Genomic DNA, 55,253 nt, shown 5'->3' with positions numbered 1-55,253 from the left:
GCGCGGTCCGCTAGGGCCTGTCGTCGGACTGCCGCCTGCCGTGCGACGCCCGGTCCTCGGGCCCGCCTCCTCTCCGCGCTGGTCCGTTGGCACCCTCCCGGCCGACGTGTCAAGGCGGTGAATGGACCATTGGCCCACCCCTTTCGCCCTCGTTTGATCCAAGGGCCCCCAGGATGCTCTGATGATGGTGTCGATGGCGCTGCGGACTTCCGCGGCGCCTTTTTCATGCCGAGCGCGCGGACCACCCGGGGCACCGGCCACCGGGGACGCGGAAGGGGAGCAGAGTGCTGAAGAGGGTCTTCGTCGCGCCGGACCCGGGGCGGGTGCGGCTGCGGTTCGCGAGCCGCGCCGTCGTCGGGGTCGGACTCGCGGTCGCGCTGTGCGGGCTGGTCGGGCACTCGCTCGTCGCGGCCATCACCGGTGGTCTCGCGGCGCTGCTCGCCCTCTTCACGGTCACCGACGCCACCGTGCGGCAGCAGGCCATCACGACCGCGCTGCTCCCGGCCGCCGGGCTCCCCGTCCTCGCCGTGGCCGCCGTGCTGCACGACCAGCCGCTCGCCCGTGACCTGGTCTTCCTCGCGGTCATGGGAGCGGGCGTCTACGCCCGGCGGTGGGGTCCGCGCGGCCACGCGCTGGGCGTCTTCGCGTTCATGACCTTCTTCGCCGCCCAGTTCCTGCACACGGTGCCGGGGCAGCTGCCCGAGCTGTACGCCGCCGTCCTGCTCTCCCTGGCCGCCGCCTCCGCCGTCCGCTTCGGCCTGTGGTGCTACGAGCGGCGGCTGCCCGCCGTGGCCGTCCCCGCGCCCCCGGAGGGCCGGGGGCTGGCCCGGATCACCACCCGGCAGGCGGTGCAGGCCACCCTGGGCGGCGCCTTCGCGCTGGGCCTGGGGCAGGTCCTCTCCGACCAGCGCTGGTACTGGGCCGTCGGCGCCACCTGGTGGGTGTTCGTCAACACCACCTCGCGCGGCGAGACCCTCGTACGCGGCTTCCGCCGGGTACTGGGCACCGTGATCGGCATCGCGGCCGGGTTCCTCGTCGCCATCCCGCTGGAGGGCGCCGGGGCGCCGACCGCCGCCATCGTCGCGGTCTGCGTCTTCGGGATCTTCTACACGGCCGCGGTCTCGTACAGCTGGATGATGTTCTTCGTCACCGTCATGGTCGGCGTGCTCTACGGGGTCCTGGGCGTCCTGGACGCCTCCCTGCTCTGGCTGCGGGTCGCGGAGACCGCCGTCGGCGCGCTCGGGGCCGTCCTCGCCGTGCTGCTGGTCCTGCCCGTCACGACCCACGCCGTCACCGACGCGTGGATCCGCAAGGCCCTGCGGTGCGTCCACGCCTGCACGGCCGAGGCCGCCGAACGCCTCGCCGGGTCCCTGGGCGCCGACCCGGCGCCGCGCGTCGCGGAACTCGACGTGCTCCTCGGCCGGGTCCGGCTCTCCCTCGCCCCGCTGGTGCACCCCCTCAGCCCGCTGAAGGCCCGCAAGGCGCGGGCGCGCCAGGTGCTGGCCCTGCTGGACGACTGCGTACGGGAGGTGCGCGGGCTCGCCTCCATCGCCGCCGACCCGGCCGCCTCGCACGACGCCCGGCTCTCGGCCGCCTGCTCCCGGGTCGAGGATGCGGTGGAGGAACTGCTGCGCCAGGAGAACCGCCAGGCGCGGGAGGCCGAGCGCGCCGCGGTGCAGCCCGCCGCCGCGGACCACCCCGCCCTGGCCCACCTGCACGGCCTGGAGCGCGCCCTGGGCGACCTCGCCGCACCCCTGCACAGCTCGCCCCGGGCCCCGATCGCGGCCTGAGGCCGCACGCTCCGGCTGCCGCCCGGCCATCCCGCGAGATTGGTCCAGACCTGAGAGGGCCGCCTGCTACCGTCGGCCTGGAGATCACGGCGACGGTGAAGTGGGGTAGTGCGATGGGCGGCAGCAGCACCGGGCGGGCATTCATGGGGTCGTTCACCTCGGCGGGCGGCCTCGGCGTCACCGTCGCGGAGGTCGACCGCGACACCGGGGCGCTCACCGTGCTCGGCTCGTCGGACGCCGTCCCCGACCCCTCGTTCCTCGCCCTCGCGCCGGGCGGAGCGGTCCTCTACGCGGTCGGCGAGAGCGCCCCCGGGTCGGCGGCCGCCTTCGACGTCAGCGGCGACGCACCGGCCCTCCTCGGCCCCGTACGCCCGGTCGACGCCGACGGTCCCACCCACCTCGCCCTCGCCGCGGACCACCTGCTCACCGCCAACTACGGCTCCGGCAGCGTCACCGTCCTGCCCGTCCTCCCCGACGGCTCCCTCGGCCCGGTCTCCTCGGTCGTCCGGCACGAGGGCAGCGGACCCGACAGCGAGCGCCAGGAGGGGCCGCACGCGCACCAGGTGCTGGCCGACCCCTCCGGCCGCTGGGTGGTGAGCGTGGACCTCGGCACCGACTCGGTACGGGTCGGCGCCCTGGACCCCGCCACCGGCACCCTGCAGCCGCACGGCGAGACCGCCCTGCGCCCGGGCACCGGCCCCCGCCACCTGGCCTTCCACCCCTCGGGCCGCCACGCCTACGTCCTCAACGAACTGGACCCGACCCTCACCGTGTGCCGCTGGGACGCCGGTGCGGGCCGCCTGGAGCCGCTGGAGGAGGTGCCGGTGCTGCCCGACTCCGACCCCTCCGCCCACTCCGAGGACGGCTCGCCGCTCACCTATCCGTCCGAGGTGGCCGTCGCCCACGACGGGCGCTTCCTGTGGACCGCCAACCGGGGCCACGACAGCATCTCGGTGCTCACCCTCGACGAGAGCGGCGAGAAGGCCGCGCTGGTGGCCACCGTCGGCTGCGGCGGCCACTGGCCCCGCGACCTCACCCTCGACCCGAGCGGCCAGTGGCTGTACGCGGCCAACGAGCGCTCCGGGAACGTCAGCTGGTTCGCCGTGGACGCCGAGACGGGCATCCCGCGTCAGGCGGGCTCCGTGGAGGTCCCGGCGGCCTCCTGCGTCGTCTTCGGCTGACCCGGGGCGCACCCACCGCGCACCGGAGAAGGCCGGCCCGGCCCGGATCCTGGAAGGCCGGTCGGGGCCGGACCGGGGAAGGCCGGTCGGGGTCGGATCTGGGAAGGCCGGTCCGGCGCGTGCCTCGAAAGACGCCGCTCGGCGGGGGTGATGGTGCCGGCCGGGGGCCGCTTCGGGGGCGTGTCTGCGAAGGCCGCTCCGGGGCCCTGTGAACGCACGGAAGGCCGCGGTCCGGAACGGGAGGACCTCCTCCGTTCCGGACCGCGGCCTTCCGTACGTCCCCGTGCCGCCTCCGTGCACCCGGGCCGGTGGACCCGGGTCAGAGCGCCTGGGCGCCCTGCGGCGTCGCGGGCGTGATGCCGAGCGCCGTGGCGTACAGCGAGAGCACGAGCTTGCCGATCGCCGGGTAGGCGCCCAGCGGCTCGGCGGTCGCGCAGCCCGCCTCCTTGGCGGCGGCGTCCAGCAGACCGGGGTCCACCTCCGGGCCCACCAGGTACGGTGCCAGCGCGAGCTGCGCGGAACCGGAGTTCTGGAGCTGCTCCGCGATCGAGGCGACCGAACCCTCCACGTCCAGCGCGGCGGCCATCACGGGCACGGCGAGCCGGGCGGCCAGCAGCATGCCGGTGATCCCGGCGGCCCGCACGGCCTCCTCGCCGCCCACCGTGGCCAGCACGATGCCGTCGGCTGCGGTGGCCACCGTGAACAGCCGCGCCCGGTCGGCGCGGGCGAGACCGGCCTCCGACAGCCGTACGTGGAGGGCCTCGGCGAGCAGCGGGTGCGGACCGAGCACGTCGGTCAGCTCCACCTGCGTACCGCTGTCCATCACGGCCTGCCGTATCCGCCGGATCAGCTCACTGTCCGGACCCGCCAGCAGCGGGACCACGACGGCGGCCGCACCGGTCGGTTCGGCGACCTCGCGGCCTGCGGCGACGGCCTGCTCGTACCGGGCGACGCGTTCGGCGGCGCTGTGGGCGAGAACGGAGGAGAGCGTGGGGTACTCGGCGTCGTCACCGTCGAGGTAGCCGATCCGGGCGTTGAGGCCGGGCAGCTCGGAACGGGCGATGCTGATCACCTCTTCGGCCAGCGTGCGCGTGGCCGAGGAGGGGGTACCGGGAACGGCGAGAACGAGCGCGGCAGCGCCCTCGGGTGCGACCACCGGCTCCGGGCGGCGGTGCCGTCCGGACTGGCGAGGTCGCGGCATTCGTACAGGCAGGCCGGAAGCGGGCCCAGTGGGGGTGCTCATGGCGCCGCATGCTACTGGTTTTGGCTGCCCCTCTGTTCGGGGAGGGTCCGGTCGAGCGTTAACTATCCGCTTATGTCCGATGAGTGGCCTACCGGTGAAGTGTCCGTTTCTGTCGCCCTGTCCGTCCCCGGCGGCCGCCCGCTACGAAGCCCCGTGCGCCGGTACGCCGTCGGGTCCGGGTCCTCCGTTCCGCGCCGTCGTCGCCGCGCACCCGGAAGAGGCGCTTCCGTTCTGTGTGTTCTGTACGGACAGCATCGTGGGATGGTGCGGCAGACGCAGGTCGTCCGTCGCCAGCGCGCGTGCGATCCGGAGTGCGCCGGTCAGCGGATCGCCCGTACCGGTGGTCACCCGGGCCTGCGGAACCAGCCGTGCCAGCTCCTCGCGCACGGGGCCGATCAGGGGCTCGCCCATCCGGAACAGGCCACCGGTCAGGGCCACTTCGCATCCGCCGTCGGCCTCGGCGCCATCCTTCGGGCAGACGGCCGCCGCCGCTTCGGCGATATGGACGCCCGCCCTCCGCAGAATCTCCGCCGCGATCGCGTCCGCTCCGGCGCACGCCGCCACCTCCGGGGCGAACGAGGCGAGCACCGCCGGGCGGTCCGAGCGAGGGTAGAGCAGCCCCGGCAGCTCCTCGGCGGGGCCGAACACCGCCCGCAGCCGGTCCAGCAGGGCGGGGGACCCGCCGCGTCGGCCGTCATGGGCCCGCATCGCCGCTTCGAGCCCCGCGCGACCGATCCACGCACCGCTGCCGTTGTCACCCAGAAGATGACCCCAGCCGTCGGCCCGCCGCCACTCGACGAGGTCCGTACCGAGGGCGATCATGCCCGTGCCGCCCGCCACGACCGCCCCGGGGCGCTGGCCCACCGCCCCCGCGTACGCCGTCACCGCGTCCGCCGCCAGCGCCAGCCGGCGGACGCCCAGCGCTGCCGAGAGCGCCCCGGGCAGCTCCGCCCGCAACCGCCCGCCGAGGGTGGCCATCCCGGCCGCCCCGACCGCCAGCGCGGCGACCCGCACGGAGCCGTCCCGTGTCGGACCGGACGCCGTAGGCCCTTCTCCGGCAGGGCCGTTCGCCGGGCGGCCGCCGCCGGCCGCCGCCCGTTCCAGCAACTCCGCCGCCACCGGAAGCAGTTGCTCCAGCAGATGGGCGGCGTCGATCCCACCGGTCCCCGTCCGCACCGGCTCGGCGCAGACGGCCGTGGACAGCGCCCCGTCCGAACCCGCCCGGCCGAGCGCCACCCGCAGCCCCGACCCACCGGAGTCCACCCCCAGGACATACGCGTCGGGGGTGGTCGCCGGAGGACGGGCGTCGGTCACGGAAGACGCCAGTCGACCGGCTGCGCCCCCTGGCGCTCCAGCAGTTCGTTGACCCGGCTGAACGGCCGCGAGCCGAAGAACCCGCGGTCCGCCGACATGGGCGAGGGGTGCGCCGACTCGATCGCCGGGAAGTCGCCCAGCTGCGGGCGGAGATTGCGGGCGTCGCGTCCCCACAGCACCGAGACCAGCGGGGTGCCCCGGGCCACCAGCGCCTTGATCGCCTGCTCGGTCACCTCTTCCCAGCCCTTGCCCCGATGGGCGGCGGGACGCCTCGGCGCGGTGGTCAGCGCCCTGTTGAGCAGCAGCACCCCCTGCTTGGTCCACGGCGTCAGATCACCGTTGGACGGGCGGGGCAGGCCGAGGTCCGCGTTCAGCTCCCGGAAGATGTTCTCCAGGCTGCCCGGCAGCGGCCGGACATCCGGGGCCACGGCGAAGCTCAGCCCGATCGCGTGCCCGGGAGTGGGGTAGGGGTCCTGCCCGACGACGAGGACCCGCACCTCCTCGAACGGCTGCTGGAACGCCCGCAGTACGTTGGCCCCGGAGGGCAGATACGTACGGCCCGCCGCGATCTCCGCACGGAGGAAGTCGCCCATGGCGGCGATGCGTTCGGCCACGGGCTCGAGGGCATCGGCCCATCCCGGCTCAATGATTTCTTTCAACGGTCGTGCTGCCACGCGCCGCACTCTACTGGTGATACGACCACTCCGATGAACTGCCGCCGGCCGACGTCCCCCGCCCCGCGCCCGGTCTCAGTCCAGGGTCACCGCCCGGACGCAGAGCACGTCCGGCAGATGCGAGGCCAGCTGCTGCCAGCTGTCGCCGTCGTCCGCGCTCGCGTACAGCTCCCCGTTGCGGTTGCCGAAGTAGATCCCCGCCGGGTCCGCGTCGTCCGTGCAGAGCGCGTCCCGCAGCACCGTCCCGTAGTGCGCGCCACCCGGCAGACCCACCGTCAGCGGCTCCCAGGTGCGCCCCGCGTCACGGGTGCGGAAGACCCGGCAGCGGTGCTCCGCCGGGACCCGGTCGGCGTCGGCGTTGATCGGGAAGACGTACGCGGTGTCGCCCCGGTGAGGATGCGCCACGGCGGCGAACCCGAAGTCGGAGGGCAGGCCCGCACCGATGTCGCTCCAGCTGTCGCCCCCGTCGTCGCTGCGGAACACCCCCCAGTGGTTCTGGAGGTAGAGCCGGTCCGGGTCGGCCGCGTCCCGGGTGACCTTGTGGACGCACTGGCCGAACTCCGGGTCCGGATCCGGCAGGAAGACCGCGGAGACGCCCTTGTTCGCCGGCTCCCAGCTCTCCCCGCCGTCCTTTGTCCGGAACACCCCCGCCGTCGAGACCGCGACCGTCACCGCGCGGGGGTCCCGACGGTCGGTGAGGATGGTGTGCAGCCCCTCCCCGCCGCCGCCCGGCACCCACTTCGACCGGGTCGGATGCTCCCAGAGCGGGCGGACCAGCTCGAACGACTCGCCCCGGTCCTCGGAGCGGAACAGCGCGGCGGGCTCAGTGCCCGCGTAGACCACGTCCGGTGCCTCGGGACCGGCCGGCTGCAACTGCCAGACCCGCTCCAGCGAGGCTCCGGTGAACTCGGGGAACTTCACCGCGGGCCGCCGGGGCTCGACCCAGCTCTCGCCCAGATCGTCGGAATGGAAGACGGACGGCCCCCAGTGCGCGCTGTCGCCGCCCGCCAGCAGGCGGGGGGTGTCCCCACGGGTGTCGACGGCGACCGAATACACCGCCTGCGCGTTGAAGTGCGGGCCCTCGATCTTCCAGTTCCCCGCGCGCCTGCGGCCGATGAAGAGACCTTTGCGCGTGCCCACGGTGAGCAGTACGTCGGTCATGGTCGAGACCTCCCGAAACGCCGTTGTGCCGGATGTGAGCCAGTCTGCACCCGACCACTGACAGCGGCTCGCGCACGCGCCCGGCCCGCCCGTCACCGCCCCGGCGGAACGTCCTGCCGCACCCGCCGGAACGTCCTGCCGCACGCGGCACCCTTGACCGCCGTGCGGCGGCGGACCTAGCGTTCAACCGCGTAGAAAGCGCTTGCTGAAGCTAGGGGCTCCGGAGCCTCGCGGCCCTGCGGTGGCCCGGTCGGGCCCCTGGTCGCCCCCGAGACCCTGGAGCATCCGTGGTGACCTTCGAAGGACTGCCCGGCGCCGTCGCCGTCTCGCATCTGACCGTCTACGACTGGCCCGCCGCCGACGGGCTGCGCGGCGGCACCCCGCATCTGCACCTCACCTGCTCCGAGGGATACGTCGTCATCGGCGGCACCGGCTCCGTGCAGACCCTCACCACCACCGGCTTCCGGCAGACGCCCCTGGCGCCCGGGGCGCTCGTCTGGTTCACCCCGGGCACGATCCACCGGCTGGTCAACGACGGCGGGCTCCGCGTCGTCGTGCTCATGCAGAACAGCGGGCTGCCGGAGGCCGGGGACGCCGTCCTCACCCTGCCGCCCGCCCTCCTCACCGGCCCCGAGGTCTACGGCGCGGCCGCCGCCCTGCCCCAGGACGGCGCGGAAGCCGAACGCGAGCGGGCGGCCCGGGCCCGGCGCGACCTCGCCGTGACGGGGTTCCTCGCCCTGCGCGACGCGGCGGAGGCGGGCGATCCGGAGCCCCTCGCCGCGTTCCACCGGGCCGCCGCCGCGCTCGTCCGCCCGCGCACCGAGGAGTGGCGCACCCGCTGGGAGCGGGGGGCCGCCCTGGCCGCCGCCGCGACCGCCCACCAGCTCGACGTGCTGGAGCGCGGCGAGGGGGACCACCTGGCCGGGGCCCGGGTGCACGAGCGGAGGCCGGTGGTCCGGGGACGGTTCGGGATGTGCGGCCGGCTGGACGTCTACCGGGTCTGAGCCCGCCCGCGCCACCGGATTCCCCTGGTCACGGCCGGTTCGGGGATCTCCGGCGCTGCTGCGATGCTGGAGCGGCAGACACCGACAGGGAGCGCACGATGACGGCAGGCAGCGGGTTCACGTTCACGGACGCCGGGAACCACGACGTACCGGTGGCGGTGGGGGTCGCACCGGCCCCGGGGGAGACCGGGGCCGGTGCCCGTGTCTCCGTGACGCTGTCGCAGGCGACCTCGCCGCCGGCACCCTCGTCGCTCCCGTCGCCGTCCCCGGGCGGGCTGCGCTGGTCGTGCACCCCGGCGGCGGCCCGGGAGCTGGCCGCCGCGCTCGTCCGGGCGGCCGAGGAGGCGGAGAACGCGTCCGCCGGGAAACCCGTCACCGTCCGGGCGGACGAACTGCGCCGCGGTGACGTACGCGACGGGGAGCGCCCCATGACCGTGGACGGCGCGAGGACCGACGGCTCCACGGCCCACATCACCTGGAAGTCCGCCGAGGGCCGGACCTGGACCCAGAGTTACGACGTCAACACCGCGATCACGCTCAGGCGCCGGCTTCCCGGCACCCGCTGACCCGCTCGGCCGCAGGTCCGCCCGCCGACGCGCCCCGGGAGGGGGCGGCTCCGGCCTCCGGGGCGCGCACGCCCTCGATAGGCTGGCCGCGATGTTCACCAAACAGGGCCCCACCCTCCGCGAACTGGCCGTCCAGGCGCTCTCGTCGACCGAGCGCGGTTACGACCTCCTCGCCCCCAAGTTCGACCAGACGCCCTACCGGACCCCGGACCGCGTACTCGACAGCGTCACCCGGGCGTTGGAGCCGCTGGGCCCCTTCGGTACAGGCCTCGACGTCTGCTGCGGCACCGGCGCGGGCGTGGGCGTGCTGCGGCAGGTGTGCCGGGAGCGGGTGGTCGGGGTCGACTTCAGCGCGGGCATGCTCGCCGAGGCCCGTGCGGCGCTGCCGCCGGGGGAGGGCGGACCGGCGGTCGACTGGGTACGGGCCGACGCCCTGGCCCTGCCGTTCGCCCCGGGCTTCGATCTCGCCCTGAGCATCGGCGCGTTCGGTCATTTCCTGCCCGCCGACCGCTTCGGGCTCTTCGCGGAGGTGTACGGATCGCTCCGGCCGGGCGGCCGGTTCGTCTTCCCGATCGGGGCCCCGCCCGCCGTGGGGTCACGCGCCTACTGGTCGCTCCTCGGCTTCGACGCGGCGATGCGGGTGCGCAACGCCGTGTGGCGACCGAAGTTCATCATGTACTACCGCACGTTCCGGCTCTCCGACGTGCTCGACGACCTCACCGACGCCGGATTCACCGTGGAGTTGAGGGCCCTGGCCGACCTGGGGCAGCGCCCCGACGGCGCCCCGCGGGCCCGCCTCGTGGTGGCGACCCGCGAGTGAGGCCGGGGTTTTCGTCCTGGCGCCTCAGGGAACCTTCACCGCCCTGAGGCGCCCTCAGGCGGCGGGCCCTCGGCGCTCCTCGCCCCGGGCCGCCGCCAACAGCCCCGACCAGTCGGGGATCTTCACCGGCCCCCGCCCCAGCGAACGCCCCAGGGCCTCCTCCGCCCGCTCGATCGAGAGCCAGCCGTCCCACTCCACCGGCCGCTGCCCCCACGCCCGCAGCACGGCCAGCGGGTCGTCGGCGGCGGGCCGCCGGGCCAGCAGGGGCGCGTCCTCGATCAGCGATTCGACGGTCTCCCTGGCGCAGGACCGGTTCGGCCCGATCACCCCGGTCGGCCCCCGCTTGATCCACCCGGCGACGTACTCCCCGGGGGTGGGCACCCCGTCCCGCAGCACCCGCCCCGCCGCGTGCGGCACCGTCCCGCGCACCGGGTCGAAGGGCAGCCCGGGCAGCTCCACGCCCCGGTAGCCGACCGCCCGCAGCACCAGCTGGGCCTCGACGTCCTCGTACGTTCCCGTGTCCCGTACGCCCCCGGCGCCGTCCGGGACCGTACGGGCGAACCGCACCCCCGCCACCCTGCCCCCGCGTTCCAGCAGCTCGACCGGGCGCAGGAAGAACCGCAACCGGATCCGGCGCACGCCGTCGTACGCGGCACCGCACGCCCCGTACGCGGCTTCGGACGGCCCGTACGCGGCACCGGATGGTCCGCACGCGGCACCGGATGGTCCGCACGCGGCTTCGGACGGCCCGTAGGCCATCTCGGACGGCCCGTACGCCGTCCCGGAGGACGCGGGCTCTCCCCGTACCGCCCAGCCGCGCAGTACCTCCAGGTTCCGCCGGACCACCGCCGGCAGCGGCAGCCCGTCCGGGGCCGCGTACGCCGGGTCGCGCGCCAGCTCCGCCGGGTCGACGACGGTCCGGGCGCCGGGCAGCGCGCCCAGTTCCCGCAACTCCTTGGTGGTGAACCGGGCCTGGGAGGGGCCGCGGCGCCCCACGATGTGCACCTCGCGCACCCGGCTGCCCGCGAGCGCCCCGAGCGCGGCCCGGGGGACGTCGGTGGCGCGCAGCTCGTCGGCACCGCGCGCCAGGATCCGGGCCACGTCGACCGCCACGTTGCCCACCCCGATCACCACGGCCGAGCGGGCCCGCAGGGCGAAGTCGTCGGGGGCGGAGTCCGGATGAGCGCTGTACCAGGAGACGAACCGGGTGGCGGAGCAACTCCCCGGCAGCTCCTCGCCCGGCACCGCCAGCGGCCGGTCGGCGGCGGCCCCGACGCAGTAGACGACCGCGTGGTACAGCTCCGCGAGGCGGGCCGGAGGGACGCCGTCCGCTCCGCCGATCCGCACATGGCCGACGAAGGTGACCCGCTCGTCCTCCAGGACCGCGCGCAGGCTGTTCTGGAGCGACTTGATCTTCTCGTGGTCGGGCGCCACCCCGTACCGCACCAGGCCGTACGGGGTGGGCAGCCGGTCCAGGACATGGACGCGGACCTCGGGCACGAGCGACTGGTTCAGCAGGGCCTGGGCGGTGTAGACCCCGCTGGGACCGGAACCGACGACGGCGACTCGCAGCACGGCGCACCTCTTCCCGGAGGGTGCTTCCAGCATCGCACCGACGGCCGGATCGCGTACTGCGCGCCACCGGCGCACCGCCCGGCACCGGCACCGCCCGGCACCGGCGCCGACGTCCCAGGCCCGCACCGGCGGCCTCCGCTCACGTCATCAGCGCACGCATCCGGTTGATCTCCACCGTCTGCGAGGCGACGACATCGCTCGCCATCTCCTCGACGAACACGTCGTTCCCCTCGGAGAGCGCCTCCGTGGCCATGGTGATCGCCCCCTGGTGGTGGGTGATCATCAGCTCCAGGAAGAGCCGGTCGAAGGCCTTGCCCCGCGCCGCGCCCAACTCCTTGAGCTGCGCCTCGGTCGCCATACCGGGCATTCCGCCGTGGTCGTGGTGCTCCGGCTGTTTCCGGTCCTCGGCACCGTTCCTTTTCAGCCAACCTTCCATCGCGCCGATCTCCGGTTTCTGGCCTGCGGATATGCGCTCGGCGAGGTTCTTCACGGAGGTGGAAGAGGCCCGGTCCGGGACGAGTCCGGTCATCACGAGGGCCTGGGCGTGGTGCTCGATCATCATCTGCGCGTAGCGGAAGTCGGCGGAGTTCGCAGTGTCCCTGCTCGCCTCCTTCGCCGCCTCCTCGGCGGTGAGCGTCCTGGCCGGTTCGCCCGGCCTGCCGGGGGCCACCACCCCCGGACCTGTGTCCTTGCCCGCGGCCGGAGCCGCGGCGTCGCCGTCACCGTCGCAGCCGCCCAGCACGACGACGGCGGCGACGACCGCAGCCGCGAGGGCGGTTGTGCGCGGCCGGGCGGACGGGCGGTGGATCAACACGGCGACCTCCTGTGCCACGTGGATGTGTTGCAGACCGTTCCTAGCACGCTTCCTCGGGGGTGAAGATCGAAAACTTCATTACGTCTCTGTTGCCATCTGTTGATGTGTACATGAGAGGGACGATACTGCCGGGGTCCGAGAACCGTTCGAACCCCGAACGGATACAAGGGAGGACGCAGTGATCTCGTTGCACACCACCCGCGTGCGGCGCAGACGTCTGGGCGTGGCGGCAGCCGCGGCCGGGCTCTTCGCCGCGCTGCTGACGGCCGCCCCCGCGGCGGCGACGCCCGACCCGGGCGACGTCCCGCTCGAACGCGGCTCCGTGACCACCAGTCAGCAGGCCGAGGCCCGCGCCGCGATCCGCGGCGGCGACATACCGGGCGTGGACGAGATCGTCCACAGCTCCAACATCAAGCACCTGACGAACGTCCCGAAGGGCGCCCTGAAGGGCACCAACACGGACCTCGCGTTCCAGGGGAAGTACGCCTACGTCGGCAACTACGACGGCTTCGTCATCTACGACATCAGCAACCCGAAGAAACCGAAGACCGTCTCCGAGGTCCTCTGCCCCGGTTCGCAGAACGACATCTCGGTCTCGGGGAACCTGCTGTTCCTCTCCACCGACTCCTCGCGCAGCGACGACTCCTGCTCCAGCACCACCCAGCCCGCCACGGAGAAGTCCTCCTGGGAGGGCATGAAGATCTTCGACATCAGCAACAAGCGCCACCCCCGGTACATCGCGGCCGTCGAGACCGCCTGCGGCTCGCACACGCACACCCTCGTGCCGGACAAAAAGAAGAAGAACGTCTACATCTACGTCTCCTCCTACGGCCCCAACGAGGCGTTCCCCGACTGCCGGCCGCCGCACGACGGCATCTCCATCATCAAGGTGCCGCTCAAGGCTCCGCAGAAGGCCCGTCTCGTGGACTTCTCGGTCCTCTTCCCGGACGGCGGCAACCCGGGAGCGCCGGAGAACCCGGGCGTCACCAAGACCTCGGGCTGCCACGACATCACCGTCCTGCCGTCCCAGGACCTCGCGGCCGGTGCCTGCATGGGTGACGGCATCCTGTTCTCCATCGAGAACCCGGAGCGCCCGAAGATCATCGACCGGGTCCAGGACAACGTGAACTTCGCGTTCTGGCACTCGGCGACCTTCAACCAGGGCGCCAAGAAGGTCGTCTTCACCGACGAGCTCGGCGGCGGCGGCGCGGCCACCTGCAACGAGGAGATCGGGCCCAAGCGCGGTGCCAACGGCATCTACGACATCGTGGGCAAGGGCGACAACCGCAAGCTGGTCTTCCGCAGCTACTTCAAGATCGACCGCCACCAGGCCGACGTCGAGGTCTGCGTCGCCCACAACGGCTCGATCATCCCGGTGAAGGGCCGCGACATCATGGTCCAGGCCTGGTACCAGGGCGGTATCTCCGTCTGGGACTTCACCGACTCGTCCAAGCCGAAGGAGATCGCCTTCTTCGAGCGCGGCCCGGTCACGCTGAACCAGGTCACCACGGCCGGCCCCTGGTCGACGTACTACTACAACGGCCACATCTACTCCAGCGACATCGCCAAGGGCTTCGACGTGCTGAAGCTGACCGACAAGCGCACCGACCCGGCCGAACGGGTCAGGCTCGACGAGCTGAACGTGCAGACGCAGCCGGACTACTTCGTCCGCTGATCCGACGGCAGGGCACGTACTCCGTCGACCACGCACCACTGATGGGGCCGGTGTGTACCGGCCCCATCAGTGCGTGTGCGCGCCTGCGGCGCAGATTATTCATTGACCGATGAGCCGGGGCCGGGACATGCTGTAGGCCGCGCCTGGATCCGGCGACGCGGGGGATCGCCGGAGTCAGGCGCGCTCCCGGGATACGGCTCGTCAGGGGCTCAGACGCCGGTACGGGCGTTACGGGCGCCGGCGCCGGTCGCGGCGGCCCACTCCACCAGCAGACGCTGGTACTCCGCCTCGTCCTGCGGGGACAGGTAGCCGCCCGAGCGCTGCCACAGCCCGCGGATGTCCGCGTTGACTTCGGTGGCGGAGCGCGTGGAAACGGACGACGACGACATCGGGGACATGGATACAAGGCTACGGCCCCGATCCGATGATCCGACCCCTCGCGGGACGGGATATCCCTCACACAGCGGGGTTTCGGGGCGGGATATCGGTCACACTCCGGGCCCTGGAGGGGCTACGGGCGGCCCTCGGCGCCCCCCGCGCACCGCCGCCCGCCGTCTCACGCTCCACGGGGTACAGGCTCCGCCCCCCTCCGGCTGACGCTCCAAGGGTCGCGTGCTCGGCTTCCCGCCGTCTCGCGTTCCAAGGGTCACGCGGTCCGCTTCCCGCCGACCGACGCTTCAAGGGTCACGGGCTCCGCCGCCCGCCGGCGCACGCTCCACGCGTACCCGGCGATCGCGAACGCCACCACCGCGACGCCCAGCAGCACCCCGCCCACCACGTCGGTCAGCCAGTGCACCCCCAGATACAGCCGCGTCACCGCCACCCCGGCCACCGAGACCGCCGCCACCGCCACCGCACCGGCCCACAGCGCCGGACCGGCCCCGTACAGCCGCAGCAGCCACAGGAGCAGCCCGCAGCTCACCGCGGCCGTCATGGCGTGCCCGGAGGGGAAGGCCGCGAAGTGGGCCGTGTCCACCGGCTCCGGCCAGTGCGGGCGGTCGCGGTCCACGGCCGCCTTCACGCCCTGCTGGAGGAGCGAGCCGAACAGGCTGGCCGCCGCCACCCACAGTGCGAGCGACCGGGCCCCGCGCCACCACAGGGCCACCACGGCCACCGCGACCAGCGCCCGCATCGTCCAGGGGTCCCAGAACCAGTCCGTCAGCACCCGGTTGACGTGGACCAGTCCGGGGTCGGCCAGCGCATGACGGTGCAGGTCGTCGGCGACCGTACGGTCCAGGGTCATCAGCGGGGACCACTGGGCCACCACGAGGGCGAGCAGCGCCACGAACAGGGCCGTGGCCGTGATCCCGGCGGCCAGCGCGGCCGTGGGGCGGGGGGAGGAGGCGGGCCGGGTGATGTGGGGGGAGTCCATGGGCCGATCCTCGCGGACGCCACCGCCGCATGGCCAACCCGGAGCACGAAATTCCGTGCCGGTCCGGCAGGTTCGGCGGGCTCGGCGCCGCGTCGGCCGGTCCGCGTCCCCGGCTCTCAGCCCAGCGCGCGGAGGCCGGGGACGAAGGCCACCACGACCGGGACGACCGGGACCAGCGCGGCCGCCGCCGTCAGCCGCAGTCGGCGGCCCGCCGTCAGCCGGTCGACCGGGGCCAGCAACCGGTTGACCCGCAACGGCACTTGGGCGTGCGGGGTGGGGCAGGGGCCGAAGACCCCGCGGTCCTCGTTGAGCCCGACCAGGGCGAGGGCGGTCGTCAGCCGGCCGAAGCGGCGCGAAGCCACGTCGTCGGCGGCCAGCTCCACCAGCCGGTGCATCTCGTCGCGGAACGCGGCGAAGACCGGGATCTGCGGGAAACCGTTGGCCAGCGCCGACGAGCAGTGCAGCAGCCAGTCGTGGCGGGCCTGCGCGTGGCCCTGCTCATGGGCGAGTACGGCATCGAGCTGACGGCCCTTCAGCCGGCCGAGCGCCGCCGTGGTGATGACCAGCTGGGGCGCGGCGCCGGGCAGCCACCAGGCGTCCGGGCGCGCGCCCTCCAGCACCACCAGACGGTCGGGGCCGGGCTCCTCGCCCGGCAGCAGGGGGGCGCGGACCAGCAGTTCGGCCCGGCGCTGCTTGCGCCGCCGCCGCGCCCGCCGGATCTCGCGCAGGAGCATCGCGCCGCTCCACAGACCGCCCAGCGCCAGCAGCACCGCGATCACCGCCGACCAGGGCCCGTACGCGGCCAGGGCGTACGCCTCGACCACGGCGTGCGGAGCGGGGGCGAAGACGTGGCCGCGCACCGCCTGCCACGCGGCGGCCGCGCTGAAGACCATGGAGAGCGCGAACGAGACGAGCACCCCGGCCACCACGCACTGCCACACCCACAGCGCCACCACCGGTTCCCGCTCCGGCCACCGGGCCCGGGCCATCAGGCGCGGGGTCACCAGAGCGGTCAGTGCACCGAGCAGCAGCAGCGCGAGGGAGACCAGCATGCCGTCAGCCTATGAGGGGCGGGTGATCCACGGGTACGGCTCTGCCCGGCAAGTGACGTAGACCACGGTTTGGAAGGCCTCTGTCCCACGATCTGTCTCACAGAGTGAGAAGCATGGCGAACATGGCGAGGCCCATCGTCAGCCGGCAGGCCGCCGTCAGCTCGCTCCCCCCGCCCGCCGTGCCGCCCGGACCGCCTCCGCCACCGCCCCGTACGACGCCCTCCGCGCTCCCGCCCGCGAAGCCGGCCACGGCCGTCCCCGCCGGTATGAGGTGCCCGGCCGAGCGCAGCACGTACAGCGCGAAGTAGACGAGCAGCGCCCCCGTCAGCAGGGGGAGGCCCCCCGTGCCGCCGCCCCCGGCCGCCCCGTGCCCGGCGTGGCCGCCCGCGCCCGCCACCGCCGGGGCCATCGCCACGGCCATGTAGACCATCGCCAGCGAACCCACCAGGTGGTGCAGATGGTGGCCGCCGTGCCGGGCCCACCGGAGCGCCCGCAGCGCGGCGAAGCCGAACACCACCCCGTACACCGCCCAGGCCCACTCCGGAGGCGTCAGCACCGCCGCGGGCAGCGCCATGGCGGCCATGCCGAAGCCCATCAGCGCCTCGCTGCGCGCGGTCCGGCGCTCCTGCGGGGTGCCGGTGCGGGCGCGCAGCAGACAGGAGGCGCCGCTCACCGCGCACAGCGCCGCCATCAGCCAGCCGGCCAGGACCCCTCCGTGCACGGCGAACCTCCCCCTCGGACGTACCGGCCCTCTGCGGTGGCCGTACGACCACGCGACCGCACGCGGCGGCGTACGGCACCGTTCTGGTCGATGCCCGGGCCCGGACCGCCGAACCCGGCGCGTGGGGGCGTGAAAGGAGTGCGCCGTGGCCCGGGAGGGGCACTCCGGGTCGCGTTACTCTCGACCCGCACGCGTGCACCCCACGCGGCGAGCAGCGGCGAAGCAGCAGAGAACGGAGCGTTTCCCCATGGACACCGCCACGCCCCCCGGCTCGGCCCGTCTGACCTTCCGCGACGCGACCGACGCGGACGCCCCGGCGCTGGTGGCGCTCATCGAGTCCGCCTACCGGGGCGACTCCAGCCGCACCGGCTGGACCACGGAGGCCGACCTCCTGGAGGGGCAGCGGACCGACGAGGAGGGCGTGCGCGCGGTGATCGGCGCTCCCGCGAGCAGGCTGCTGACGGTCGAGCGCGACGGCGAGCTGATCGCCTGCTGCCAGCTGGAGCACCGCGGTGACGCGGCGTACTTCGGGATGTTCGCGGTCCGCCCCGGCGCCCAGGGCGGCGGCCTCGGCAAGGTGATCATCGCGGAGGCGGAGCGCACGGCCCGGGAGAGCTGGGGCGTCCGCGAGATGCACATGACGGTGATCTCGGTGCGCGAGGAGCTGATCGCCTGGTACGAGCGGCGCGGCTACCGGCGTACGGGGCAGCTCACGCCCTTCCCGTACGGCGACGAGCGCTTCGGCATCCCGCAGCGGGACGACCTGGCCTTCGAGCTCTTGGTCAAGAACATCGAAGCCCTCTAGAGACCGGGCCCCTGGGCCTCACCCTCCCGGGCCCGGGCCTCCACGGCCCCCGGCCCCCGGCCCCGGGTCCCGCAGGGCACGGCCCCCGCTTCCTACGCACCACCCTCTGGCCTACGGTCTCAGGCCTCCGGGCCACCGGTCTCAGGTGCCTGCCCTGCCGGGCCCACGGTCTCAGGCCTCCGCCCTCAGGGCCGGCGCTCTCAGGTGCCTGCCCTCCGGGCCGCCGGTCTCAGGCCTCCGGTCCCGCCCCGCCCGCCCCCCGGGGGCCTCCCGCCCCCGGCCTCAGGCCGTGAAGCGGCCCGTGCGGCGGATCTCGGGGAAGTCCGTCGTCACGCCGTCCAGTTCCAGGGCCCGCGCCAGGCGCAGGTGGTCCTGGGTGTTCACCACCCAGCCGATCACCTTGACCCGCTCCGCGTGCGCCAGCTCCACCACCTCCAGCGTCAGCCGGCGGATGTTCAGCGCCAGGCTCTGGGCCCCCGCCGCCTTGGCACGCTCCACGATGTCCCCGCTCCAGTGGCTGGCGACGAGGACCGTCCGTACCCCCGGCACCAGCCGGGCGATCTCCACGACGGCCTCGTCGTGGAACGAGGAGACCTCCACCCGCTCCACCAGGTCCCGGGCGAGAAGCACGTCCGCCAGCGCGCGGGCCGCCGCCACGTCCTTGATCTCGGCCTGGAGCGGGGATCCCACCGCGTCCAGGACCTCCTCGAAGACCGGCACCCGCTCGCCCCGCCCGGCGTCGAGCGCCCGCAGCTCCGCCAGGGTCTTGCCCGCGACGGGTCCGGTGCCGTCGGTCGTACGGTCCACGTCCGCGTCGTGCATCACGGCGAGCGCGCCGTCCTTGCTCAGGTGGAGATCGAGCTCGATGACGTCCATCCCCGCCTCCTGCGCGCGGACGAAGGAGCGCAGGGTGTTCTCGGGCTCGACGCCCATCACGCCGCGATGGCCCAGGGTGAGAAATGACAAGGCGACCTCGTTCCCGTCGGCGGCTGTCCGCCAACTGCTCGTGCCCGCAAGGAGATACGCAAGGAGATACGGCAAGACGGCACCGGTGAGGGTAGCGGCCGGGGCCGGTGATGTCTGCCGCCGTGCGGGACCGATGGGCCGGAGGGAGGGAGGACAGTGGGAACTATCCGCCTACCCGGCATGCGACAGGAAAAACAGCGGTGAACATAGGGGTTCGGCAGGATAATTTTCGGGCCTTCACTTGTGTGAAGTAACCCGGCGCGGCTACGGTGGCTGGACGCGAGGTTCTCCCGTGGAGGAACGGTTATGACGGAAATTCTTGTGCACGATGCCGCCGAAGGCGCGATAGCTGCTGCCCCACGGGTGGTCGAGCACCCGGCGTGGCCCGCGCTCAGGGATGCCGTCGAGGAGCTCCGCCCGTGGCAGTCCAAGGACGGTTCGATCGACTTCGAGGCCGAGGGCGCCCCGTCCCCGGCCGATGCCGAGCGCGTCCTGGAGCGCGTGATCGGCGCGGTGGAGGAGCTCTCCCCGCTGCTGCCGCACGACGCCGCCTACCACCGTGCGCTCGTCACCGACCTGCGCCGCTGGGCCGCCGACGGGTTCCGCGTACCGGACTTCCTGGACTCGCTGCTCGCCTTCCAGCCCGCGCGGAACCGGGTCGACGGCCTCCAGCACCTGGTCGTCTTCCCCATGTACACGCAGAACGGCAACCCGGACCGCAACTTCGAGGCCGTCGTGCTGAAGATGGTCTGGCCCGAGTGGCTCGCCGATCTCGAGGCCACCCGCTACGACAACCCGCTGTTCTGCGGCATCACCTTCGAGGACTTCACCGCCGGTTACGACACCAACTCCGCGGTCCTCTTCCCCGAGACCATCGCCGTGCGCGAGGCCCCCGAGCGCTTCAGCTGGGGCGGCATCTTCTGCGACCGCGAGGCCGCCCGCTTCCGCCGCGTCACCGAGGCCTCCGTCGAGCTGCTCGGCCTGGAGCTGCCCGAGGACATCCGCGAGATGGTCGGCGACCAGCAGCGGTGCGAGCAGGCCTTCGTCCTCTGGGACATGGTCCACGACCGCACCCACAGCCACGGCGACCTGCCGTTCGACCCGTTTATGATCAAGCAGCGCCAGCCGTTCTGGATGTACGGCCTGGAGGAGCTGCGCTGCGACCTCACCGCCTTCAAGGAGGCCGTGAAGCTGGAGGCCGAGGGCAACACCCACGGCCGCGACGTCCAGTACGCCGTCCTCTTCGACCGGATGTTCCGCTTCCCGGTCACCGGCGACCGCGTCCGCAACTACGACGGTCTCGGCGGCCAGCTCCTCTTCGCCTACCTGCACAGGCACGATGTCGTCCGCTGGACCGACAACACCCTGAAGATCGACTGGGAGCGTGCCCCGCAGGTCACCAACCAGCTCTGCGCCGAGATCGAGAAGCTCTACCGCGACGGTATCGACCGCCCCAAGCTGGTCCACTGGTTCGCCGCCTACGACCTGGTCTCCACCTACCTCGCCCCGCACCCCGGATCCACCTGGGCCAAGGGTCCCGACGCCCTCGACCTCACTCAGCCCCCTCGCAAGCTCGTCGACGACGTGCTTCCGGACGAGTTTCCCCTGAGCATGTTCTATGAGGCGCTCGCCAAGAAGCTGAAGCACGTGATTGCCTCCGCCAAGGGAATTACCGCCGCGAGCACCGAGAAGGCAGCCGCGTGAACGCATCTCCTGAGGAGGCGGTGGCCATGAACGGAACAGGCAAGGGTGAGGGGACAGGTGTGCTCGAAGGTGCTGTGATCGCGGTCGCCGGAGCGGCGGGGCCCGCGGGCCGTGCGACGCTGCTGCGGCTCGCGGAGGCCGGTGCGACCGTCGTCGGCTGCGACGCCAACCCCGAGCGGCTGGCGGAAGCGGTGGACGCCGCCCGCTACGCCCACGGCGGTGCGACCGTCACCGGCGAGACCGTCGACCTCCTCGACCTGGACGCGGCCCGGGACTGGGCCAAGCGGACCGAGGCCGAGTTCGGCCGGATCGACGGCCTGGTCCACCTCGTCGGCGGCTGGCGCGGCAGCCCCAGCTTCCAGGAGACCAGCCTCGCGGACTGGGACACCCTGGAGAAGCTGCTGATCCGCACGGTCCAGTCCACCTCGCTCGCCTTCCAGGAGGCGCTCCAGCGCAGCGACAAGGGCCGCTATCTGCTGATCAGCGCCGCAGGAGCCGGCAAGCCCACCGCGGGCAACGCCGCCTACTCCGCCTCCAAGGCCGCCGCCGAGGCCTGGACCCTCGCCCTCGCGGACGCCTTCCGCAAGGAGGGGGGCGACGACGGCCCCGCCGCCGCGGCTGCGATCCTGGTGGTCAAGGCACTGGTGAACGACGCCATGCGCGCCGAGCGCCCGAATGCGAAGTTCGCGGGCTTCACCGACGTCACGGAGCTGGCCGAGGCCATCGCCGGCGTCTGGGACCGGCCCGCCCCCGAAGTGAACGGAAAGCGCCTGTGGCTGACCCCGCAACCGTGAGGACCGACGCGCGCCGCCACCACGACCCGCAGGTGCGCGGGTTCGCGAGCGACAACTACGCCGGCGCGCACCCCGAGATTCTCGCGGCCATCGCCCTCGCCAACGGCGGCCACCAGGTCGCCTACGGCGAGGACGACTACACCGGCCACCTCCAGCGCGTCATGCACAGCCACTTCGGCCCCACCGCCGAGGCCTTCCCGGTCTTCAACGGCACAGGCGCCAACGTGGTGGCCCTCCAGGCGCTCACCGACCGCTGGGGCGCGGTCATCTGCGCCGAGTCCGCGCACATCAACGTGGACGAGGGCGGCGCGCCCGAGCGGATGGGCGGCCTCAAGCTCCTCACCGTACCCACGCCGGACGGCAAGCTCACCCCCGAGCTGATCGACCGGCAGGCGTACGGCTGGGACGACGAGCACCGGGCCATGCCGCAGGTCGTCTCGATCACCCAGAACACCGAGCTGGGCACCGTCTACACCCCCGACGAGATCCGCGCCATCTGCGACCACGCCCACGAGCGCGGCATGAAGGTGCACCTCGACGGCGCCCGGATAGCCAACGCGGCCGCCTCCCTGGACGTGCCGATGCGGACGTTCACCAACACGGTCGGCGTCGACGTGCTCTCCTTCGGCGGCACGAAGAACGGCGCCCTGTTCGGCGAGGCCGTCGTCGTGCTCGACCCCGACGCGGTCCGTGCGATGAAGCACCTGCGCAAGCTCTCCATGCAGCTCGCCTCGAAGATGCGGTTCGTCTCCGTCCAGCTGGAGGCGCTGCTCGCCAAGGACCTCTGGCTGCGCAACGCCCGGCACGCCAACGCCATGGCCCAGCGGCTCGCCGAGGGCGTCCGCGCCGTCGACGGCGTGGAGATCCTCTACCCGGTCCAGGCCAACGCCGTCTTCGCCCGGCTGCCGCACGCGGTCAGCGAGCGGCTCCAGGAGCGCTTCCGCTTCTACTTCTGGGACGAGACCGCGGGCGACGTCCGCTGGATGTGCTCCTTCGACACCCGCGAGGACGACGTGGACGCCTTCCTCCAGGCGCTGAAGGAAGAGATGGCGCGGTAGCGGACACCGAGCCCCCGCATGACCAAGCGGCCGACCGGAGATCAATTGATCTCCGGTCGGCCGCTTCCGTTCTCGCTCGAGACCGAGCGGCCGGCCTGGGCGGTATGCGAGGAACTGGGCGAGACCGACTACCCGGCCCTCCACGCCACCCCGCCGCCCGCCGTCCTCCGGGCTCTGCGGAGCGCCCGGGACCGTACGGAGCTGTGGCGGATGCTCCCCGCACGGCTCTGAACAGCCCTGAGCCCCCGGCGGGGTACGCCGGGTGCTCAGAGGGATGCCTCGGATGCCGCTCGGGCCGTGAGGGCCGCGCTCAGGCCGTGGGAACGGCCGGGGGCGGGCCGTGGGCGGCCGAGGTCAGGCGGTGGGAGCGGCCGGGATCAGCCGCGCTCGCGGACCTCGGCGGGCGTCGGGGCCGTGCCGCCGAGATGGGCGGGCACCCACCACGTGTCACCCGCGTCCTTCGGCCGCACCGGATACGCCCGCTGGGCCGCCTCCAGCAGCTCCTGCACGCGCTCCCGCAGCCGCCGGGTGATCGCCCCCGCGTACTGGTCGGCGGGCGCCTCCACGGGCTCGCCGACCCGGATGGTGATCGGGATGTGGCTGCGCTTGAAGTTGCGCGGCCGCCCCTTGGTCCAGATCCGCTGCGTGCCCCAGAGCGCCATCGGGATCAGGGGGACCCCCGCTTCCTGGGCGAGGCGCGCGGCCCCGGACTTGAAGCTCTTCAGCGTGAACGACTGGGAGATGGTCGCCTCGGGGAAGACGCCGACGATCTCACCGGAGCGCAGCGACCGCAGGGCGTGCGCGTACGCGTCCTCGCCCTGGTTCCGGTCGACCGGGATGTGCTTCATCCCGCGCATCAGCGGACCGGAGACCTTGTGCCGGAAGACCGACTCCTTCGCCATGAAACGGACGAGCCGCTTCTGCGGCAGGGCGCCCAGACCGGTGAAGATGAAGTCGAGGTAGCTGATGTGGTTGCTGACCAGCACCGCACCGCCGGTCTTCGGGATGTGCTCCGAACCCTGAGTGTCGATCTTCAGGTCGAGCGCCTTGAACATGGTGCGAGCGGCGCCGATGACCGGTCGATAGACGAGTTCTGCCATCTGGGGAAGACCCTTCTTCAGTGCCTGGGGAGGGTTCTCCCGGCGGAAGTTACGCAGCCGTAGGTATTCGGCATTGTGGCGATGGTGCCCCATGTGCGGGCCCGTGACCAGTCCCGGTGGGCCCCGGCGGCGAGATTCTCGTCACGTGGGCGTCGCCTCCGAGCTGCGGGAATGTCCTGGGCCCGGCCGGTGCTGACTCCTTGCGAAGAGCTCTGGACCAGGAGGCGACACGTGGACGGCACAACACCCGCGCAGCGGCTCGACGCGGCCCAACTCGGCGCGGAACTGGGAGAACGGGCCACGCTCGTCCAGTTCTCCACCGCCTTCTGCCAGCCGTGCCGGGCCACCCGCCGCACCCTCGGGGAGGTGGCCGCCATGGTCGACGGGGTCGCCCACATCGAGATCGACGCCGAGGCGCATCTCACGCTCGTACGGCGGCTCGACATCAGACGGACTCCGACCGTCCTGGTGCTCGACAGCTCGGGCGAGGTGGTCCGGCGCGCCTCGGGCCAGCCCCGTAGCGCCGACGTCGTCGCGGCGCTGGGACGGGCCATATGACGGACCGTGACACATCTCCCACATTCCGGGACGCACTTGACTGCACCCACCACGCATCGTCAGTCTGACGCTATGCCGCCAGAACTCCTTCTCCACGGCCGGGTCCACGTGGACCTCGCACGCCACGCGAGTGCGCGCTGTCCGGGTGCCTGAGCAACCACGGCCCCGTACGCCCTCCTCGCAGAAGGACACCTCCATGACGGCCTCACCCGAACTCGCCCCCGCCCCCGCCCCCGTCCTCAAGGCCTCGCCCGAGCTGCTGCGCTCGGTCTTCCGGCGCCACGCCGCGGGCGTCGCGGTGATCACCGCCGCCGGGGACCGGCCGGTCGGCTTCACCGCCACCTCGCTGAACTCCGTGGCCGCCGAGCCCCCGCTCGTCTCCTTCGGCGTCGGGACGTCCTCCTCCAGCTGGCCGGTGCTGGCCGAGGCCGAGCATGTCGGGGTCCACATACTCGGTGAGCACCAGCAGGAGCTGGCCGCCACCTTCGCCCGCAGCGGCGCCGACCGCTTCGGCCCGTCCACCGACTGGAGCAGCGGCCCCGAAGGTGTTCCGCTGCTGGCCGGCGTCTCCGCCTGGCTGGTCTGCCGGGTCGTGGCCCGGGTCCCGGCGGGCGACCACCGCATCGTGATCGCGGAGGCCGTGGCGGGCGACCCCTCGGGGGCCGGCCGCCCGCTGGTCTACCACCAGGGACGGTTCACCGCTCTGCGAGACTGAGGGCGTGCGAGTACGCCCTGCGGGACCGTTTCCGCCGTAGGCAAGGTCACAGTGCGGAGCGCTTGCTCCGGGGTAAGAGACTGGGTGTACTGGCGAGTAATATCGGGCGGGGCCTCGGTCGGCCCGGCCGGAAACGGCCCTGTATGGCGCCTATGCTGCGTGCAACAAGGCAGCCCGGAAATGACGATGCAGTAGGAGAGCCGGCGTGAGCTTGAGGATCGTTGTCTGTGTGAAGTATGTGCCCGACGCGACCGGTGACCGGCGTTTCGCCGATGACCTGACGGTGGACCGTGAGGATGTGGACGGTCTGTTGTCGGAGCTGGACGAGTACGCGGTCGAGCAGGCGTTGCAGATCGCGGACGGTGCGGACGGTGCGGAGATCACTGTGGTGACGGTGGGTCCGGAGGACGCGAAGGACGCGCTGCGCAAGGCTCTGTCGATGGGTGCGGACAAGGCGGTCCATGTCGAGGACGACGATCTGCACGGCACGGATGTGATGGGGACGTCGCTGGTGCTGGCGAAGGCGGTCGAGAAGACCGGTTACGACCTGGTGGTCTGTGGGATGGCCTCGACCGACGGGGTGATGGGTGTTCTGCCGGCGCTGCTGGCGGAGCGTCTGGGTGTGCCGCAGGTGACGCTGCTGTCGGAGGTTTCGGTGGACGGTGGTGTGGTGAGCGGGCGGCGTGACGGTGACACCGCTTCCGAGCAGCTTCAGGCCTCGCTTCCGGCGGTGGTCTCGGTGACCGACCAGTCCGGTGAGGCGCGTTACCCCTCGTTCAAGGGGATCATGGCGGCGAAGAAGAAGCCGGTTCAGTCGCTGGATCTGGATGATCTGGGGATCGGGGCGGACGAGGTGGGTCTGGAGGGTGCGTGGACGGCGGTCGAGGAGGCGGCGGAGCGTCCGGCGCGGACGGCGGGCACGATCGTGAAGGACGAGGGTGAGGGTGGCCGGCAGCTGGCCGAGTTCCTGGTGGGCCAGAAGTTCATCTGAGCCCCGCCCCGCGGTGAGTGCCTCTCGTTTCCCTCTCTCTTCTCTCTCTGTGTCTGGAGTGCGTTGTCATGGCTGATGTTCTTGTTCTGGTCGATCACGTGGACGGTGCGGTCCGCAAGCCCACTTTGGAGCTGCTGACGCTGGCCCGCCGTATCGGCGACCCCGTCGCCCTCGCTCTGGGGGCGGGTGCGGAGGCGACCGCGGGGGTGCTCGGCGAGCACGGTGCGGTCAGGGTGCTGACCGCGGATGCGCCGGAGTTCGCGGAGTACCTGGTGGTGCCGAAGGTGGATGCGCTGCAGGCGGCGTTCGATGCGGTGTCGCCGGTGGCGGTGCTGGTGGTGTCCTCGGCGGAGGGCAAGGAGATCGCGGCGCGTCTGGCGCTGCGGACCGGGTCGGGGATCATCACCGACGCCACCGATCTGGAGGCCGGTGCGCAGGGTCCCGTCGCGACCCAGGCGGCTTTCGCCGCGTCCTTCACCACCAAGTCCCGTGTGTCCAGGGGTGTTCCGGTCATCACGGTGAAGCCGAACTCGGCTCCGGTCGAGCCGGCGGGTGCGGCGGGTGCGGTGGAGGCGCTGGAGGTGGTGTTCGGTGCGGCGGCGACGGGGACGAAGGTGGTCGCGCGGACGCCGCGTGAGTCGACCGGGCGTCCGGAGCTGACCGAGGCCGCGATCGTGGTCTCGGGCGGCCGCGGGGTGAACGGGGCGGAGAACTTCCCCCTGATCGAGGCGCTCGCGGACTCCCTGGGGGCTGCGGTGGGGGCCTCGCGTGCGGCGGTGGACGCGGGCTGGTACCCGCACACCTCCCAGGTCGGCCAGACCGGCAAGTCCGTCTCCCCGCAGCTGTACATCGCCTCCGGTATCTCCGGGGCGATCCAGCACCGGGCGGGCATGCAGACCTCGAAGACGATCGTCGCGGTCAACAAGGACCCCGAAGCCCCGATCTTCGACCTCGTCGACTACGGCGTCGTCGGAGACCTCTTCACCGTCGTCCCCCAGCTCACCGAAGAGATCAACAACCGCAAGAGCTGACCTCCTCGACACACCCGCGCCCGGGGCCGCACAGTGACCGCACTGTGCGGCCCCGGGCCGTTCCGGGTCACCATTGACGCAGGTCGAGCGGCCTTATAACTTCACTATACGGATTATTGATTCCGGGAAGCGGAAACAGCGAGAGCGTGGAGGGTGACGGTCATGGGTCAGCAGGAGAAGGTGGCAACGAGCCTCGCGGGCACGGTCAGCGAGGAGATCAGCGCCTCCCTCACGGCGGTCGACGCGGAGCTGGCCCGCCGCTACCCGGGCGACCCCGGCACCCGCCAGCCCGTGCACACCGTCTACGTCCCCGGTGACGTCTTCGCGCCCGGCACCCTCCGCTCCTGGGGCGACCAGGCGCTGGCGGCCCTCGACGAACACGCCCCCGACGCCGCCTCCTTCGCCGCCGTCCTCGGGATTCCGGAGGAGCTGGCGGGCCCCGTCCACGACCGCGTGCGCGCCAAGCTGGAGCGCGAGCCGGTGGAGGACCTGCGGATCGACTTCGAGGACGGTTACGGACCCCGCCCCGACGCCGAGGAGGACGCGGCCGCGGCCCGGGCCGCCCGCCTGGTCTCCGAGGCGTACGCGAACGGCACGGCGGCTCCGTACATGGGCATCCGGATGAAGTGCATGGAGGCCGGCGTACGCGACCGGGGCATCCGCACCACCGACGTCTTCCTCACCGGTCTGATGGAGGCGGGCGGGCTCCCCGAGGGCCTCGTGCTGACCCTGCCGAAGGTGACGTACCCCGAGCAGGTCACCGCCTTCGTCCGGCTCCTCGAGGCCTTCGAGAAGGCGCACGGACTGGACGCCGGGCGGCTCGGCTTCGAGATCCAGATCGAGACCAGCCAGTCCATTCTCGCCGCCGACGGCACCGCCGCCGTCGCCCGCATGATCGACGCCGCGCGGGGGCGGGCGACCGGGCTGCACTACGGCACCTTCGACTACAGCGCCTGCGTCGGCGTCAGCGCCGCCTACCAGGCCAGTGACCACCCGGCCGCCGACCACGCCAAGGCCGTCATGCAGGTCGCCGCGGCGGGCACCGGCGTACGCGTCTCCGACGGCTCCACCAACGTCCTGCCCGTCGGCCCCACCGCACAGGTCCACGAGGCCTGGCGGCTCCACTACGGCCTCACCCGCCGTGCTCTGGCCCGCGCGTACTACCAGGGCTGGGACATGCACCCCGGTCACCTCCCGACGCGTTACGCGGCCGTCTACGCCTTCTACCGGGAGGGCCTGGAGCCCGCCGCCGCCCGGCTCGCCGCATACGTGGCCAAGGCGGGCGGTGACGTGATGGACGAGCCCGCCACCGCCAAGGCCCTCAGCGGCTATCTGCTGCGCGGCATCGACTGCGGCGCGCTGGACACCTCCGAGGTCGCCCGGCTGACCGGCCTGACCCGCGCCGACCTGGACGCCTTCGCCTCGCCGCGCCGGGGCGACCTGACGGTCACGGCCCCGTAGCGGCCCGCCTTCGGCAGGCGTCGCGCCCCGGCGGCGGCACGGGTCGGTCCGGCCGGGTCGGTCCGGCCGGGGCATGCGGGCCCGCGGCGGACGGGCTCCGCCGACCGCCGACCGCCGCCCACCGGCGGCTCCACGCCCCGGTCGCCGCCGGTGGGCGCGGCGCAGAGGCTCCCCGCGCCCGCTCCGGCGGCCTCCGGGCGCGCGACCGGGGGTGCGGGGGAGCCCTCAGCCGTCCCGGTGTGCGCCGGCTCCACCCGTACGGGTCCGGTAGGCGCGCATCTTCTGCCGGGCGCCGCACACGTCCATGGCGCACCGGAGGCCGTTCGACGACGGGGCGCGGTGGTGGAGACCCAGCGGTACTCCGGCGCCGCGCAGGCCCTGACCCGCGCCGCGTGACGTCAGGTCGGGCCGTCCCGCGGCAGCGCTCCGAGCGCCGTCCGCACGATCCGCGCCACCGGCCGCGGGGAGGGAGTGACGGCGTCGGCGCGGCGCTCGGGCGCGGCGTCCTTGAGTCCGGCGGCCGCCTCGGGCAAGACCCCGGCTCCGCCGCGGGCTTCGCGGGGCCCCGCTCCCTCCGGCGGCGGCGCCCAGGCGAGGCCGCCCCTCCGGCAACCCCCGCTCAGACGCCTCCTCGCGGTCCGATCACAGGCCGTGCGAGGACACGGGGACCCTCACTCCGGCAACCCGCCGCCCCCAGGGCGCGCCCCACGGTTCCGTCACGGGCGGCACGAAGCGCCGCCCTTCGGCAACCCCCTTCACGCAGGCGGCAGTTCGCCCGAGCCGCGCGGGATCAGTGTGGTCGGCAGCTCCACCCTGGCCGGGGTGTGGTCGGCGCCGTCGAGGCGGCGGAACAGGTGCTCGGCGGCGGTGCGGCCCACGGCCGACGCGTCCTGCGAGATGACGGTGATGCCGAGCAGATCGGCCAGCTCGATGTCGTCGAACCCGACCAGCGCCACCGGCCGTTGCCGCTCGGCGATGACCCGGACCGCCGTCACCGTCACCCGGTTGTTCCCCGCGAAGAGCGCGGTGACCGGCTCGGGCCCCTCCAGCATCGCCTCGGCGGCCGCCCGGACCCGGCCGGGGGCGGTCGTGCCCAGGGAGACCCAGGAGTCCTCGACGGTGATCCCGGCGTCCGCCATCGCCGCGTGGTAGCCGCGCAGGCGCTCGGTGGCCGTGTGGATGCGGGGCTGGTCACCGATGAACCCGATCCGTCGGTGGCCGTGCGCGATCAGATGAGCCACCCCCTCGCGGGAGCCGCCGAAGCTGTCGGAGAGCACCATGTCCGCGTCGATCCGGCCGGCCGGGCGGTCCACGAAGACCGTCGCGATGCCCGCCTTGATCTCCGGCTCCAGATACCGGTGGTCGTCGCCCGCCGGGATCACGATCAGCCCGTCCACCCGGCGGGCGCACAGCGCCAGGACCAACTCCTGCTCCCGCTCGGGGTCCTCGGCGCTGGAGCCGTTGATGAGCAGCGCCCCGTGCGCCCGGGCGACCTCCTCCACGGCGCGGCTCAGCGGGCCGTAGAACGGGTCCGCGAGATCCTCCAGGACCAGGCCGATCGAGGCCGTACGCCCCTTGCGGAGCACCCGGGCGCTGTCGTTGCGGCGGAAGCCCAGCGCGTCGATCGCCTCCTGTACCCGGCGCTCGGTGTCGGATGTGACGCCCGGCTCGCCGTTCACCACCCGGGAGACCGTCTTGAGGCCGACTCCGGCGCGGGCCGCCACGTCCTTCATGGTCGGCCGGTTGCCGTAACGGGTCTCGGAATGACGGGTGGTCCGGTCCACAGTGCGCTGTCCTGTCGTCGGATTCGGGCGGGGGAGGAGGGTGGCGGTCGGTGATTCGGGCGGCATACGGGCACCTCCGGGCGGTCCGCGGAGCCCGCTGCGGACACGAACGGAGGCCTTGGCGTCGAGCATAGGCCCTGGACAACGTTGTCAAGGCCAGAGAGACTGTGCAGACTATTGACTGAACCCGCAGGTCCCGCCCTTCACCCACCGGAGAAGCCACACCGATGCATACCGACCTCGTCGCCGCGCTCGACATCGGCGGCACCAAGATCGCCGGCGCGCTGGTCGACGGCGACGGCACCCTTCTCGTACGGGCGCAGCGGCCGACGCCCGCCCGGGAGGGTGCCGAGGCGGTGATGGGCGCCGTGGACGAGGTCCTGGGCGAGCTGACGGCCTCCCCGCTGTGGGAGAGGGCGGGCTCGGCCGGGATCGGCAGCGCGGGACCGGTGGACGCGGGCGCGGGGACGGTCAGCCCGGTCAACGTCCCCGGCTGGCGCGACTTCCCACTGGTCGAGCGGGTGCAGAAGACGATCGGCGGGCTGCCCGTGGCCCTGGTCGGCGACGGCGTGGCGATGACGGCGGCCGAACACTGGCTCGGAGCGGCGCGCGGCTACGACAACGCCCTCTGCCTCGTCGTCTCGACCGGCGTCGGCGGCGGCCTGGTCCTGGGCGGCTCGCTCCACCCCGGCCCCTCCGGCAACGCCGGCCACATCGGCCACATCAGCGTCGACCTGGACGGCGACCCGTGCCCCTGCGGTGCGCGCGGCTGCGTCGAACGCATCGCCAGCGGACCCAACATCGCCCGCCGCGCCCTGGCCGACGGCTGGCTCCCCGGCCCGGACGGCGACACCACGGCCGCCGCCGTGGCCGCCGCCGCCCGCGCCGGGGACCCGGTCGCCATCGCCTCGTACGAACGGGCCGCCCAGGCGCTCGCGGCCGGGATCGCCGCCACCGCCACCCTGGTCGAGATCGACATCGCGGTCATCGGCGGGGGAGTGGCGGGCGCCGGGGACGTGCTCTTCGCCCCGCTGCGCCGCAGCCTGCGCGACTACGCCACGCTCTCCTTCGTCCAGGGCCTCGGCGTCGCGCCCGCCGTGATGGGCACCGACGCGGGCCTGGTCGGCGCGGCGGCAGCGGCGATCGCGCTGCGCTGACCCCGTGGGCACACGAGGTGCGGCAGGGGCTGTACGGGAGGGGCCCGGCCGCAACAGGGCGCGTACGGGCAGGGGCTGACGCCCTGTCGGCGCGCGGGCGGCGTCCCGTGCCCCGCCTCCCTACCGTCGCCCGTCCCAAATCAGGCCGGATCACCCCGTCCCGGAAACGCCGTCGCCGTGGTGGGGTTTCCCCGGCAGGGTGTTGCGGGCAAGCCACAGGGGGCTACGAAGAGGGGGAACCGTGATCGTCTGGCTGAACGGGGCGTTCGGCGCGGGCAAGTCCAGCGTCGCAGGCGAACTGATCGATCTGATCCCGAACAGCACCTTGTACGACCCGGAACTCACCGGGGCCGGACTGCGCGGGCTGCTGCCCCCGAAGAAGCTGGCCGAGGTGGACGACTTCCAGGACCTCAGGATCTGGCGGCGGCTGGTGGTGGACACGGCGGCCGCCCTGCTCGCGGAGTCGCCCGGGGTGCTGGTGGTGCCGATGACGCTGCTGAGACAGGAGTACCGCGACGAGATATTCGGCGGGCTCGCCTCCCGCCGCATCCCGGTCCGCCATGTGCTGCTCTCACCTGAGGAAACGATCCTGCGGAGCCGGATAGCCGGCCGTGCCGAGTACCCGGGGGACCGGGAGCGGAGCGAGCGCGTCAACCGGTGGGCGTACGACCACATCGGCCCCTACCGGGACGCGCTCGGGTGGATCACCGAGGACGCCCACGTCGTCGACAACGGCGCCCTCACTCCGCGCGAGACCGCCGAACGCATCGCGGAGGCCGTCCGCACCGGCGCCGCCGGACCGTGCGAGATCGTCCAGAGCCCCCAGCCGACCGCCGCGACCGTCGCGTCCGGGGTGCTGCTCTTCGACGAGGAGGACCGGGTGCTCCTCGTCGACCCCACGTACAAGCCGGGCTGGGAGTTCCCCGGCGGTGTCGTGGAGGAGGGCGAACCCCCGGCCCAGGCGGGGATGCGGGAGGTGGCCGAGGAGACCGGGTTCCGGCTCGACCGGGTCCCCACCCTGCTCCTCGTCGACTGGGAGCCGCCCTCCCCGCCCGGCTACGGCGGGCTGCGCTTCCTCTTCGACGGGGGCCTGCTGCGCTCCGAGGACGCCGAACGGCTCCTGCTCCCCGGCTCCGAACTGCGCGGCTGGCGCTTCGTCACCGAGCAGGAGGCGGCGGGGATGCTGCCCCCCACCCGCTACGAACGGCTGCGCTGGGCGCTGCGGGCGCGCGAACGGTCCACGGTCCTCAACCTGGAGGCGGGCGTCCCGGTGGGCTGAGCGGGCCCCGCCCGGCGTGTCGCGTGGCGGGGCCCACCCGCGTGCGGTGGTTGCCGGCCGGAGCCGGGGTAGTGCCGCGTCCGTCCTGGGGCTGACGCGGTGACCGGTGTCCGTGCTATTCGACGGACACCTTGGGCAGCCTCCTGTCGAGCGGAGCGGGCAGCCACCAGGCCCACCGGCCGAGCTTCTGCATGACAGCGGGCACGATGAGGCAGCGGATGACGACGGCGTCCAGGAAGATGGCGACGGCCAGCCCGAGACCGAACTGCTGGAGCATGCGGTCGGCGCTGAGGACGAAGGCGCCGAAGACGAACATCATGATGGCCGCGGCCGCCGTGATGACCTTGCCGGTGGAGGCCACGCCTTCCCGTACGGCCAGGGAGTGATCCTTGGTGCGGGCCCATTCCTCGTGGATGCGGGAGACGAGGAAGACCTCGTAGTCCATCGAGAGTCCGAAGACGATGGCGAAGATCAGCGCGGGGATGAAGGCTTCGATCGGGCCCTGCTGGGCGCCGAACCAGCCGTGCTGGAACACGAGGGTGATCACGCCGAGGGCGGCCGAGATCGACAGCAGGTTGAGGACGGCGGCCTTCACCGGGATCCAGATGGAGCGGAACACCAGGAGAAGCAGCAGCGAGGAGACCCCGACGACGACGGCCACGAACAGGGGCAGTCTGCCGGCGAGGGTTTCGGAGACATCCTGGGACGCGGCGGTGGAGCCCCCGACCAGGATTTCGGCGCCGGTGTCGCGTTCCAGGGGCGGGGCGACGTCGTCGCGCAGGTGATGCAGGAGGTCGACGGTGCCTTCGTCCTGCGGAGAGGTCGTGGGGTAGACGAAGACGGTGGACAGGGCTCCGTCCTCGGACGGGAGCGCGGGACTGGCCTGGGCGATGCCCTCGGTTTCGACCAGTCGGGCCTGCACGGTTTGCCCGGCGGCCCGGTCGCCCTTGACGAGCACGATGAGCGGTCCGTTGAAGCCGGGGCCGAAGCCCTCGGCGAGGAGGCCGTACGCCTGGCGGGAGGTGGTCTCCTCCGGGTCGTTGCCGGAATCGGCGAACCCCAGGCGCATGCTGACCGCCGGGGCGGACAGGGCCAGGAGAGCGATGACGCCGACGAGCAGGGTGGGGACGGGGCGGCGTTGCACGGCCCGGGCCATGGCGCGCCAGCGATCGCCTTCCCGCTTGCCCTTCCCGTCGGCCGCGGCCGTCTGCTTCAGGACGTGGCGCTGGAGGCGGGCGCCGAAAAGGGCCAGCAGCGCGGGCAGCAGCACCAGGGAGGCGGCCATGGTGATCAGGACGGTGATCGCCACGGCGAGGGCGATGCCCTGGAGGGAGCCGAGGCCGAGGGCGACCAGGCCCAGCAGGGCGACGATGACGGTGCAGCCGGCGAAGAAGACGGTGCGCCCCGCGGAGTCCAGGGCCTTGCGGTTGGCCTCCTCCGGCCGGGCGCCGGCGACGAGTTCCTGGCGGTAGCGGTAGAAGATCAGCAGGGCGTAGTCGACGCCGACGCCGAGCCCGACGAGCATGAGGATGGGCGGGGTGAAGTCGGCGACGGTGAAGATGTGCGAGGCCAGAGCGACCAGGCCGATGGCGCCGCCGACGGCGAAGAGCGCGGTGATCAGCGGCAGGGATGCCGCGAGCAGCGAGCCGAAGAGCAGGACGAGGATGACCAGCGCGGCCACGATGCCGGCGAGTTCGGCGGTGGGGCCCGCCTTGTCCTCGGCGTTGCGTGCCGCCTCGCCTCCGACCTCGACCTGGAGGCCGGCGGAGCCGATCTCCTGGGCGACCTCGATGATCTTCGCGACGTCGCCCTTCGGGACGTCTTCGACCTTGCCCTCCAGCGCGACCGAGGCGTAGGCGATCGTGCCGTCCTGCGACACAGCGGAGCTGTCGGCGAAGGGGCTGCGCACGTCGGCGACCCCCGCCATTCCACGGACCTCGTCGAGCATCGGCTCGATGGCCGTCCTGGAGTCCCTGACACCGGCGGTGTCCTTGAAGACGATCTCGACGCTGTCGCCGGCCTGGTCGCTGCCGTGCTCCTTGAACAGGTCGGTGGCAGCCTGGGAGTCCGTTCCCGGCAGGGTGAAGTCGTTCCGGTAGGCGGAGCCGACGGTGGTGGAACCCAGGGTGATGGCGACGACCACCACCACCCAGAGCGCGATGGCGGCCCAGCGGTGACGCTGCGCCCACTCTGCCAGGGCGCCGAACCGGCCCGTACGCGTGGAGGTGGCCGACTCCGGCGGGGGCGGGGCGAAGGGCGCGGCCGAGCCGCGGGGTGAAGACACGTTGCTACCTCGGATTCGAACGGGTGGTATCGGAGGTCACCGCCGTGCCCACCACCGCGCCGACCAGCGCGGGCGCGGTGACCGCCAGGACGGCGAAGAGGCCGCTGACCGCGATGGAGAACGTTCCGGCGGCGGTGACCAGCAAGATCCCGACCGCGGTTCCCACGAGCGCGCCGACAACCGCGTCGCCCCATCGGACGGAGGGGGTGGACGAAGACATGCCCCGATCGTGTCCGCACGGCCCTGGCCAGGGCATCGGCCCGTGGCTGACACTCTCCCTGCTCCCTGGGCAGTACGACGTGCACACCGGCCTACCCCGGCGGAAGCAGGCGGTGGGGCCGCAGGTCCGCCGGTGGAAGGCTTCCCGGGAGGGGACCGGTCGCAGCGCCCGGTTCGTGGCGTGTGCGCAGGCACAATGGCCGCATGCCACCCTTCGATCCTTTGCGCCGTCGCCTGCCCGGCGGTCTGCGGGCCGAGCATGCGCTGGCCCTGGTCGCGCTCACCCTCTCGGCCATCGCCGAGGGGCAACGGCTGGGGCCCGACGGACGCACGACACCCGCCCTCGTGGTCACCTGGCTACTGGCCGTTGCCGTGTGCGCGGCCTTCCTCCTCCGGAGCCGGCACCCGGTCGCCGTCGGCTGGTTCACGGTGATGGGTACCGGCGCCTACTACCTGCTGAGCACCGTGGACGGCCCGCTGGTCCTGGTACCGATCGCGGTCCTCTACGCACTGACCTCCGGTGGCCGGCTCCGCGTCGCCGTCACCCTGGCCGCAGTGATGATCATCGCCGTCGGAGCGGGCGCGCTGGCAGGAACGGGCGACGTGAACGGCACCGCCGTCTTCATGCTCGCCGGCTGGCTGATCGCCGTCGTCGCCCTCGGGGCCGTCTGGCACGGTCGGGTCGCCTACGCGGAGGAGGAGGCCGTCCTGCGTGCCACGGAGGAACGGCTGCGGATCGCCCGTGAACTGCACGACGTGGTCGGCCACAGCATGTCCATGATCAACATTCAGGCGTCGGCGGCTCTCCGGCGTCTGGAGAAGGACCCAGCCAAGGCGGCGGAAGCGCTCACCGTCATCAAGGCGGGCAGCCAGGAAGGGCTCAGAGAGCTGCGCAGGACTCTCGGCGTGCTGCGCCACACCCAGGAAGAGGCCCCCACGGCCCCGGCCGCCGGACTGAGCCGCCTGGACGAACTCATCACCTCGGCCACGCTGACGGAGATGACCGTCAGCGTGGAGCGGACGGGGACGGAGGGGCCCCTGCCTCCCACCATCGACCTGGCCGCCTTCCGCATCATCCAGGAGTCCCTCACCAACGCCGCCAGACACAGCCGCGCCCGCCACGTCCGCGTCCGGGTCCACCACGGACAGGATCTCCTCACCCTGCACATCGAGGACGACGGGCGGGGAACCCGGCCGGGCACCAGGGGCAGCGGCATCGTCGGCATGACCGAACGCGCACGTACCCTGGGCGGAACCCTCACCGCGGCACCGCGGGCCCGGGGCGGATTCGCCGTACACGCCCAACTCCCCCTCGGTGGTACGAGGACCCTGGCAGAGCGGAGCACGCAGTGATCAGGATCCTCCTGGCGGACGACCAGCGGCTGGTACGGCTGGGAATCCGCTCGATCCTGGAGGACGAGAGCGACTTCGAGGTCGTCGCCGAGGCCGCCGACGGGCAGGCCGCCGTCTCGGCCTGCCGCGACCATCACCCGGACGTGGTGCTGATGGACATCCGCATGCCCGGCACCGACGGCCTCCAGGCCGCACGGGAGATCGCAGCCGACGAGCACATGGCCTCGGTGAAGGTCGTCATCCTGACCACGTTCGACCTGGACGAGTACATCTACGCCGCGCTGCGCTCCGGGGCAGCGGGCTTTCTGCTCAAGGACTCCGACCCGGAGGAACTCACCCACGCCGTACGCGTCGCGCACCGCGGAGACGCCCTCATCAGCCCCTCGGTGACCCGCCGGCTCATCGCGGAATTCGCCATGAACCGAGCCGGAAGCAGACAGCCGGACCCACGTCTGGACGTGCTCACCAACCGGGAAGGCCAGGTGATGCGGCTGGTCGCGGCCGGGTGCACCAACGACGAGATCGCCTCCGCCCTCGTACTCTCACCCCTGACGGCGAAGACCCATGTCAGCCGTGTCATGACCAAGCTGGGCGCCCGGGACCGCTCGCAACTCGTCGTCATGGCCTACGAGTACGGCATGGTCAACCCCGGCCGCCTCGACCGCTGAACCACGTCCGCATCACCGGGGTGTCCGGCGGGTGGGCGAGGCCCGGCACCCGTACCGCGACCGACCGCACGGCGGAGGCGCCGAATCCCGGTGGCGGCCGATCGGGGCCGCCACCGGGATTCGCGGTCCGGGCCTCAGGCCTTCTTCGACTCCGCGTAGTTGCGCAGGAACAGGGCCTCCGCCACCGACATCCGCTCCAGCTCCTCCGGCGACACGCTCTCGTTCACCGCGTGGATCTGCGCCTCGGGCTCGCTCAGACCGATGAGCAGGATCTCGGCCTCCGGGTAGAGCGAAGCCAGCGTGTTGCAGAGGGGGATGGAGCCGCCCATGCCGGAGGACTGCATCTCCTGGCCCGGGTAGGCGTCCCGCATCGCCTCCGCCATCGCCGTGTACGCCGGGCTGGAGGTGTCGGCCTGGAACGGCTGGCCCTGGCCCACCTGCTCCACCGCCACCCGCGCGCCCCACGGGGTGTGCGCCTCCAGGTGCGCGGTGAGCAGCTTGGTGGCCTCGGCGGCATCGTGGCCGGGCGGCACCCGCAGGCTGATCTGGGCCCGCGCGCTCGCCTGGACCGACGGGGTGGCGCCGACGCACGGCGGGCAGTCGATGCCGATGACGGTGACGGCGGGGCGTGCCCAGATCCGGTCCGCGACCGTGCCCGTACCGATCAGCTCCACACCGTCCAGCACCTTGGCGTCCTGCCGGAACTCCGCCTCCGGGTACTGGAGTCCGTCCCAGTCGGTGTCACCGGTCAGACCGTCGACCGTTGTCGTGCCGTTCTCGTCGCGCAGCGAGGCGAGCAGCTGGATCATCGCGGCCAGCGCGTCGGGCGCGGCACCGCCGAACTGGCCCGAGTGCAGGTTCCCTTCGAGCGTGTCGAGCTTCACCCGCAGCATCGTCATCCCGCGCAGCGTCGCCGTGACCGTCGGCAGCCCGGCCCGGAAGTTCCCGGCGTCCCCGATGACGATCGTGTCGGCCACCAGCAGCTCCGGGTGGGCCTCCGCGTACCGCTCCAGACCGCCGGTGCCCTGCTCCTCGGAACCCTCCGCGATCACCTTCACCGAGACCGGGACGCCGCCGTTCGCCTTGAGGGCGCGCAACGCGAGCAGGTGCATGATGAACCCGCCCTTGCAGTCCGCCGCGCCCCGGCCGTACCAGCGGCCGTCGCGGTCGGTCAGCTCGAACGGCGGGGAGAGCCACGCCGACTCGTCCAGCGGCGGCTGCACGTCGTAGTGGGCGTAGAGCAGCACGGTCGGAGCACCGGCGGGGCCGGGCAGGAAACCGTAGACCGACTGGGTGCCGTCGGGGGTGTCGAGCAGCGCGACGTCCGTGAAGCCCTCCGCGCGCAGGGCGTCCGCCACCCAGTTCGCCGCCGCCTCGCACTCGCTCTTCGGGAACACCGCGGGGTCCGCCACCGACTGGAACGCGACCAGCTCGGCCAGCTCCGCCCGCGCACGGGGCATCAGCGAGGCGACGGTCTCGGAAATCGGGCGGGCGGTCATGGGCACGCTCCTCGTGGGTGCGACGTTATGGGGAGGGCACGGTGTGTACGCGCCCCGCCACGACACCGTGTGTGCGGTGCCGTGGGGCAGGACAGAATCATGGCCGATCCTCCCACAGGGGGGATCGGCCGGGGCGCGCCGTAGGATGCCGTGAGCAGCTTGGGGCCACTGGTCGGATCGGGAGCAGAAGCACATCGTGAGCAGCGAGAACGCAGACGCCGTGCGGGAGAACGAAGAGTCGTCGTCGGTCTGGGACGTCGTGGTCGTCGGCGCCGGACCGGCCGGCGCATCGGCGGCGTACGCGGCAGCCGTGGCGGGCCGACGGGTCCTGCTGCTGGAGAAGGCGGAACTACCGCGCTACAAGACCTGTGGCGGCGGCATCATCGGATTCTCCCGGGACGCCCTGCCGCCCGGATTCGAACTGCCCCTGAAGGACCGCATCCACGCGGTCACCTTCTCCCTCAACGGGAAGCTCGCCCGCACCCGCCGCTCCCGGCGCATGCTCTTCGGGCTCATCAACCGGCCGGAGTTCGACGCCGGTCTGGTCGAGGAGGCGCAGAAGGCCGGTGCCGAACTGCGCACCGGCGCCTCGGTGGTGCGGGTGGAGCAGCACGGACCCGCCGTGCCCGACCGGCGTACGGTCGCGGTCGTGCTGGCCGGCGGTGAGACGGTGCTCGCGCGGGCGGTCGTCGGCGCGGACGGCAGCGCGGGCCGGATAGGAGCACATGTCGGGGTGAAGCTCGACCAGGTGGACCTCGGCCTGGAGGCGGAGATCCCGGTTCCGGCGACGGTGGCGGAGGACTGGGCGGGCCGGGTGCTCATCGACTGGGGCCCGATGCCCGGCAGTTACGGCTGGGTCTTCCCCAAGGGCGACACGCTGACGGTCGGGGTGATCTCGGCGCGCGGCGACGGCGCGGGGACCAAGCGGTATCTGGAGGACTTCATCGCCCGCCTCGGCCTGGCCGGGTTCGAGCCGTCCATCTCCTCGGGCCATCTGACCCGTTGCCGCAGCGACGACTCACCGCTCTCGCGCGGCCGGGTCGTGGTCTGCGGCGACGCGGCGGGGCTCCTTGAGCCGTGGACCCGGGAGGGGATCTCCTTCGCCCTGCGCTCGGGCCGCCTCGCCGGTGAATGGGCCGTCAGGATCGCCGAGTCGCACGACGCGGTGGACGCCCGCCGCCAGGCCCTCAACTACGCCTTCGCCATCAAGGCCGGTCTCGGCGTGGAGATGGGCGTGGGCCGCCGCATGCTCAAGCTCTTCGAGCGCCGCCCGGGGGTGCTGCACGCGGTGCTGACCGGCTTCCGCCCGGCCTGGAAGGCGTTCGCCGGGATCACCCGCGGTACGACGTCGCTGGCCGAGCTGGTCCGTACGCACCCGCTGGCCCAGCGGGCGTTGAGCGCGATGGACCGGTAGCCGGTAGCCAATTGCCGCTGACCGCTGACCGCTGACCGCTGACCGCTGACCGCTGACCGCTGACCGCTGACCGCTGACCGGTGGCCGGTCACCTGTTGCCGGATCGGGGGGTGGGGGCGGGGCCGTCAGCCGGTCACCGTGATGCGGAACACCGGGTGGTCCGGGCCCGCGGCCAGGAGTTCGGCGTCCGTGGACTTCGCGGTGACGCCCTGGAAGTACTGGTTCACCTCCCAGCCCCACCGCTCCAGATAGGCCCGGATGATCCGGGCCTTCTGCGCGTCGTCCGGGATCTCGACGGCGGTGAAGCTGCTCACCTTGCGTCCCAGCCGCAGTTCGCCGCCGCCCGCGGCGCGCATGTTGCGTACCCACTGGGAGTGGCCCCGGGCCGAGACGAGGTAGCGCTCGCCCTCGAAGGTGTGGGTGTTGACGGGGACGCGCTGCGGCTGTCCGCTCTTGCGTCCGCGTACCGACAGCTCGGCGGAGCCCATGAGGCTGACACCGTGCCGCGCCAGCCAGCCGACGGCCTTGTTGAGACGCTGGGCGGAAGCGCTCGCCCGGAGGTAGTACGTCTGCGACATGGTGACTCCCGTGTGATGTCCGTGCGCGCTGCGCCGGGGCGGCGCCGCACCCGTGAGAGAGCAGTGCTCTCGCTTGAGACCAGTGTGCGCGAGATCGCTGCTCAAAAGCAAGAGCACTGCTCTCGTTCCGTGGTGCGGGCCTGGTCGCCGTCAGCTCGCCGCCGAGAGGTGCCGGTGCGCCCAGGTGGCGAACGAGGTCACCGGAATCCCCAGCTCCGTGGCGAGTTCGGGGCGGGCCGGCTGGGTGATGGCGTTGCTCCAGGTGTGACCGGCGCCCCAGGCCGGCATGCCTGCCGCCAGCGCCTCGTCGAGCTCCATCGTCGGAGCCTTCACCGGTACGCCCCACACCGCGGACAGCACCTCGGCCACCTGCTCCATCGTGAGCCGGTCGCCCGCGAGTTCCAGCTCCACCCCGTGGAAGCGGTCGGGCTCCCGTACGGCGTGGGCGGCGGCCGCGCCGATGTCCTCGGACGCCACCAGCGCCAGGGTCGTCTCCGGCCGGACGACCGTCGCCAGGCCGCCTTCCGGCCCGTTCGGCGCCAGTTGGGGCAGGTTCTCCATGAAGAACGCCGGCTTGATCACGGTCCAGCGGGCGAAGCCCGCCCCGCGTACGGCCTCCAGGATGGCCTGCTTGGTGGCGAAGTAGGGCTCCATCGCCGCCCATCGGCCGTCCGCCCAGCCCGGGGTCTCCGTGTGGCGCCCCACCCCGCTGGTCGAGGACTGGACGAACTGCTGGACGCCCGCCGCCCGCGCGGCCCCGATGAGGTTCGTGGCCTGCGCCAGCTCCCCGGCGAAGTCGGCCCCGCTCTCGTTCATCGGCGGCATCTGCACCGAGAACACGGCGCGGACGCCCGCGCACGCGGAGTCCAGCGAGGGCCGCACGGAGAGGTCGCCGGTGACCAGTTCCACGCCCAGCTCCTCCACCTCCTTCGCGCGCCGGGTCAGCGGGTCGCGCACCAGCGCGCGGACCGGCACCCCGTCGGCCAGCAGGGCGCGGGCGGCAGCCCCGCCCTGACGTCCGGTGGCGCCGGTGACCAGTACAGGGGCGGTGGGCGATGTCATGGCGGTGTCTCCTCGGGATCGGCGGAAGGGTGCGCGGAACGGAAGGGGGCGCGCAATGCGGCAGGGGTGCGCACGGAGGGGCAGGGGTGTGCGCACCCCAAAACGGCGGGCCCCGCCGTTTCGTCCTCGCTACGATATGGCGGGGCCCACCACTTGGCAACAGGGGGAGAACGTGACCGGTCAGCGAGCGGACGCCCGCCGCAACTACAGCCGCATCCTCGCCGTGGCCGAGGCCGAGGTGGCGCGGCACGGCGCGGCGGCCTCCCTCGAACAGGTCGCCCGCACCGCGGGCGTCGGGTCCGCCACCGTGCGCCGTCACTTCCCGACCCGGCAGGCCCTCCTCGAAGCCGTCTTCCAGGAACGCATCCAGGCCCTCTGCCGACGCGCTGCCGAGCTGCACCGGACCGAGGGCAGTCGCGCCGCACTGCTGGAGTGGCTGCACGACCTGGTGGCGTACGCAGTCTCCGCCCGGGGGTTCGCGGACGCCCTGACCTACGAGCCCCCCACCGACCGGCCCGACGGCGCCCCCGACTCCTGCGGCGCGCAGCTCGCGGACGCGGCCGCCCCGCTGCTGGCCCGCGCCCTGGACGACGGGGCGGTCCGGCCGGGCACCACCTTCCACGACCTGCTCACCCTCGCCGTCGGGATCGCCCTGGCCACCGAGCACTACACCGAACCGTCGGTCCAGGCCGACCGCCTCTTCACGCTCGCCGTCGAGGGCCTCAGTCCCAGCCCCTGACGGAACCGCCGCGACCGGGGCCGTCCCGGCGGGACGCCGAACTCCCGGTCCGACGCCCGGGACCGGACGGGCCGCCCGAGGGCCGGCCCCGCGGGCGGTGTGCCCGCCCCTCCTCCGGCCGGTGCTCCCCGGCCGGGTGGCAGACTGACCGGCATGAGCACCATCCGAGGGGCCAGGGAACGCGCCCGCGTCGAAGTGACCGCCGCCATCAAGGACGAGGCCAGGAAACAGCTGGCGGCGGAGGGCGCGGCCAAGCTCTCCCTGCGGGCCGTCGCCCGTGAACTCGGCATGGTCTCCTCGGCGCTCTACCGCTACTTCCCGAGCCGCGACGAACTGCTCACCGCGTTGATCATCGACGCGTACGACGCCATCGGCGAGGTGGCGGAGTCCGCCCGCGCCGCCGCCGACCGGGCCCGCCCGCACCCCGCCCCGTACGCCGAGCGCTGGGTCGCCGTCGCCGGAGCCGTACGGGAGTGGGCCCTCGCCCACCCGCACGAGTACGCCCTGATCTACGGATCGCCCGTCCCCGGGTACAGCGCCCCCATGGACACCGTGGGCCCGGCCTCCCGGGTGGGGATGGTGTTCATCGGTCTCCTCCGTGACGCGTTCCGGGCCGACGGTCTCGCCGTACCGCCCCTCGCGCCGGAGCTGCGTGGCGAGGCCGAGCGGATCGCCGCCGAGATCGCCCCGGACCTGCCGCCCGCCGCCGCACTCGCCCTGGTCGCCGCGTGGGCGCAGCTGTTCGGCCTGATCTCGTTCGAGCTCTTCGGCCAGTTCAACCGGATGGTCGAGGCGCGTGAGGCGTTCTTCCGGCAGGCGGCGGGGGAGCTGGCCCGTTCGGTCGGGCTCCGTGGACGTCCGGCCGGCCGCTGAGGAGCCGAGGGGGGCGCTGCCCTACGGGGCGGGGGCGGTGGGGCCCGGGCGGCCCAGTGCGGCCGGGTCCGGGGTGCCGTCCAGCCGGTGGCCCCGCTGCCTCGACGGGAAGCGCCACAGGACGTGGACGACCCGGGCGACGAACGCCACCGCGGCCGCCGTGACGGCGACGGAGAGGACCACCGTCCGCGCGGTCCCGCCGAGGTCGAGGAGGAGCAGGGCCGGGGCCGAGACCGCCGCGAAGGTGAGGCCGGCCAGCACGGCGGCGGTGACCAGCGCGAAGCCGGTCTCGACCGTCATCGCGTCCCGTTCCGCCTGCGTCCGCCGCCCCATTGACGCAGTGTCACAGGGGCGGCACGCTCCCGGCAAGCATGCCCCGTCCCGCGTACGGCTCCGCCGGGCGGGGCCGCGCTCCGTACGGGTGGGCCGCCCGCCCGTCCCCGTACCGCGCGATCTCACCAGGTGATCGCCGAGTTGTCCGTCCAGAGCCGGGCCACCGCGCGGTCGCCGCGCAGGGTGAGGGCGGTGAGCGGCAGCCGGTTCCAGAGGGCGAGGTAGAGCCCCTCCGCCGTTCCGCTCAACTCGCAGTCCGCGGAGCCCGCCCCGGGTTCCGCGGAGCCCGCCCCGGGTTCCGCGGCGCCCGCCCCGGGATTCCCGGAGTCCGTCCCGGTATTCGCGGCGGACGTCCGTACGGCCTGCGGCGGCTCCTCCGAGATCCGTACGGTCCACACCGCGTCCGTGTCCACCGCCCGCACCCGCAGCGTGCGCGGGGTGCTGGAGCGTACGCGGCTCTTGGGGCGGGCGTGGAAGCCGGTGAGCAGTTCGTCGATGCCGTCCACCGCCCGGTTGGTGTCCACCGGCGACAGCGGGCCGCCGAGCGCCGACTCCGCGTCGGCCCGGTGCACGGTGGTCTCGTGCAGCTGGCGGCGGGACCAGAACGCCAGAGGGGAGGGGGCGGGGAAGAACGTCCAGCACTCCAGGCCGGCGGGGGCGGTCTCCAGGGTGCGGACCAGGTGGTCGTGGCCCTCCCGGAACCAGTCGAGGAGCGCCTTGCCGTCGAGGTCCGGTTCCCCGCCGTCGGGGTGGGGCGTGGTGTGCCCCTCGGCGACGTGCGCGGTAGCCCAGCGGTGCACCATGCCGGTGTGGCGCAGCAGATGGCGTATCTGCCAGCCGGGGCAGGTCGGGACCGAGGCGCCGGGGCCCGCCTGTTCGGCCGCCGCCGCGAGGAGCCGGCCTTCCTCGGACAGGGAGGCGATGTACCGGGTGATCTCCATGGCGGAATTCTGCCAGCGGGCTCCGCCGTCCGCGGCGGAGCCCGCACGGTTCACGCGTGCGTGGCGTTCCTGGCCCCGTATCCCAGCGCCGCCGCCCCCGCCGCGAGCAGGGCCACCGTGGTCAGCGCCACCGGCAGCGAGAACCAGTCGGCGAGGAAGCCGATCGCGGGCGGGCCCAGCAGCATCCCGCCGTAGCCCAGGGTCGACGCGGCGGCCACTCCGCTCGGTCCGGCCAGCTCACCGGCCCGGCCCACGGCCACGGGGAAGATGTTGGCCAGCCCCAGCCCGGTCACCGCGAACCCGGCCAGCGCCAGCCAGGCGGTCGGGGCCAGGGAGCCCAGCAGCATCCCGGCCGCCGCGACCAGCCCGCCGAGGACCAGCGTGCGGGTCTGGCCGAGCCGTTCCAGGAGCAGCGTCCCGGTGAGCCTGCCGATGGTCATCGTGAGGGCGAACAGCGCGTAGCCCGCGGCGGCGAGGCCGGGGTGGGCGCCCAGATCCTGTTCCAGGTGGAGCGCGCCCCAGTCGGCCAGTGCGCCTTCCCCGTACGCCGTGCACAGCGCGATCACGCCGAAGAGCAGCACGATCCGGCGGGCCCGCGGGTCCAGCTTCTGCCGGGGGCCCGGCCGCCGGGGCGTGCTCGGTTCGTACGCCGGACGGGCCGGGCGGTGACGCAGCAGCGCCGGACCCGCGAACGCGGTGACGAGCAGGCCGATACCGGCCAGCAGGAACAGGTGGGCCGAGGCGGAGAGGCCGCCCGCCACCAGTCCGCCGAGTCCGGCGCCCACCATGCCGCCCAGGCTGAACGCCGCGTGGAAGCTCGGCATCACCGGCCGGCGCAGCTCGGCGACCAGGTCGACGGCCGCGCTGTTCATCGCCACGTTCATCCCGCCGTACGCCGCCCCGAAGACCAGCAGGACGAGGCCGAGGGAGAGGGCGGAGTGGGTCTGGGCGGGCAGGGCGATGGAGAGGGGGAGCAGGACGCCGCAGGCGGCGGTGACGGCATGGCTGCCGTAGCGGCGGCAGAGCCGGCCCGTGAGCATCATGGTGATCACGGCACCCGCGGAGACGCCGAGAAGGGCGAGGCCGAGGGTGGAGGCGGAGGCTCCGGTCTGCTGCTTGATGGCCGGGATACGGACCACCCAGCCGGCGAAGAGGAACCCGTCGAGGGCGAAGAACACGGTCAGCGCGGTACGGAGGCGGGCCGACGAGGGAGGGGCGGTGTCTCCGCCAGGTCCCCCCGGTAGGGCCGTCCGCAGTTTGTTTAGTTGCGGCACAAACTCAGCATAGGGGCGGCCGGACGGCGGGCGCAACACAGCTGACGGGGCCGGTGCGGCCGGGCCTGCGGGGCGGGTGCGACGCGGATGACGGTCCGGCGCAACCCGCCCGACGGCCCGGTGCCACCCGCCTGACGGAGGGGCACACCACCCGTTCCGGTGGGCTCCCTCGGGGTCCGGGGCACCCGCCGGATCATGGGAGACTCGCCCTCATGAACGGCAAGGCGACCACCACCCGGACGAAGTTGGAGAGGGGCCGCAGCGCACTCGGGCCCGCGCTGGAACTGGTCCACACCGGGCGTGCCCCCACGCGCGCCGTCCTCACCTCCGAGCTGGGCGTCACCCGGGCCACCGCCGGGGCGGTCGCCGCCGAGCTGGAGGCGCTCGGGCTGATCCGGGTCGACTCCAGCCCCGGTTCCGCGGCCGGTTCGCAGGGCCGCCCCTCGCACCGGCTGGCCGTCCTGGAGACCGGTCCCGTCGTCCTCGCCGCCCAGGTCCACGCCGACGGCTTCCGGGCCGCGCTCGTCGGACTCGGCGGCCGGATCGTCGCCACCGCGCCCGGTTGCGTCACGGTGATGGCCGACCCCGCCCAGGTGCTCGGCGAGGTCGTGGCGGCCGGGGCCGGGCTGCTGCGTGCGAGCGGGCTGCGCTGCGTCGGTGCCGGGCTCGCCGTCCCCTCGGCGGTCGCCGAGCCCGAGGGCACCGCCCTCAACCCGCTGCACCTCGCCTGGCCCGCCGGTTCGCCGGTACGGGACATCTTCGCCGCCTGTGTACGGGACGCGGGCATCGCGGGCCCGGCCTTCACCGGCAACGACGTCAACCTCACCGCGCTGGCCGAGCACCGTCACGGTGCCGGACGCGGCGCGCAGCACCTGCTCTGCGTCGCCACCGGCCACCGGGGCGTCGGCGGGGCCCTGGTCCTGGACGGCCGCCTGCACAGCGGGAGTTCGGGGCTCGCGCTGGAGGTGGGCCACCTCACCGTGAACCCCGAGGGGCGGCCCTGCCACTGCGGCGGCCGCGGCTGCCTCGACGTCGAGACGGACCCGCTCGCCTTCCTCACCACCGCCCGCCGCGACCCGGGCCCGGAGGAGTCGCTGCTCAAGCAGGCCGGGGTCCTGCTGCGTACGGAGTACGAGGACGCGCACGTGCGGCACGCCGCCGAGGAGCTGATCGACCGCCTGGGCCTGGGCCTGGCCGGGCTCGTGAACATCCTCAACCCGGACCGGATCATCCTCGGCGGCCTCCACCGCGAGCTGCTGGAGGCCGACCCGGAGCGGCTGCGGGCCGTCGTCGCCGACCGCAGCCTCTGGGGGCGCAGCGGCAGTGTGCCGATCCTGCCCTGCACCCTCACCCACAACAGCCTGGTCGGCGCCGCCGAACTGGCCTGGCAGCCGGTCCTCGACGACCCGCTGGCCGTTCTCGCCTGAGGGGTGCGGGGGCGCCGGGTGAACGGGCGCCCGGTGCGGTGCCGTTGCCCACGGGAGAGCCTGCGGCCCGGCTCCGCCGGGTCGTCCCGGTCCGGACGAGATCCCGGCCGGCCTCGACGGCGGCTTTCGTGATGACGATCAGTGGCGCGACGCCCAGGGGGTCGGCCCGGTCAGCCGACGACGGCCGACCGGGCCGGAGCCGCCGCGAGGGCCTCGGGGCTGATGGGCACGGCACCGAACGGCCCGTCGGTCGTCGACCCGTACACCGCGAGCGGCGGCAGGGTCGAGGAGCCGCAGATCGCCGGCAGGGTGAACCAGACGACTTTTCCGGCCGCGCCGCTCGGCCGTACGCCCCAGCTCTCGCTGACAGCGGCGATCAGGGCCAGGCCCCGGCCCGAGGTGGCGAAGGAATCCGCCTCGTTCACCGTGGGGACCCGGGGGTCGTGGTCGTGGACGGAGACCGTCAGCCGGTCGAGCAGCAGCTCGATGTCGACGGTGCATGACTTGTCCGGCTGTGCGTGCCGGTGGACGTTGGTCAGGAGTTCGGTGACGCCCAGGGCTGCCTGGTCGATCAGAGGATCGAGATGCCAGTAGCGCAATTGCGCCGAGATGATCCTGCGGACCTGACCGATCCGCGACGGCAGGGCCTGGAGCTCCACCGTGCAGTGCCTGCTTGGCTCGCTGATCACGGCTGCGACTCCCCGAAATAGGTCCGGAAGAAAGAAGACGGACGAACGGAGCCGGCGGACGACTGACTGCCGAATCCGCTCTGCTCTTGTCGTGTCTGCTCGTGTCGCGCGACCCGTCCCCGGGATGGACCCGTGAGGCGAGTCGCTCTGTCACCGGAAGTTCACCTTCAGTGACGTGAGTCCAGCGTGGCCCACCGGGTGCGGCTCCGCAACTCGCGGAGCCGCACCCAGGATCCGCAAGCCGCCCCGAGGCCCGCACGCCGTGCCTGCATGCCGTGCCCGCACGCCACACCGCACCAGCCGCGCCGTATCTGCCTCGGTCACGCCGTACCGGTCCCGCTCCCGCCGTCCCGTCTCAGCCCCGCCGTCCTCCCGCGCTGCGCAGGGCCTCCAGGAAGCGGCGCAGCGGGGCCGCTCCGTCGCGCCTGCGGTTGCGCTGCCCCATCGTCAACCGGTAGCGCACGCCGTTCACCCGGGCGATGGCCGAATCCGCCGCGAAGAACCACCGCTTGCCCGCGCTCACCGTCGTCACCGGAGCGCTGTCGATCTCCCGCCCGTTGCTCGTGAGCAGCGAGAGCCGGCCGTCCTTGACGACCACCTGACCGGCATGGGTCAGCGACCGGGTGAACCGCTCGATCCTGACCCCCGACGCACTGAACTCGGCGTCCGCCATCGCGGCTTCGCCCCCCTTCGTCACCACTTCTCCTGTTGCAGTGTGCCGCGCCGGGGCCCCCGCCGCCAGAGGGCGTCCGGCCCGGTCGCGCGCCGTTCGCCCCGCCCGCCCCAACTGCCCCCGCAGGCCTGCCCAAAGGCAGGGCTATGGACGGTCAAAGTCAACGTTTGTGCAGGTCGGGGGCCTATCGTGGAGGGGAGGAACACCGCCTGGACGAGCCTGCGGACCGGCGGCACACCAGCAACGTACGGAACAGGGAGCACGGCGATGCGCAGCCACGAGCCGGGACATGACCGAGGGGCCGCGGGGGCGGTCCTGGAGACGGTGGACGTCGACCGCAGCGACGCCGAGTACCGGGCCTGGCTGAAGGAGGCCGTCCGCAAGGTCCAGGCGGACGCCAACCGGTCCGCCGACACCCACCTCCTGCGCTTCCCGCTGCCCGAGGAGTGGGGGATCGACCTCTACCTCAAGGACGAGTCGACCCACCCCACCGGCAGCCTCAAGCACCGGCTCGCCCGCTCGCTCTTCCTCTACGGGCTCTGCAACGGCTGGATCCGGCCGGGCAAGCCGGTCATCGAGGCGTCCAGCGGCTCGACCGCCGTCTCGGAGGCGTACTTCGCGAAGCTGATCGGGGTGCCGTTCATCGCCGTGATGCCGCGCACCACCAGCCCCGAGAAGTGCCGGCTCATCGAGTTCCACGGCGGGCAGTGCCACTTCGTGGACGACTCCCGCAAGATGTACGAGGAGTCCGCCTCGCTCGCCGCCACGACCGGCGGGCACTACATGGACCAGTTCACCTACGCCGAGCGCGCCACCGACTGGCGCGGCAACAACAACATCGCCGAGTCGATCTACCAGCAGCTCAGGCTGGAGCGCTACCCGGAACCCACCTGGATCGTCGCCACCGCCGGGACCGGCGGCACCTCCGCCACCATCGCCCGGTACGTCCACTACCTCCAGCACGACACCCGGGTCTGCGTCCCCGACCCGGAGAACTCCTGCTTCTTCGACGGCTGGACCCGCGACGACCCGCACGCGAGCAGCGACTGCGGCTCCCGGATCGAGGGCATCGGCCGCCCGCGCATGGAGCCCAGCTTCGTCCCCGGCGCCATCGACCGGATGATGAAGGTGCCCGACGCGGCGAGCGTCGCCGCCGTCCGGGCGCTGGAGCGGGCCATCGGCCGGAAGGCGGGAGGCTCGACGGGGACCGGGCTGTGGAGCGCCTTCAAGCTGATCGCGGAGATGGTGGAGCGGGGCGAGCGGGGCAGCGTGGTCACGCTGCTGTGCGACCCGGGCGACCGTTACCTGGACAAGTACTACTCCGACTCCTGGCTGGAGGAGCAGGGGCTGGACATCGCCCCGTACCGCGCGGCGATCGACACCTTCCTCGCCACCGGGGCGCTGACCGGCTGAGCCGGGGCCTCACGCGGATCACGCCGCCGGTGGCGTCGGCCGCCCGCCGGGCCCTCACGCGGTCGGTGGCGTCGGCCGCCCGTCGGGCGCTCAGGCAGCCGGTGCCGTCAGCCGCCCGTCCAGTCGGCGCACCGCGTCCCGGAAGGAACGGCCCATCCCCAGGCGGGCTATCCCGAGCACCGAGCGGAACGGGCCCGTCCCGTCGGCGGCGAAGGTCCACTGCACCCGGGTCCCGGTCCCGTCCGCGGTCAGCCGCCACTCCTCCAGCAGGGCCCGCAGCCCGGGGGCGTTGGTCTCGTCCACCCGGTAGGCGTACCGCTCGCCCGGTTCGGCGGCCACCACCGTCTCCCGGAAGCGGACCCCGCCGCGCAGCCGCACCTCCCGGCCCGCGCCCCCGTCGGTGGGCGTGGCCCGGGTGACGGCGGTGAACCACGAGGGCCAGGAGGCGACGTCGTCCGCGAGCGCCCGGTAGACCACGTCCGGGGCGGCGGACACCTCGGCGGCGAACACCAGAAGGATCGGCGCGGAGTCGGTGAACTCCAGCCCTACGGTACGGAGTCGGCGTGCCATCGCTGCACCTCCCGGCGGTCTGCGCGAAGGGGGGAGGCACACCCTAGCGGCCGGGGCGTCAGTTGTCTGTACCACTGCCGGAGGCCGGTTTGCCGCCCTTCGGCCGGGAGCCGGCCACCGCGCCCCGGTGGCCCTGCCGCCGTGCCGGGGGAGCGGTCCTCGCGGCCTCCGCGATGTTGCGGGCCATCCCGCCGAACACCACCGCGTGGAACGGCGACACGCCCCACCAGTACGCGTGGCCGAGCAGCCCCTGCGGGTGGTACAGCGCGCGCTGGCGGTAGAGGGTGCGCCCCCGGTCGTCCGTGCCGACCGACAGCTCCAGCCAGGCCCGGCCCGGCAGCCGCATCTCCGCCCGCAGCCGCAGCAGCTCGCCCGGCACGATCTCCTCCACCCGCCAGAAGTCCAGCGAGTCGCCGACCCGCAGCCGGTGGGCGTCCCGGCGGCCGCGCCGCAGCCCCACCCCGCCGACGATCCGGTCGATCCAGCCCCGTACCGCCCAGGCGAGCGGGAAGGAGTACCAGCCGTTCTCGCCGCCGATGCCCTCGATCACCCGCCACAGGTCCGCCCGGTCCACCGGCACCGCCAGCTCCCGTTCGTCCCGGTAGAGGCTGCCGCCGGACCAGTCCGGGTCGGTGGGCAGCGGGTCGCTCGGCGCCCCCGGCAGCGAGGCGGAGGTCCAGCGGGTGGCCACCTGGGCGTCCTTGATCCGCTGGAGGGCGAGGCCGAGGGCCCGGTCGAAGCCGATCGGCCCGTCCGGCGGATCGGGGACGTACCGGACGATGTCGTGCTCCCGGCAGACCACCTCGTGGCGCAGCGACTCCGCGAGCGGCCGGGCGATCGACCGGGGGACCGGGGTGACCAGCCCGATCCAGTGGCTGGAGAGCGTCGGCGTGAGCACCGGGACCGGCACGATCACCCGCCGCGGCAGCCCCGCCACCCGCGCGTACCCCTGCATCATGTCCCGGTAGGTCATGATGTCCGGGCCGCCGATGTCGAAGGTCCGGCTCACCTCGGACGGCAGGGCCGCGCTCCCGACGAGGTACCGGATCACATCCCGTACGGCGATGGGCTGGATCCGGGTGGAGACCCAGCTCGGGGTCACCATCACCGGCAGCCGCTCGGTCAGATAGCGCAGCATCTCGAACGAGGCCGAACCCGAACCGATCACCACCGCCGCCCGCAGCACCGCCGTCGGCACCCCGGAGTCCAGCAGGATCCTCCCGACCTCCGCGCGCGAGCGCAGATGCGGCGACAGCTCCTTCTCCGGCACCCCGGCCGGGGTCAGCCCGCCCAGGTAGACGATCCGCCGCACCCCGGCCGCCCGCGCCTTCTCGCCGAAGTTCCGGGCGGCCCGGCGGTCGGTCTCCTCGAAGTCCGAGCCGGAGCCGAGCGCGTGCACCAGGTAGTACGCCACGTCGACGTCCCGCATCGCCTCCGTCAGGGAGTCCGCGTCGGTGACATCGCCGCGCACCACCTCCACCCGGTCCGCCCACGGGTAGTCGCGCAGCTTCTGCGGGGTCCGGGCCAGCGCGCGGACCCGGTGACCCGCGTCGAGCAGGGCGGGCACCAGTCTGCCGCCGATGTAGCCGGTGGCACCGGTGACCAGGCAGCGCTGCCCGGCCTCGTCGGTGGAGTCGTCGGAGGAGTCGCGTACGCCGGGTTCCTCAGGAAGATCCGTCACCTGTCCGAGTCTCGCACCCTGCGCCGTACGAGGGCGGCACGAGGACTCCGTACGGCGGAGTGCGCGTCACCGGCCGCTCACCGCACCGCCACCAGCGTCCCGCCGTCGTGCAAGCCGGCCGTCAGCCGCACGGCGGCGTCGCGCGGCGCCCTTACCGCGAGGGTCGGGCCCTCGGCCGTGCTCCGCACCTGACCCGTGGCCTCGATCCGGTCCACCGCGCGGCTGCCCGCCGCCAGGACGTACCACCTGCCGGAGGCGGCCTTCCAGTGGGTGCCCGCCAGGATGTGCTGCCCGAACCGGCTGCACAGCGCGGTGTCGTTCCGGTCGGCGACGACGGCCGCCGGAGTGGTGGGGGAGCCGGCGGGCTGGAGGAACTGCACCAGCACCCGGCCGGGACCGCGCCAGGTGTCGGCGCGGGTGCAGAGCCACTCCGCCCGCTCCCCGCCCTCGGGCAGCCGCTGCTCCGCGAACGCCCAGTTGTTGACCGCCCGCACCCCCGAGCCCGACAGCGCCCGCAGCGAACACGCCGTACGGGCCCAGGCGCCCAGCGCCTCCTGGCCGGTCGCCTCGCGGGGCTGCCGGGCGGGAGCGCCGCCGCCCGGCTTCGGGGTGTACGTCAGATGGGCGGGGGCCAGGTCGCCCAGGTCGGTGAGCAGGAACGCGTGGTTCTCCACGATGCGAGCGGAGGAGCGCAGCCGGAGCACCGGCCAGGAGTCGCAGGCACCCCCCGCCGCCGGGCGCTCCACCGGGGCGGTGACCCCGTCGGGTGCCACCTCCAGCGGCCGGTCGGGCGTGCCCGGTGCGAGCAGGTCCCGGGTGGTGGTCGTGGAGATCCAGGGGGCGAGCAGGAACCGCGCCGTGCCCCCCGTACGGCTCACGACCACGGCCGCCGACGTCGTCACGTCCGCGTCGTCGGTCCGGGCGAAGTCCAGCGCCGCCCCGTCCCCGCCCGCCGACGGCTCCGCGTACCGCACCACCCGTACACCGCGGTCGTGGAAGAGCACCACGGCCGCCCCGTCCACCTCGCCCGCGAACAGCAACTGGGGCGGCTGCGCGGGCGGTACGTCGACGGTGCCCGGGGTGGCCGACACCCGTACGGCCTCCGTCGGCTCGGCCCACGCCCGCAGCGCCCGCCCCAGCAGAGCGTCGTCGCCGCGCCGGTCGCCGCGTACCGGCCAGGCGGTGAAGTCGATGCGGGAGGTGTCCGCCCACCGCTCCGCCGCCGTCCGCACCAGGGCTGCCGGGTCGAGCGCCGGCACGGAGACCCCGGCCCCCTCGTCGACCGCGTCCTGAACGCCGCGCCCGTCGGCCACCACGGCAGCGCCCGCCACCACGCAGAGCGCCGCCACGAGGGCCACCGCCCGGATCCGGTGCCTGCGCCGCAGCAGATCGCTCGGCCGGGTCTGTACCGAGCACGGGTCGAACTCCGCCGACCCCAGCAGCACTCGGGTACCCGCCCGGTCCGGCGTCCCCAGCCCGGCCGCCCGGCGCACCGCCCCCGCCGGATCGTCCGCCCCCGCCTCGGCCAGCAGCGCCCGCGCCCCGGACTCCGTCAGCCCCTCCAGCAACTGCAGCGCACACGCGGCCCGTACGGCGGCCGGCACCCCCGACAGGGCCCGGTCCAGGGCCAGTTCGTCGGCACCCCCCGCGCGGGGGAAGAGCCGCAGCCCCCACACCACCGGCAGGGTCGGCCGCAGCGCGGCGGGTGCGGGGAGCCGCCCCGGCCACCAGCGGGGCCTGCGTTCGTACGCGAGGGCCGTCCGCAGCACCCGCAGCCGCATCCACGCGTACGGGGCGCTCACCGGCCCCTTCGCGACGCCCGCCTCCACCGCCTCGGCCGGTGCCTCCTCGCGGGGGCTGCGGCGGGACTGGGCGGGCACCCGGGAGGCGGGCGCCGGTGCGGGGGCCCCGACCCCCGGCAGCGCCCTCTGAACGGCCCCGTGCGCGGCCAGGACCCGCCGGTGCCGGCCCAGCGCGGGCGGCAGCACGACATAGGCGAGCCGGACCAGGCGCGGGTAGTGCTCGACGAGCGCGGCCTCGGCCTGCCGCACGCCCGAAGACCTGCCGGGTGCGGGTGCGGACCGTTGCTGATGCTGCTGTGGGGGATGGATCGGCATGGTTCGGTGCCTTCCGGTGCCGTGGCGGGGAAGTGTCTTACCGGCAAACGAGTCAATCGTGTGACGGTCACATCACCCGCACCGGTCACCCGCGCGGTCACCCCTGCCGGGACGGCCCTCCCGGCGAGGCCAGCAGCTGGTCCAGCACCCCGCCGAACAGCCGTCGCCCGGCCGAGGCCAGCAGCGGATCACCCCATCGGGGCACCAGCCGCACCCGCAACTCCTCCACCCACACCACATGGGAACCGGAATGCGTCGGCAGGACGTCGATCGAGGCCCGGCCCAGCACCACGGAACCGCGCTTCTCCAGCAGGCAGATCCCCGCCCGGCCGCCCGCCGGGGGCGTCCAGCGGACCACTTCCATCGGGTCGTCGAAGGCCAGCGGTCCCACCCCCGTCCGCGCGGTGAACACCGTGCCGACTCCCGCCGGCACCCCGCCCGCCACCGTGATGGCGGTCAGCGGGACATGCTCGGCGTGCCGTTCCCAGTCGGTGACCCGGCGCCAGGCCTCGGCGGCGGGGAGGGGGGAGAAGCGCTCGATCCGGAAGACGGCCATTCCCCGATCCTAGGACGTCACGGCCGGGCGGCGACCCGAACGGAATCCGGATCAGGGCGGCGGCCGCCCCGGTCAGCCGGGGTGGACGGTCTCCCCGGCCGCCTCGCGCGGCCCGCTCGCCTCACGCGAATCCTGCGGCTCACGCGCCTCGCCCGCCACCACCAGCCCCGGCAGATGCTCCGCGATCTCCTCGCGCGCCCCGGCCGTCAGCCCCGCGTCCGTCACGAACGCGTCCACCTCGTCCAGGGTGGCGAACGAACTCAGCCCCACCGTGCCCCACTTGGTGTGGTCGGCCACCACCACGACCCGCCGGGCCGAGCGGACGAAGCGGCGATTGGTCTCCGCCTCCGCGAGGTTGGGCGTCGAGAGACCGGCCTCGGCGGAGATCCCGTGCACGCCGAGGAAGAGCAGATCGAAGTGGAGCGAGTCGATGGCCCGGTCCGCGACCGGCCCCACCAGCGAGTCCGACGGCGTCCGCACCCCGCCCGTCAGCACCACCGTCGCCGTCCCGGGCCGCGCGGCCCG

At 73.4% G+C, this 55,253-nt stretch carries 55 protein-coding genes (2 of these 55 running past the window's edge); 26 read left to right on the top strand and 29 right to left on the bottom strand.

From position 1 onward, the window contains the following. The 3 genes from ACQ9ZG_RS02085 to ACQ9ZG_RS02075 all read left to right on the top strand — a co-directional run. A protein-coding gene (locus tag ACQ9ZG_RS02085; protein ID WP_109917397.1) for a hypothetical protein crosses the window boundary here: on the top strand, positions 1-14 show its 3' end. It extends 349 nt beyond the left edge of the window; only the last 14 of its 363 coding nucleotides appear in the window; its start codon lies off the left edge, out of view; it ends in the stop codon at positions 12-14. A 270-nt stretch (positions 15-284) separates the two neighbouring features. Then, on the top strand, positions 285-1,790 hold the full coding sequence (locus ACQ9ZG_RS02080) for an FUSC family protein (protein WP_499279737.1): 1,506 nt from the start codon (positions 285-287) through the stop codon (positions 1,788-1,790). 113 nt (positions 1,791-1,903) lie between these two features. After that, complete coding sequence (locus ACQ9ZG_RS02075) at positions 1,904-2,971, top strand: lactonase family protein (protein WP_109917119.1); 1,068 nt, start codon at positions 1,904-1,906, stop codon at positions 2,969-2,971. A 319-nt stretch (positions 2,972-3,290) separates the two neighbouring features. Here the strand turns inward: ACQ9ZG_RS02075 and ACQ9ZG_RS02070 are convergent, their stop codons facing one another. From ACQ9ZG_RS02070 to ACQ9ZG_RS02055, 4 genes are all read right to left on the bottom strand, one after another. Next, positions 3,291-4,214, bottom strand: a complete 924-nt coding sequence (locus tag ACQ9ZG_RS02070; RefSeq protein ID WP_078507816.1) for a sirohydrochlorin chelatase — start codon at positions 4,212-4,214, stop codon at positions 3,291-3,293. 141 nt (positions 4,215-4,355) lie between these two features. Then, positions 4,356-5,528 carry an N-acetylglucosamine kinase gene (locus tag ACQ9ZG_RS02065; RefSeq protein WP_499279736.1) on the bottom strand — a complete coding sequence of 391 codons (1,173 nt, stop codon included), beginning with the start codon at positions 5,526-5,528 and terminating at the stop codon, positions 4,356-4,358. After that, positions 5,525-6,202: a uracil-DNA glycosylase gene (locus ACQ9ZG_RS02060; protein ID WP_109917359.1), complete on the bottom strand. Its 678-nt coding sequence runs from the start codon at positions 6,200-6,202 to the stop codon at positions 5,525-5,527. Before ACQ9ZG_RS02060 ends, ACQ9ZG_RS02065 begins: the two co-directional genes overlap by 4 nt. Positions 6,203-6,277: 75 nt before the next feature. Then, positions 6,278-7,363 (bottom strand): WD40/YVTN/BNR-like repeat-containing protein, encoded by a 1,086-nt coding sequence (locus tag ACQ9ZG_RS02055; RefSeq protein ID WP_084996567.1) that lies wholly within the window; start codon positions 7,361-7,363, stop codon positions 6,278-6,280. 287 nt (positions 7,364-7,650) lie between these two features. On the opposite strand from ACQ9ZG_RS02055, the gene ACQ9ZG_RS02050 reads away from it, so the two are divergent. From ACQ9ZG_RS02050 to ACQ9ZG_RS02040, 3 genes are all read left to right on the top strand, one after another. Beyond that, entirely contained in the window at positions 7,651-8,367 is a 717-nt protein-coding gene (locus ACQ9ZG_RS02050) for a cupin domain-containing protein (protein WP_499279735.1), read from the top strand. Positions 8,368-8,465: 98 nt separating this feature from the next. Then, entirely contained in the window at positions 8,466-8,933 is a 468-nt protein-coding gene (locus ACQ9ZG_RS02045) for a hypothetical protein (protein WP_499279734.1), read from the top strand. 91 nt (positions 8,934-9,024) lie between these two features. Then, positions 9,025-9,753, top strand: coding sequence for a class I SAM-dependent methyltransferase (locus ACQ9ZG_RS02040; RefSeq protein WP_109914137.1), 729 nt, complete (start codon positions 9,025-9,027; stop codon positions 9,751-9,753). A gap of 54 nt (positions 9,754-9,807) precedes the next feature. Here the strand turns inward: ACQ9ZG_RS02040 and ACQ9ZG_RS02035 are convergent, their stop codons facing one another. Both ACQ9ZG_RS02035 and ACQ9ZG_RS02030 read right to left on the bottom strand, forming a co-directional pair. After that, complete coding sequence (locus tag ACQ9ZG_RS02035) at positions 9,808-11,328, bottom strand: FAD-dependent oxidoreductase (protein WP_499279732.1); 1,521 nt, start codon at positions 11,326-11,328, stop codon at positions 9,808-9,810. 139 nt (positions 11,329-11,467) lie between these two features. Next, on the bottom strand, positions 11,468-12,160 hold the full coding sequence (locus tag ACQ9ZG_RS02030) for a DUF305 domain-containing protein (RefSeq protein WP_109914415.1): 693 nt from the start codon (positions 12,158-12,160) through the stop codon (positions 11,468-11,470). Between the two features lie 160 nt (positions 12,161-12,320). Between ACQ9ZG_RS02030 and ACQ9ZG_RS02025 the strand changes: the two genes are divergently transcribed. Then, positions 12,321-13,817, top strand: coding sequence for an LVIVD repeat-containing protein (locus ACQ9ZG_RS02025; RefSeq protein WP_499279731.1), 1,497 nt, complete (start codon positions 12,321-12,323; stop codon positions 13,815-13,817). 209 nt (positions 13,818-14,026) lie between these two features. Here ACQ9ZG_RS02025 and ACQ9ZG_RS02020 read toward each other — a convergent pair whose 3' ends face one another. The 4 genes from ACQ9ZG_RS02020 to ACQ9ZG_RS02005 all read right to left on the bottom strand — a co-directional run bounded on the left by ACQ9ZG_RS02020 (position 14,027) and on the right by ACQ9ZG_RS02005 (position 16,962). Beyond that, positions 14,027-14,206, bottom strand: a complete 180-nt coding sequence (locus ACQ9ZG_RS02020; RefSeq protein ID WP_018492407.1) for a hypothetical protein — start codon at positions 14,204-14,206, stop codon at positions 14,027-14,029. 257 nt (positions 14,207-14,463) lie between these two features. After that, positions 14,464-15,189: a phosphatase PAP2 family protein gene (locus ACQ9ZG_RS02015; protein ID WP_109917102.1), complete on the bottom strand. Its 726-nt coding sequence runs from the start codon at positions 15,187-15,189 to the stop codon at positions 14,464-14,466. Between the two features lie 116 nt (positions 15,190-15,305). After that, positions 15,306-16,241: a M56 family metallopeptidase gene (locus tag ACQ9ZG_RS02010; protein ID WP_028418794.1), complete on the bottom strand. Its 936-nt coding sequence runs from the start codon at positions 16,239-16,241 to the stop codon at positions 15,306-15,308. A gap of 97 nt (positions 16,242-16,338) precedes the next feature. Continuing rightward, on the bottom strand, positions 16,339-16,962 hold the full coding sequence (locus tag ACQ9ZG_RS02005) for a DUF5134 domain-containing protein (RefSeq protein WP_028418793.1): 624 nt from the start codon (positions 16,960-16,962) through the stop codon (positions 16,339-16,341). A 247-nt stretch (positions 16,963-17,209) separates the two neighbouring features. Here ACQ9ZG_RS02005 and ACQ9ZG_RS02000 point away from each other — a divergent pair, with 247 nt between their 5' ends. After that, entirely contained in the window at positions 17,210-17,767 is a 558-nt protein-coding gene (locus ACQ9ZG_RS02000) for a GNAT family N-acetyltransferase (protein WP_109914502.1), read from the top strand. A gap of 282 nt (positions 17,768-18,049) precedes the next feature. On the opposite strand, the gene ACQ9ZG_RS01995 is transcribed toward ACQ9ZG_RS02000, so the two are convergent. Then, positions 18,050-18,733, bottom strand: a complete 684-nt coding sequence (locus ACQ9ZG_RS01995; RefSeq protein ID WP_109917524.1) for a glycerophosphodiester phosphodiesterase — start codon at positions 18,731-18,733, stop codon at positions 18,050-18,052. Positions 18,734-19,039: 306 nt separating this feature from the next. On the opposite strand from ACQ9ZG_RS01995, the gene ACQ9ZG_RS01990 reads away from it, so the two are divergent. From ACQ9ZG_RS01990 to ACQ9ZG_RS01975, 4 genes are read left to right on the top strand one after another with little or no spacing between them, the layout of a single operon-like run. Beyond that, the gene (locus tag ACQ9ZG_RS01990; protein ID WP_109917525.1) at positions 19,040-20,437 is read left to right on the top strand and encodes a DUF6421 family protein; all 1,398 of its coding nucleotides are present in this window, start codon (positions 19,040-19,042) and stop codon (positions 20,435-20,437) included. Positions 20,438-20,463: 26 nt separating this feature from the next. Beyond that, entirely contained in the window at positions 20,464-21,231 is a 768-nt protein-coding gene (locus ACQ9ZG_RS01985; protein WP_028418789.1) for an SDR family NAD(P)-dependent oxidoreductase, read from the top strand. Beyond that, complete coding sequence (locus tag ACQ9ZG_RS01980) at positions 21,228-22,289, top strand: threonine aldolase family protein (RefSeq protein WP_181398027.1); 1,062 nt, start codon at positions 21,228-21,230, stop codon at positions 22,287-22,289. Before ACQ9ZG_RS01985 ends, ACQ9ZG_RS01980 begins: the two co-directional genes overlap by 4 nt. Before the next feature lie 18 nt (positions 22,290-22,307). Then, on the top strand, positions 22,308-22,520 hold the full coding sequence (locus ACQ9ZG_RS01975) for a hypothetical protein (RefSeq protein ID WP_375138239.1): 213 nt from the start codon (positions 22,308-22,310) through the stop codon (positions 22,518-22,520). Between the two features lie 146 nt (positions 22,521-22,666). Here the strand turns inward: ACQ9ZG_RS01975 and ACQ9ZG_RS01970 are convergent, their stop codons facing one another. Continuing rightward, on the bottom strand, positions 22,667-23,389 hold the full coding sequence (locus ACQ9ZG_RS01970; protein ID WP_018492397.1) for a lysophospholipid acyltransferase family protein: 723 nt from the start codon (positions 23,387-23,389) through the stop codon (positions 22,667-22,669). 231 nt (positions 23,390-23,620) lie between these two features. Here ACQ9ZG_RS01970 and ACQ9ZG_RS01965 point away from each other — a divergent pair, with 231 nt between their 5' ends. The 5 genes from ACQ9ZG_RS01965 (at position 23,621) to ACQ9ZG_RS01945 (ending at position 28,145) form a co-directional block, all read left to right on the top strand. After that, positions 23,621-23,947: a TlpA family protein disulfide reductase gene (locus ACQ9ZG_RS01965; RefSeq protein WP_109917698.1), complete on the top strand. Its 327-nt coding sequence runs from the start codon at positions 23,621-23,623 to the stop codon at positions 23,945-23,947. Between the two features lie 196 nt (positions 23,948-24,143). Beyond that, the gene (locus tag ACQ9ZG_RS01960) at positions 24,144-24,662 is read left to right on the top strand and encodes a flavin reductase family protein (protein ID WP_084996578.1); all 519 of its coding nucleotides are present in this window, start codon (positions 24,144-24,146) and stop codon (positions 24,660-24,662) included. A 205-nt stretch (positions 24,663-24,867) separates the two neighbouring features. After that, positions 24,868-25,653: an electron transfer flavoprotein subunit beta/FixA family protein gene (locus tag ACQ9ZG_RS01955; protein WP_109914300.1), complete on the top strand. Its 786-nt coding sequence runs from the start codon at positions 24,868-24,870 to the stop codon at positions 25,651-25,653. Between the two features lie 68 nt (positions 25,654-25,721). Continuing rightward, positions 25,722-26,684, top strand: a complete 963-nt coding sequence (locus ACQ9ZG_RS01950; RefSeq protein WP_109914302.1) for an electron transfer flavoprotein subunit alpha/FixB family protein — start codon at positions 25,722-25,724, stop codon at positions 26,682-26,684. A gap of 162 nt (positions 26,685-26,846) precedes the next feature. After that, entirely contained in the window at positions 26,847-28,145 is a 1,299-nt protein-coding gene (locus ACQ9ZG_RS01945) for a DUF6986 family protein (RefSeq protein WP_109914435.1), read from the top strand. A 398-nt stretch (positions 28,146-28,543) separates the two neighbouring features. Here the strand turns inward: ACQ9ZG_RS01945 and ACQ9ZG_RS01940 are convergent, their stop codons facing one another. Next, a complete protein-coding gene (locus ACQ9ZG_RS01940) occupies positions 28,544-28,678 on the bottom strand; it encodes a hypothetical protein (protein ID WP_499279728.1) in 135 nt (44 codons plus the stop codon). Between the two features lie 222 nt (positions 28,679-28,900). Then, positions 28,901-29,929 carry a LacI family DNA-binding transcriptional regulator gene (locus tag ACQ9ZG_RS01935; RefSeq protein WP_028417338.1) on the bottom strand — a complete coding sequence of 343 codons (1,029 nt, stop codon included), beginning with the start codon at positions 29,927-29,929 and terminating at the stop codon, positions 28,901-28,903. Between the two features lie 227 nt (positions 29,930-30,156). On the opposite strand from ACQ9ZG_RS01935, the gene ACQ9ZG_RS01930 reads away from it, so the two are divergent. After that, positions 30,157-31,086 carry an ROK family protein gene (locus tag ACQ9ZG_RS01930; RefSeq protein ID WP_018491429.1) on the top strand — a complete coding sequence of 310 codons (930 nt, stop codon included), beginning with the start codon at positions 30,157-30,159 and terminating at the stop codon, positions 31,084-31,086. A gap of 241 nt (positions 31,087-31,327) precedes the next feature. Beyond that, the gene (locus tag ACQ9ZG_RS01925) at positions 31,328-32,365 is read left to right on the top strand and encodes an NUDIX hydrolase (protein ID WP_028417336.1); all 1,038 of its coding nucleotides are present in this window, start codon (positions 31,328-31,330) and stop codon (positions 32,363-32,365) included. A 115-nt stretch (positions 32,366-32,480) separates the two neighbouring features. Here ACQ9ZG_RS01925 and ACQ9ZG_RS01920 read toward each other — a convergent pair whose 3' ends face one another. Together ACQ9ZG_RS01920 and ACQ9ZG_RS01915 are read right to left on the bottom strand one after the other, a co-directional pair. Next, entirely contained in the window at positions 32,481-34,649 is a 2,169-nt protein-coding gene (locus ACQ9ZG_RS01920; protein WP_109914469.1) for an MMPL family transporter, read from the bottom strand. 4 nt (positions 34,650-34,653) lie between these two features. Beyond that, positions 34,654-34,869 carry a hypothetical protein gene (locus ACQ9ZG_RS01915; RefSeq protein WP_109914468.1) on the bottom strand — a complete coding sequence of 72 codons (216 nt, stop codon included), beginning with the start codon at positions 34,867-34,869 and terminating at the stop codon, positions 34,654-34,656. A 203-nt stretch (positions 34,870-35,072) separates the two neighbouring features. Here ACQ9ZG_RS01915 and ACQ9ZG_RS01910 point away from each other — a divergent pair, with 203 nt between their 5' ends. Further along, on the top strand, positions 35,073-36,221 hold the full coding sequence (locus tag ACQ9ZG_RS01910) for a sensor histidine kinase (RefSeq protein ID WP_109914467.1): 1,149 nt from the start codon (positions 35,073-35,075) through the stop codon (positions 36,219-36,221). Continuing rightward, entirely contained in the window at positions 36,218-36,889 is a 672-nt protein-coding gene (locus ACQ9ZG_RS01905) for a response regulator (protein WP_109914466.1), read from the top strand. Before ACQ9ZG_RS01910 ends, ACQ9ZG_RS01905 begins: the two co-directional genes overlap by 4 nt. A gap of 134 nt (positions 36,890-37,023) precedes the next feature. Here the strand turns inward: ACQ9ZG_RS01905 and ACQ9ZG_RS01900 are convergent, their stop codons facing one another. Continuing rightward, the gene (locus tag ACQ9ZG_RS01900) at positions 37,024-38,388 is read right to left on the bottom strand and encodes a dipeptidase (RefSeq protein WP_109914465.1); all 1,365 of its coding nucleotides are present in this window, start codon (positions 38,386-38,388) and stop codon (positions 37,024-37,026) included. 196 nt (positions 38,389-38,584) lie between these two features. Between ACQ9ZG_RS01900 and ACQ9ZG_RS01895 the strand changes: the two genes are divergently transcribed. Next, the gene (locus ACQ9ZG_RS01895; protein WP_028417330.1) at positions 38,585-39,802 is read left to right on the top strand and encodes a geranylgeranyl reductase family protein; all 1,218 of its coding nucleotides are present in this window, start codon (positions 38,585-38,587) and stop codon (positions 39,800-39,802) included. A 125-nt stretch (positions 39,803-39,927) separates the two neighbouring features. On the opposite strand, the gene ACQ9ZG_RS01890 is transcribed toward ACQ9ZG_RS01895, so the two are convergent. Together ACQ9ZG_RS01890 and ACQ9ZG_RS01885 are read right to left on the bottom strand one after the other, a co-directional pair. Continuing rightward, a complete protein-coding gene (locus ACQ9ZG_RS01890; RefSeq protein ID WP_109914464.1) occupies positions 39,928-40,380 on the bottom strand; it encodes a nitroreductase family deazaflavin-dependent oxidoreductase in 453 nt (150 codons plus the stop codon). Positions 40,381-40,530: 150 nt separating this feature from the next. Beyond that, positions 40,531-41,442, bottom strand: a complete 912-nt coding sequence (locus ACQ9ZG_RS01885; protein ID WP_109914463.1) for an NmrA family NAD(P)-binding protein — start codon at positions 41,440-41,442, stop codon at positions 40,531-40,533. A 172-nt stretch (positions 41,443-41,614) separates the two neighbouring features. Between ACQ9ZG_RS01885 and ACQ9ZG_RS01880 the strand changes: the two genes are divergently transcribed. Both ACQ9ZG_RS01880 and ACQ9ZG_RS01875 read left to right on the top strand, forming a co-directional pair. Further along, positions 41,615-42,181 carry an SbtR family transcriptional regulator gene (locus tag ACQ9ZG_RS01880; RefSeq protein WP_165274334.1) on the top strand — a complete coding sequence of 189 codons (567 nt, stop codon included), beginning with the start codon at positions 41,615-41,617 and terminating at the stop codon, positions 42,179-42,181. Positions 42,182-42,334: 153 nt separating this feature from the next. Next, positions 42,335-43,054 (top strand): TetR/AcrR family transcriptional regulator, encoded by a 720-nt coding sequence (locus ACQ9ZG_RS01875; protein WP_499279725.1) that lies wholly within the window; start codon positions 42,335-42,337, stop codon positions 43,052-43,054. A gap of 21 nt (positions 43,055-43,075) precedes the next feature. Here the strand turns inward: ACQ9ZG_RS01875 and ACQ9ZG_RS01870 are convergent, their stop codons facing one another. The 3 genes from ACQ9ZG_RS01870 to ACQ9ZG_RS01860 form a co-directional block, all read right to left on the bottom strand. Next, on the bottom strand, positions 43,076-43,387 hold the full coding sequence (locus ACQ9ZG_RS01870; RefSeq protein ID WP_499279723.1) for a DUF6332 family protein: 312 nt from the start codon (positions 43,385-43,387) through the stop codon (positions 43,076-43,078). 122 nt (positions 43,388-43,509) lie between these two features. After that, positions 43,510-44,328, bottom strand: a complete 819-nt coding sequence (locus ACQ9ZG_RS01865) for a maleylpyruvate isomerase family mycothiol-dependent enzyme (RefSeq protein ID WP_109917483.1) — start codon at positions 44,326-44,328, stop codon at positions 43,510-43,512. 50 nt (positions 44,329-44,378) lie between these two features. Then, positions 44,379-45,506: an MFS transporter gene (locus ACQ9ZG_RS01860; RefSeq protein WP_109917482.1), complete on the bottom strand. Its 1,128-nt coding sequence runs from the start codon at positions 45,504-45,506 to the stop codon at positions 44,379-44,381. Positions 45,507-45,814: 308 nt separating this feature from the next. On the opposite strand from ACQ9ZG_RS01860, the gene ACQ9ZG_RS01855 reads away from it, so the two are divergent. Next, positions 45,815-47,029, top strand: a complete 1,215-nt coding sequence (locus ACQ9ZG_RS01855) for an ROK family protein (RefSeq protein WP_028417323.1) — start codon at positions 45,815-45,817, stop codon at positions 47,027-47,029. 170 nt (positions 47,030-47,199) lie between these two features. On the opposite strand, the gene ACQ9ZG_RS01850 is transcribed toward ACQ9ZG_RS01855, so the two are convergent. Both ACQ9ZG_RS01850 and ACQ9ZG_RS01845 read right to left on the bottom strand, forming a co-directional pair. After that, entirely contained in the window at positions 47,200-47,718 is a 519-nt protein-coding gene (locus tag ACQ9ZG_RS01850) for an ATP-binding protein (RefSeq protein ID WP_181398244.1), read from the bottom strand. A gap of 355 nt (positions 47,719-48,073) precedes the next feature. Further along, on the bottom strand, positions 48,074-48,391 hold the full coding sequence (locus tag ACQ9ZG_RS01845) for a hypothetical protein (RefSeq protein ID WP_019766524.1): 318 nt from the start codon (positions 48,389-48,391) through the stop codon (positions 48,074-48,076). Between the two features lie 267 nt (positions 48,392-48,658). Between ACQ9ZG_RS01845 and ACQ9ZG_RS01840 the strand changes: the two genes are divergently transcribed. Continuing rightward, positions 48,659-49,804, top strand: coding sequence for a PLP-dependent cysteine synthase family protein (locus ACQ9ZG_RS01840; protein WP_109915480.1), 1,146 nt, complete (start codon positions 48,659-48,661; stop codon positions 49,802-49,804). Between the two features lie 90 nt (positions 49,805-49,894). On the opposite strand, the gene ACQ9ZG_RS01835 is transcribed toward ACQ9ZG_RS01840, so the two are convergent. The 5 genes from ACQ9ZG_RS01835 to ACQ9ZG_RS01815 all read right to left on the bottom strand — a co-directional run. Then, a complete protein-coding gene (locus tag ACQ9ZG_RS01835) occupies positions 49,895-50,374 on the bottom strand; it encodes an SRPBCC family protein (protein ID WP_018491410.1) in 480 nt (159 codons plus the stop codon). A 58-nt stretch (positions 50,375-50,432) separates the two neighbouring features. Continuing rightward, entirely contained in the window at positions 50,433-52,055 is a 1,623-nt protein-coding gene (locus ACQ9ZG_RS01830) for an SDR family oxidoreductase (protein WP_032755332.1), read from the bottom strand. Positions 52,056-52,132: 77 nt separating this feature from the next. Further along, on the bottom strand, positions 52,133-54,172 hold the full coding sequence (locus ACQ9ZG_RS01825) for a hypothetical protein (RefSeq protein WP_499279721.1): 2,040 nt from the start codon (positions 54,170-54,172) through the stop codon (positions 52,133-52,135). Positions 54,173-54,269: 97 nt separating this feature from the next. After that, positions 54,270-54,728 (bottom strand): SRPBCC family protein, encoded by a 459-nt coding sequence (locus ACQ9ZG_RS01820; protein ID WP_084996591.1) that lies wholly within the window; start codon positions 54,726-54,728, stop codon positions 54,270-54,272. 72 nt (positions 54,729-54,800) lie between these two features. Beyond that, positions 54,801-55,253 carry the 3' portion of a DeoR/GlpR family DNA-binding transcription regulator gene (locus ACQ9ZG_RS01815; RefSeq protein WP_109917446.1) on the bottom strand. The gene runs 438 nt beyond the window's last position, so only the last 453 of its 891 coding nucleotides appear in the window; the start codon falls outside the window, past its right edge; its stop codon occupies positions 54,801-54,803.

The sequence above is a fragment of the Streptomyces araujoniae genome, from assembly GCF_050871195.1.
Lineage (GTDB): Bacteria > Actinomycetota > Actinomycetes > Streptomycetales > Streptomycetaceae > Streptomyces > Streptomyces bacillaris.
The sequence above is the reverse complement of the archived record's forward strand: the minus strand, read 5'-3'. Positions and strand labels throughout refer to the sequence as shown.

Coding starts and splice junctions, on each gene's coding strand:
- ACQ9ZG_RS02075 (WP_109917119.1), top strand. CDS start 1,904: ATGGGCGGCAGCAGCACCGGGCGGGCATTCATGGGGTCGTTCACCTCG.
- ACQ9ZG_RS02070 (WP_078507816.1), bottom strand. CDS start 4,214: ATGAGCACCCCCACTGGGCCCGCTTCCGGCCTGCCTGTACGAATGCCG.
- ACQ9ZG_RS02055 (WP_084996567.1), bottom strand. CDS start 7,363: ATGACCGACGTACTGCTCACCGTGGGCACGCGCAAAGGTCTCTTCATC.
- ACQ9ZG_RS02045 (WP_499279734.1), top strand. CDS start 8,466: ATGACGGCAGGCAGCGGGTTCACGTTCACGGACGCCGGGAACCACGAC.
- ACQ9ZG_RS02040 (WP_109914137.1), top strand. CDS start 9,025: ATGTTCACCAAACAGGGCCCCACCCTCCGCGAACTGGCCGTCCAGGCG.
- ACQ9ZG_RS02020 (WP_018492407.1), bottom strand. CDS start 14,206: ATGTCGTCGTCGTCCGTTTCCACGCGCTCCGCCACCGAAGTCAACGCG.
- ACQ9ZG_RS02015 (WP_109917102.1), bottom strand. CDS start 15,189: ATGGACTCCCCCCACATCACCCGGCCCGCCTCCTCCCCCCGCCCCACG.
- ACQ9ZG_RS02010 (WP_028418794.1), bottom strand. CDS start 16,241: ATGCTGGTCTCCCTCGCGCTGCTGCTGCTCGGTGCACTGACCGCTCTG.
- ACQ9ZG_RS02000 (WP_109914502.1), top strand. CDS start 17,210: ATGGACACCGCCACGCCCCCCGGCTCGGCCCGTCTGACCTTCCGCGAC.
- ACQ9ZG_RS01990 (WP_109917525.1), top strand. CDS start 19,040: ATGACGGAAATTCTTGTGCACGATGCCGCCGAAGGCGCGATAGCTGCT.
- ACQ9ZG_RS01985 (WP_028418789.1), top strand. CDS start 20,464: ATGAACGGAACAGGCAAGGGTGAGGGGACAGGTGTGCTCGAAGGTGCT.
- ACQ9ZG_RS01975 (WP_375138239.1), top strand. CDS start 22,308: ATGACCAAGCGGCCGACCGGAGATCAATTGATCTCCGGTCGGCCGCTT.
- ACQ9ZG_RS01970 (WP_018492397.1), bottom strand. CDS start 23,389: ATGGCAGAACTCGTCTATCGACCGGTCATCGGCGCCGCTCGCACCATG.
- ACQ9ZG_RS01960 (WP_084996578.1), top strand. CDS start 24,144: ATGACGGCCTCACCCGAACTCGCCCCCGCCCCCGCCCCCGTCCTCAAG.
- ACQ9ZG_RS01950 (WP_109914302.1), top strand. CDS start 25,722: ATGGCTGATGTTCTTGTTCTGGTCGATCACGTGGACGGTGCGGTCCGC.
- ACQ9ZG_RS01945 (WP_109914435.1), top strand. CDS start 26,847: ATGGGTCAGCAGGAGAAGGTGGCAACGAGCCTCGCGGGCACGGTCAGC.
- ACQ9ZG_RS01930 (WP_018491429.1), top strand. CDS start 30,157: ATGCATACCGACCTCGTCGCCGCGCTCGACATCGGCGGCACCAAGATC.
- ACQ9ZG_RS01915 (WP_109914468.1), bottom strand. CDS start 34,869: ATGTCTTCGTCCACCCCCTCCGTCCGATGGGGCGACGCGGTTGTCGGC.
- ACQ9ZG_RS01910 (WP_109914467.1), top strand. CDS start 35,073: ATGCCACCCTTCGATCCTTTGCGCCGTCGCCTGCCCGGCGGTCTGCGG.
- ACQ9ZG_RS01900 (WP_109914465.1), bottom strand. CDS start 38,388: ATGACCGCCCGCCCGATTTCCGAGACCGTCGCCTCGCTGATGCCCCGT.
- ACQ9ZG_RS01890 (WP_109914464.1), bottom strand. CDS start 40,380: ATGTCGCAGACGTACTACCTCCGGGCGAGCGCTTCCGCCCAGCGTCTC.
- ACQ9ZG_RS01885 (WP_109914463.1), bottom strand. CDS start 41,442: ATGACATCGCCCACCGCCCCTGTACTGGTCACCGGCGCCACCGGACGT.
- ACQ9ZG_RS01875 (WP_499279725.1), top strand. CDS start 42,335: ATGAGCACCATCCGAGGGGCCAGGGAACGCGCCCGCGTCGAAGTGACC.
- ACQ9ZG_RS01870 (WP_499279723.1), bottom strand. CDS start 43,387: ATGGGGCGGCGGACGCAGGCGGAACGGGACGCGATGACGGTCGAGACC.
- ACQ9ZG_RS01865 (WP_109917483.1), bottom strand. CDS start 44,328: ATGGAGATCACCCGGTACATCGCCTCCCTGTCCGAGGAAGGCCGGCTC.
- ACQ9ZG_RS01855 (WP_028417323.1), top strand. CDS start 45,815: ATGAACGGCAAGGCGACCACCACCCGGACGAAGTTGGAGAGGGGCCGC.
- ACQ9ZG_RS01845 (WP_019766524.1), bottom strand. CDS start 48,391: ATGGCGGACGCCGAGTTCAGTGCGTCGGGGGTCAGGATCGAGCGGTTC.
- ACQ9ZG_RS01840 (WP_109915480.1), top strand. CDS start 48,659: ATGCGCAGCCACGAGCCGGGACATGACCGAGGGGCCGCGGGGGCGGTC.
- ACQ9ZG_RS01835 (WP_018491410.1), bottom strand. CDS start 50,374: ATGGCACGCCGACTCCGTACCGTAGGGCTGGAGTTCACCGACTCCGCG.
- ACQ9ZG_RS01825 (WP_499279721.1), bottom strand. CDS start 54,172: ATGCCGATCCATCCCCCACAGCAGCATCAGCAACGGTCCGCACCCGCA.
- ACQ9ZG_RS01820 (WP_084996591.1), bottom strand. CDS start 54,728: ATGGCCGTCTTCCGGATCGAGCGCTTCTCCCCCCTCCCCGCCGCCGAG.